52 protein-coding genes (2 of these 52 running past the window's edge) are annotated in these 57671 nt (G+C 49.2%); 27 read left to right on the top strand and 25 right to left on the bottom strand.

Annotation, left to right across the window (positions count from 1 at the left end):
- The 6 genes from QVE43_RS05560 to QVE43_RS05535 all read left to right on the top strand — a co-directional run.
- Positions 1–1935: the 3' portion of a DNA translocase FtsK gene (locus tag QVE43_RS05560; protein ID WP_288005008.1), read on the top strand. The gene continues 726 nt to the left of window position 1, outside the view; the window shows 1935 of its 2661 coding nt (coding positions 727–2661); the start codon falls outside the window, past its left edge; the stop codon is at positions 1933–1935.
- A gap of 33 nt (positions 1936–1968) precedes the next feature.
- Complete coding sequence (locus QVE43_RS05555; RefSeq protein WP_038032298.1) at positions 1969–2619, top strand: outer membrane lipoprotein carrier protein LolA; 651 nt, start codon at positions 1969–1971, stop codon at positions 2617–2619.
- A 120-nt stretch (positions 2620–2739) separates the two neighbouring features.
- Positions 2740–3639, top strand: a complete 900-nt coding sequence (gene fabD, locus QVE43_RS05550) for an ACP S-malonyltransferase (RefSeq protein ID WP_288005005.1) — start codon at positions 2740–2742, stop codon at positions 3637–3639.
- A gap of 56 nt (positions 3640–3695) precedes the next feature.
- Positions 3696–3914: a YtxH domain-containing protein gene (locus QVE43_RS05545; RefSeq protein ID WP_051633338.1), complete on the top strand. Its 219-nt coding sequence runs from the start codon at positions 3696–3698 to the stop codon at positions 3912–3914.
- 205 nt (positions 3915–4119) lie between these two features.
- On the top strand, positions 4120–5331 hold the full coding sequence (locus QVE43_RS05540) for an NAD(P)-dependent oxidoreductase (RefSeq protein WP_288005002.1): 1212 nt from the start codon (positions 4120–4122) through the stop codon (positions 5329–5331).
- On the top strand, positions 5331–6518 hold the full coding sequence (locus tag QVE43_RS05535; protein WP_288005000.1) for a class I SAM-dependent rRNA methyltransferase: 1188 nt from the start codon (positions 5331–5333) through the stop codon (positions 6516–6518). The genes QVE43_RS05540 and QVE43_RS05535 overlap by 1 nt, the downstream gene beginning before the upstream one ends.
- Before the next feature lie 56 nt (positions 6519–6574).
- Here the strand turns inward: QVE43_RS05535 and QVE43_RS05530 are convergent, their stop codons facing one another.
- Positions 6575–6994, bottom strand: coding sequence for a hypothetical protein (locus tag QVE43_RS05530; protein WP_288004998.1), 420 nt, complete (start codon positions 6992–6994; stop codon positions 6575–6577).
- Positions 6995–7150: 156 nt separating this feature from the next.
- On the opposite strand from QVE43_RS05530, the gene QVE43_RS05525 reads away from it, so the two are divergent.
- A complete protein-coding gene (locus tag QVE43_RS05525) occupies positions 7151–7324 on the top strand; it encodes a DUF5522 domain-containing protein (RefSeq protein ID WP_169737649.1) in 174 nt (57 codons plus the stop codon).
- Here QVE43_RS05525 and QVE43_RS05520 read toward each other — a convergent pair.
- Genes QVE43_RS05520 through QVE43_RS05510 form a run of 3 tightly spaced genes read right to left on the bottom strand, consistent with a single transcriptional unit; the run spans position 7309 to position 14316 of the window.
- Positions 7309–12315 carry a C25 family cysteine peptidase gene (locus QVE43_RS05520; RefSeq protein WP_288004995.1) on the bottom strand — a complete coding sequence of 1669 codons (5007 nt, stop codon included), beginning with the start codon at positions 12313–12315 and terminating at the stop codon, positions 7309–7311. The two genes, QVE43_RS05525 and QVE43_RS05520, sit on opposite strands and share 16 nt — an antisense overlap.
- A gap of 4 nt (positions 12316–12319) precedes the next feature.
- Positions 12320–13384 (bottom strand): hypothetical protein, encoded by a 1065-nt coding sequence (locus QVE43_RS05515; protein WP_288004993.1) that lies wholly within the window; start codon positions 13382–13384, stop codon positions 12320–12322.
- 56 nt (positions 13385–13440) lie between these two features.
- Complete coding sequence (locus tag QVE43_RS05510) at positions 13441–14316, bottom strand: YicC/YloC family endoribonuclease (RefSeq protein WP_288004991.1); 876 nt, start codon at positions 14314–14316, stop codon at positions 13441–13443.
- Positions 14317–14410: 94 nt separating this feature from the next.
- On the opposite strand from QVE43_RS05510, the gene purQ reads away from it, so the two are divergent.
- Complete coding sequence (purQ, locus tag QVE43_RS05505; protein ID WP_288004989.1) at positions 14411–15103, top strand: phosphoribosylformylglycinamidine synthase subunit PurQ; 693 nt, start codon at positions 14411–14413, stop codon at positions 15101–15103.
- An 87-nt stretch (positions 15104–15190) separates the two neighbouring features.
- Here the strand turns inward: purQ and QVE43_RS05500 are convergent, their stop codons facing one another.
- The 7 genes from QVE43_RS05500 to QVE43_RS05470 all read right to left on the bottom strand — a co-directional run bounded on the left by QVE43_RS05500 (position 15191) and on the right by QVE43_RS05470 (position 24509).
- Positions 15191–17566, bottom strand: a complete 2376-nt coding sequence (locus tag QVE43_RS05500; protein WP_288004987.1) for an RND family transporter — start codon at positions 17564–17566, stop codon at positions 15191–15193.
- 80 nt (positions 17567–17646) lie between these two features.
- Positions 17647–20970, bottom strand: a complete 3324-nt coding sequence (locus tag QVE43_RS05495; protein WP_288004985.1) for a PAS domain S-box protein — start codon at positions 20968–20970, stop codon at positions 17647–17649.
- Entirely contained in the window at positions 20933–21934 is a 1002-nt protein-coding gene (locus QVE43_RS05490; RefSeq protein ID WP_288004983.1) for a YpdA family putative bacillithiol disulfide reductase, read from the bottom strand. The genes QVE43_RS05495 and QVE43_RS05490 overlap by 38 nt, the downstream gene beginning before the upstream one ends.
- 8 nt (positions 21935–21942) lie before the next feature.
- Positions 21943–22455, bottom strand: coding sequence for a DUF2480 family protein (locus QVE43_RS05485; RefSeq protein WP_038032266.1), 513 nt, complete (start codon positions 22453–22455; stop codon positions 21943–21945).
- Positions 22452–23144, bottom strand: a complete 693-nt coding sequence (gene tsaB, locus QVE43_RS05480; protein ID WP_288004980.1) for a tRNA (adenosine(37)-N6)-threonylcarbamoyltransferase complex dimerization subunit type 1 TsaB — start codon at positions 23142–23144, stop codon at positions 22452–22454. The genes QVE43_RS05485 and tsaB overlap by 4 nt, the downstream gene beginning before the upstream one ends.
- 33 nt (positions 23145–23177) lie before the next feature.
- Positions 23178–23903 carry an NAD-dependent deacetylase gene (locus QVE43_RS05475; protein WP_374758339.1) on the bottom strand — a complete coding sequence of 242 codons (726 nt, stop codon included), beginning with the start codon at positions 23901–23903 and terminating at the stop codon, positions 23178–23180.
- Positions 23904–24020: 117 nt separating this feature from the next.
- Positions 24021–24509, bottom strand: coding sequence for a hypothetical protein (locus tag QVE43_RS05470; protein WP_157630140.1), 489 nt, complete (start codon positions 24507–24509; stop codon positions 24021–24023).
- 158 nt (positions 24510–24667) lie between these two features.
- On the opposite strand from QVE43_RS05470, the gene QVE43_RS05465 reads away from it, so the two are divergent.
- Entirely contained in the window at positions 24668–26956 is a 2289-nt protein-coding gene (locus tag QVE43_RS05465) for an NADP-dependent malic enzyme (RefSeq protein ID WP_288004978.1), read from the top strand.
- 171 nt (positions 26957–27127) lie between these two features.
- Here the strand turns inward: QVE43_RS05465 and QVE43_RS05460 are convergent, their stop codons facing one another.
- From QVE43_RS05460 to QVE43_RS05450, 3 genes are all read right to left on the bottom strand, one after another.
- Positions 27128–28003 (bottom strand): phytoene/squalene synthase family protein, encoded by an 876-nt coding sequence (locus QVE43_RS05460; RefSeq protein WP_288004976.1) that lies wholly within the window; start codon positions 28001–28003, stop codon positions 27128–27130.
- 87 nt (positions 28004–28090) lie between these two features.
- Positions 28091–29014, bottom strand: a complete 924-nt coding sequence (gene rsgA, locus QVE43_RS05455) for a ribosome small subunit-dependent GTPase A (RefSeq protein WP_288004974.1) — start codon at positions 29012–29014, stop codon at positions 28091–28093.
- Between the two features lie 26 nt (positions 29015–29040).
- Entirely contained in the window at positions 29041–29607 is a 567-nt protein-coding gene (locus QVE43_RS05450) for a hypothetical protein (RefSeq protein WP_038032276.1), read from the bottom strand.
- A 34-nt stretch (positions 29608–29641) separates the two neighbouring features.
- Between QVE43_RS05450 and QVE43_RS05445 the strand changes: the two genes are divergently transcribed.
- The 4 genes from QVE43_RS05445 (at position 29642) to QVE43_RS05430 (ending at position 35886) form a co-directional block, all read left to right on the top strand.
- Positions 29642–30649: an acyl transferase gene (locus tag QVE43_RS05445; protein ID WP_288004972.1), complete on the top strand. Its 1008-nt coding sequence runs from the start codon at positions 29642–29644 to the stop codon at positions 30647–30649.
- Positions 30650–30721: 72 nt separating this feature from the next.
- Complete coding sequence (locus QVE43_RS05440) at positions 30722–32929, top strand: tetratricopeptide repeat-containing sensor histidine kinase (RefSeq protein WP_288004970.1); 2208 nt, start codon at positions 30722–30724, stop codon at positions 32927–32929.
- Positions 32930–32938: 9 nt separating this feature from the next.
- The gene (locus tag QVE43_RS05435; protein WP_288004968.1) at positions 32939–34612 is read left to right on the top strand and encodes a DNA polymerase III subunit gamma/tau; all 1674 of its coding nucleotides are present in this window, start codon (positions 32939–32941) and stop codon (positions 34610–34612) included.
- Positions 34613–34683: 71 nt separating this feature from the next.
- On the top strand, positions 34684–35886 hold the full coding sequence (locus QVE43_RS05430) for a DegT/DnrJ/EryC1/StrS aminotransferase family protein (RefSeq protein WP_288004966.1): 1203 nt from the start codon (positions 34684–34686) through the stop codon (positions 35884–35886).
- Between the two features lie 101 nt (positions 35887–35987).
- Here the strand turns inward: QVE43_RS05430 and QVE43_RS05425 are convergent, their stop codons facing one another.
- The gene (locus QVE43_RS05425; protein WP_051633342.1) at positions 35988–36896 is read right to left on the bottom strand and encodes a DMT family transporter; all 909 of its coding nucleotides are present in this window, start codon (positions 36894–36896) and stop codon (positions 35988–35990) included.
- Positions 36862–37884 carry a tRNA dihydrouridine synthase DusB gene (gene dusB / locus QVE43_RS05420; protein WP_038032282.1) on the bottom strand — a complete coding sequence of 341 codons (1023 nt, stop codon included), beginning with the start codon at positions 37882–37884 and terminating at the stop codon, positions 36862–36864. The genes QVE43_RS05425 and dusB overlap by 35 nt, the downstream gene beginning before the upstream one ends.
- 58 nt (positions 37885–37942) lie before the next feature.
- Here dusB and QVE43_RS05415 point away from each other — a divergent pair, with 58 nt between their 5' ends.
- From QVE43_RS05415 to hpt, 9 genes are all read left to right on the top strand, one after another.
- Positions 37943–38884, top strand: a complete 942-nt coding sequence (locus QVE43_RS05415; protein WP_288004962.1) for a CPBP family intramembrane glutamic endopeptidase — start codon at positions 37943–37945, stop codon at positions 38882–38884.
- Between the two features lie 63 nt (positions 38885–38947).
- Positions 38948–39328, top strand: a complete 381-nt coding sequence (gene gcvH / locus QVE43_RS05410) for a glycine cleavage system protein GcvH (protein WP_038032283.1) — start codon at positions 38948–38950, stop codon at positions 39326–39328.
- An 8-nt stretch (positions 39329–39336) separates the two neighbouring features.
- The gene (locus tag QVE43_RS05405; protein ID WP_288004960.1) at positions 39337–39705 is read left to right on the top strand and encodes a VanZ family protein; all 369 of its coding nucleotides are present in this window, start codon (positions 39337–39339) and stop codon (positions 39703–39705) included.
- Positions 39706–39906: 201 nt separating this feature from the next.
- Entirely contained in the window at positions 39907–40680 is a 774-nt protein-coding gene (locus QVE43_RS05400; protein ID WP_288004958.1) for an energy transducer TonB, read from the top strand.
- A gap of 137 nt (positions 40681–40817) precedes the next feature.
- Complete coding sequence (locus tag QVE43_RS05395) at positions 40818–41459, top strand: energy transducer TonB (protein WP_288004956.1); 642 nt, start codon at positions 40818–40820, stop codon at positions 41457–41459.
- Positions 41460–41619: 160 nt separating this feature from the next.
- The gene (locus QVE43_RS05390; RefSeq protein WP_288004954.1) at positions 41620–43590 is read left to right on the top strand and encodes an ATP-binding protein; all 1971 of its coding nucleotides are present in this window, start codon (positions 41620–41622) and stop codon (positions 43588–43590) included.
- 10 nt (positions 43591–43600) lie between these two features.
- The gene (gene dtd, locus QVE43_RS05385) at positions 43601–44053 is read left to right on the top strand and encodes a D-aminoacyl-tRNA deacylase (RefSeq protein ID WP_038032015.1); all 453 of its coding nucleotides are present in this window, start codon (positions 43601–43603) and stop codon (positions 44051–44053) included.
- A gap of 350 nt (positions 44054–44403) precedes the next feature.
- Positions 44404–45654 (top strand): hypothetical protein, encoded by a 1251-nt coding sequence (locus QVE43_RS05380; RefSeq protein WP_288004952.1) that lies wholly within the window; start codon positions 44404–44406, stop codon positions 45652–45654.
- 181 nt (positions 45655–45835) lie between these two features.
- Positions 45836–46375: a hypoxanthine phosphoribosyltransferase gene (gene hpt / locus QVE43_RS05375; protein WP_288004950.1), complete on the top strand. Its 540-nt coding sequence runs from the start codon at positions 45836–45838 to the stop codon at positions 46373–46375.
- A 2-nt stretch (positions 46376–46377) separates the two neighbouring features.
- On the opposite strand, the gene QVE43_RS05370 is transcribed toward hpt, so the two are convergent.
- Positions 46378–47709 carry a M20/M25/M40 family metallo-hydrolase gene (locus tag QVE43_RS05370; protein ID WP_288004948.1) on the bottom strand — a complete coding sequence of 444 codons (1332 nt, stop codon included), beginning with the start codon at positions 47707–47709 and terminating at the stop codon, positions 46378–46380.
- 128 nt (positions 47710–47837) lie between these two features.
- On the opposite strand from QVE43_RS05370, the gene QVE43_RS05365 reads away from it, so the two are divergent.
- From QVE43_RS05365 to QVE43_RS05345, 5 genes are all read left to right on the top strand, one after another.
- A complete protein-coding gene (locus QVE43_RS05365) occupies positions 47838–48242 on the top strand; it encodes a hypothetical protein (RefSeq protein WP_288004946.1) in 405 nt (134 codons plus the stop codon).
- 104 nt (positions 48243–48346) lie between these two features.
- Complete coding sequence (locus tag QVE43_RS05360; RefSeq protein ID WP_288004944.1) at positions 48347–48640, top strand: hypothetical protein; 294 nt, start codon at positions 48347–48349, stop codon at positions 48638–48640.
- Between the two features lie 84 nt (positions 48641–48724).
- Positions 48725–49108, top strand: a complete 384-nt coding sequence (locus QVE43_RS05355; protein ID WP_288004942.1) for a hypothetical protein — start codon at positions 48725–48727, stop codon at positions 49106–49108.
- Between the two features lie 21 nt (positions 49109–49129).
- Positions 49130–51253: a 7TM diverse intracellular signaling domain-containing protein gene (locus QVE43_RS05350; RefSeq protein ID WP_288004940.1), complete on the top strand. Its 2124-nt coding sequence runs from the start codon at positions 49130–49132 to the stop codon at positions 51251–51253.
- A gap of 47 nt (positions 51254–51300) precedes the next feature.
- Entirely contained in the window at positions 51301–51750 is a 450-nt protein-coding gene (locus tag QVE43_RS05345) for a VOC family protein (protein ID WP_288004938.1), read from the top strand.
- On the opposite strand, the gene QVE43_RS05340 is transcribed toward QVE43_RS05345, so the two are convergent.
- The 8 genes from QVE43_RS05340 to QVE43_RS05305 form a co-directional block, all read right to left on the bottom strand.
- Positions 51747–51974, bottom strand: a complete 228-nt coding sequence (locus tag QVE43_RS05340) for a DUF2905 domain-containing protein (protein ID WP_038031995.1) — start codon at positions 51972–51974, stop codon at positions 51747–51749. The genes QVE43_RS05345 and QVE43_RS05340 overlap by 4 nt on opposite strands.
- Before the next feature lie 59 nt (positions 51975–52033).
- Positions 52034–52216, bottom strand: a complete 183-nt coding sequence (gene ccoS / locus QVE43_RS05335) for a cbb3-type cytochrome oxidase assembly protein CcoS (RefSeq protein ID WP_038031992.1) — start codon at positions 52214–52216, stop codon at positions 52034–52036.
- Between the two features lie 2 nt (positions 52217–52218).
- Positions 52219–54660 carry a heavy metal translocating P-type ATPase gene (locus tag QVE43_RS05330; protein WP_288004935.1) on the bottom strand — a complete coding sequence of 814 codons (2442 nt, stop codon included), beginning with the start codon at positions 54658–54660 and terminating at the stop codon, positions 52219–52221.
- Positions 54661–54732: 72 nt separating this feature from the next.
- Entirely contained in the window at positions 54733–55014 is a 282-nt protein-coding gene (locus QVE43_RS05325) for a DUF202 domain-containing protein (RefSeq protein ID WP_288004933.1), read from the bottom strand.
- A gap of 36 nt (positions 55015–55050) precedes the next feature.
- Positions 55051–55815, bottom strand: a complete 765-nt coding sequence (locus QVE43_RS05320) for an O-methyltransferase (protein WP_288004931.1) — start codon at positions 55813–55815, stop codon at positions 55051–55053.
- Between the two features lie 158 nt (positions 55816–55973).
- The gene (locus QVE43_RS05315; protein WP_288004929.1) at positions 55974–56495 is read right to left on the bottom strand and encodes a hypothetical protein; all 522 of its coding nucleotides are present in this window, start codon (positions 56493–56495) and stop codon (positions 55974–55976) included.
- A 67-nt stretch (positions 56496–56562) separates the two neighbouring features.
- A complete protein-coding gene (locus tag QVE43_RS05310) occupies positions 56563–57057 on the bottom strand; it encodes a hypothetical protein (protein WP_288004927.1) in 495 nt (164 codons plus the stop codon).
- Positions 57058–57133: 76 nt separating this feature from the next.
- Positions 57134–57671, bottom strand: partial view of a M23 family metallopeptidase gene (locus QVE43_RS05305; protein ID WP_288004925.1) — the 3' end only. The gene runs 1349 nt beyond the window's last position; only the last 538 of its 1887 coding nucleotides appear in the window; the start codon falls outside the window, past its right edge — the gene reads right to left on this strand; the stop codon is at positions 57134–57136.

The raw sequence follows: 57671 nt of genomic DNA, 5'->3' as shown, positions 1-57671 counted from the left end.
TATGAAGAAGACGAGGAGGAAAAAGGCGAAGAAGTGAGCCGTTTGCTTTATGAAGACGAAAAGAAAATAGAAGAAGAAGTTGAAAAGATGGGCATGAAGCTGGTTCGTATCGGCGAGGAGGAGGAAGAGCAACAGCACAGCGAAGCTACTAAGAAAGCATCCAAACCTGTTGCTGCGGATACAGAAGAAAAGGAGGAGGCAGGAGAGAAAGAAGAAGCATCTATCATTACTTTTTTACTTGAAGAAGAAGAAAAACAAAGCGGCAAAGAGAAACAACCATCAAAAGATGCGCCCCTTACGGTAGAGGTGGTCAATACTACGGACTTGCCCCCTGTGTCGGCGGTTGTGGACGAGGACGAGGAAGACGAGGACGAAGAAGACACTTTGGACAATTCGACGCCCGGCAGCCTAACTACGACCTACGATCCGCGGTTGGAGTTGTCGCGCTATCAAATGCCGCCCACTTCCTTGCTCGACGATGCACCCGCCGAAAGTGTGCAGGTGACGCGCGAAGAGCTGGAAGCCAATAAGGATAAAATCGTAGAAACACTGGGGCATTATGGCATTGGCATTGAGTCCATCAAAGCGACCATAGGTCCTACGGTTACTCTGTATGAGCTGGTGCCCAAAGCAGGGGTGCGTATTTCCAAAATCAAAAACCTTGAAGACGACATTGCACTGAGCTTGTCTGCTTTGGGGATTCGCATCATTGCGCCCATCCCCGGTAAGGGCACCATTGGCATTGAGGTGCCCAATAAAAAACGCGAATTGGTAGCTTTGCGCCCTATCTTGGAGAGTGAACAGTTTCGCAATACGAAATATGCCTTGCCTATTGCTTTTGGCAAGACTGTAACCAACGAGATTTTCATGGTAGATCTTGCCAAGATGCCTCACCTGCTCATTGCAGGGGCTACAGGGCAAGGTAAATCCGTCGGTTTGAATGTGATTTTGGCTTCCTTGCTTTATAAAAAGCACCCTGCCGAGTTGAAGTTTGTGCTGGTTGATCCCAAAAAGGTGGAACTCACTCTTTACAATAAAATAGAGCGTCATTTTCTTGCCAAGCTGCCCGATGAAGAGGAAGCCATCATTACCGATACTTCCAAGGTAATCAATACACTGAACTCGTTGTGTATTGAAATGGATACGCGCTACGACCTGTTGAAAAAAGCAGGTTGCCGTAACATTAAAGAATACAACAAGAAGTTTCTGGAGCGGCGGCTCAATCCCGAGAAAGGGCACCGCTTCATGCCTTATATCGTGTTGATTATTGACGAGCTGGCCGATTTGATGATGACCGCCGGCAAAGAGGTAGAGCAGCCCATAGCACGCCTTGCACAGCTGGCGCGCGCCATAGGCATCCACTTGGTGGTGGCTACCCAACGCCCCTCGGTCAATGTTATTACAGGTATCATTAAAGCCAACTTCCCGGCACGTCTTTCATTCCGCGTAACATCCAAAGTGGACTCGCGCACCATTCTGGATACCGGTGGTGCCGAACAGTTGATTGGTATGGGCGACATGCTGTTTTCTACAGGTGCCGACCTGGTGCGGGTACAATGCGCCTTCATCGACACGCATGAAGTGGAAGCCGTCTGCGATTTCATTGGCGAGCAGCCGGGCTACGCTTCGGCCTATCTGCTGCCCGAATATGTAGGCGAAGCGGGCGAAAATGAAGCCGGCGCCGTGGATTTATCTGACCGCGATGCCCTCTTTGAAGAAGCAGCCCGCATTGTGGTCATGCATCAACAAGGCAGTACTTCGCTTTTGCAACGCCGCTTAAAAATAGGTTATAACCGGGCAGGGCGTATCATCGACCAACTTGAACAAGCCGGCATCGTAGGACCCTTCGAGGGCAGCAAGGCACGTGAGGTACTTATACCCGATGAGTATGCTTTGGAACAGTTATTGAATGAACTAAACAACAAACATGGTTAACCTTTAAAATAAGTGAAAGAAAAAGTGATGAACATGATGAAAAAAAGCCTATTCCTGTGTCTTGCCTTTGTGATAGCTTGGAGCAGCTATGCACAAACCGCTTACGAGCAAAAAGCCGCAGAGATTTTGCAAAAGGTAGAGGAAAAATACAAGAACGTAGAAGCCCTGCGGGCTTACTTTACCTACGAGATGCGCAACCCGGTGCACAATGTATATGAAAAAACCGAAGGCGTTTTTGTGATGAAAGGCGATAAGTACCGCCTGATACTGCCCGAGCAGGAAGTCATCAACAACGGAACCACGCTGTGGACTTATCTGAAAGAGACCAACGAGGTGAATATTTCGGACTATGAGCCCGACGAATCGGAAATTACACCGGATAAAATCTTTACACTTTACAAACGCGACTACAAATACATTTGGGTGGAGCGCATAGCCGAGCGTGGCAAAATATACAATGTCATTGACCTGCAGCCCATCGACAGAAACAAAAATCATTTCAAAATTCGCCTGGTCATCAATGAAGCTACTCATTCCATCAAAAGCTTCGAGATATTTGAAAAGAACCAAAACCGTTATAAATACACCTTCACGCGCTTGGAGTTCAATGTAGCAGTAGATGACAAATACTTCACCTTCAACCCTGCCGATTACCCGGGGGTAGAAGTAGTTGACTTGCGCTGATATGCTTGGCTATACCGCATGGCCGAAAAGACCTTGGTGAAAGCCAAGGTCTTTTTTTGTATCATTCGGGCAGCCTTTCTTATCTTTACCCATTGTTAAATACTAAAATAAATGGAAAAAATGAAAAAAGCATACGTATTTCCCGGACAAGGCGCACAGTTTCCCGGTATGGGCAAAGAACTCTATGAAAGCAATGCCGAAGCCAAAGAGCTTTTCGAAAAAGCCAATGATATTTTGGGCTTTCGTATTACCGATATTATGTTTGAAGGTACTGAAGAACAGCTCAAACAGACCAATGTAACGCAACCGGCTATTTTTATTCATTCAGTGGTGATGGCACGCTTGCTGCCCGATTTTCGCCCCGATATGGTAGCCGGGCATTCCTTAGGTGAGTTTTCTGCCTTAGTGGCAGCAGGGGCGCTTGCCTTTGAAGACGGCCTGCGCTTGGTGGCCAAGCGGGCCGAAGCCATGCAAAAAGCCTGTGAGCAGCAGCCTTCCACTATGGCAGCCATCTTAGGCTTGGAGGATGCCGTGGTAGAAAAAATATGCGAGGAAGTGAGTGCCGAAGGCGATGCTTTTTTGGTGGTGCCTGCCAACTATAACTGCCCCGGACAGCTGGTTATTTCCGGTACGGTAGAGGGGGTCAATCGTGCTTGCGAGCGCTTGAAAGAAGCCGGTGCCAAACGTGCTTTGGTCTTGCAAGTGGGTGGCGCTTTCCACTCGCCGCTTATGGAGCCCGCACGCCAAGAGTTGCAGGCTGCCATTGAAGAAACGCCTTTTAAGACCCCTGTTTGCCCTGTTTATCAAAATGTAAATGCAGAGCCTGCCACCGAGGTAGAAACCATCAAAAAAAACCTGATTGCACAGCTCACAGCCCCCGTGCGCTGGACACAAAGCGTGCAAAACATGCATCGTGACGGGGCTACGCACTTTGTGGAGTGCGGACCGGGTAAGGTATTGCAAGGACTGGTGAAAAAAATAGTGCGGGAGGTGCAGACAGAAAGTGCAGCTATTGCATAATTTTTGCAGATACAAAGAGTGGTAAAACCTCGATAGACTCTTAAAACACAATAACTATGAGTAAAACAACTTCTCTTCTTGTATCTTTTTTGGCAGGAGCAACTGTCGGCTTTATGGCAGGTATTCTGGTTGCGCCTTACAGTGGTTCCGAAACCCGTCGCCGCTTGAAAAACAAAGCCAAGGATTTGCAATATGATTTGCAGGAGCAGGTAAACCAACTGTCTCATAAAGTGACGGAGCTGGCTGAAAAATATACACCTGCCTCGAAAAAATAATGGCCGGCCGGTAACGTGACTTTTACAAAAGCAAACCATCATCCACCGGTGGTTTGCTTTTTTGTTTATTGGGTATTTCCGGATATCTGTTTATAAAAAAGCCAAATAAAATTGTAATTTTCCTATATTCTTTGCCATCTTTGTACTAAATTCGCACCTTTGAAAACCCCTGCTGCGTAAGCAGTTTGTTTAAAAGGTATTTCCTATGAAAATCGGTTTGATACGAGAAGGAAAAACACCCCCGGATAAGCGTGTTGTTTTATTGCCGGAGCAATGCCTGCTTTTGCAAGAACGTTATCCGGAGGTTCAAATATATGTAGAAAAGAGTCAGGTGCGCTGTGTGCCTGATGCAGACTATGAAAAAGCCGGCTTGCCGGTCGTGGACGACATCAGCGTGGCAGACTTGCTTTTAGGTGTGAAGGAAGTGCCCGTCGATGCCCTGATTCCGGAGAAAACCTATATGTTTTTCTCGCACACCATCAAAAAACAGCCTTACAACCGCAAGCTGCTACAAACCATTTTGCAAAAAAATATTACACTGATTGACTTCGAATGCCTGACAGATGAAGCCGGCAACCGCCTGATTGCCTTCGGGCGCTTTGCCGGCATCGTGGGGGCTTACAATGCCTTGTGGACCTATGGCAAACGTTTTGGTGCTTACGAACTGAAGCGAGCTTATACCTGCAAAGATTACGAAGAATTGAAAAAGGAGTTGAAAAAGGTAAAGCTGCCTGCCAATTACAAAATAGCCCTCACCGGGCGCGGACGTGTGGGCAATGGAGCGGCAGAAGTGTTGGATGCGGCAGGTATTCGAAAAGTGAGCCCGCAAGAGTTCGTAGGGCAAACCTTTGAGGAGCCCGTTTATGCCCAGCTGGCATCCCGGGATTATTACGCACCCAACGAAGGTGTTTATTTCGATGAGCAGGAGTTCTATTCTCATCCGGAACGTTTTCATAGCGACTTTTTGAAATATGCCCTTACGGCAGACATGCTCATTACAGGGCATTTCTGGGACCCGCGTTCCGAACCGCTGTTTACGGTAGACGACATGCAGTCACCGGCATTCAAAATTAAGATCATTGCCGACATCACTTGCGATATACGGGGCTCGGTGCCTTCTACCATCCGCGCTACTACTATTGAGTCGCCGGTATATGACTTCGACCCCTTTACCGGTAAAGAGCGTGCCCCCTTTAGCAATGAGCGTTTTGTGACAGTGATGGCAGTGGATAACCTGCCCTGCGAACTGCCCTTGGATGCCTCACGCTCTTTTGGCAGGCAGTTCATAGAAAATGTTTTCCCCCACTTTATGAACGGAGACAAGGAGGAGGTACTTGCGCGGGCTACCATTGCCAAAGATGGCAAGCTGACACCCCGCTATTCATATTTACAGGATTACGTAGAAGGAAAGAGCTGATGAAATATCCGGTTTTGAAACTGAAAAAGGGGCGGGAACGAGCCGTGTTGCATCGCCACCCTTGGATATTCTCGGGTGCCATAGCAGAAACCGTAGAAGCCGGCAATGGTGAAATTGTAGAAATTCAAGACTACCATGGAGAACGTTTGGGCTATGGGTTTTACTCTACCCAAAGCCAAATAGCATGCCGCATCTTTCATTTTAGCCGGGAACTATGCACTATAGACACAGCTTTCTGGCAGCAGAAAGTAGCGGATGCTTATCGTCTGCGCCGGCGTTTTGTCATCAGTGACCATACCAATGCTTACCGCTTGATTCATGCCGAAGGGGATGGCTTCCCCGGCGTGATAGTGGATGTGTATCATGAGGTGGCTGTTGTTCAGGTCCTTATCAAAGGCGTGGAGCATCTGTTGCCTGCTTTGGCAGAGGTGCTTCTTTCTTATGGCGTCCGCTTTATTTATCTCAATGTCAAAGAGGTAGCACAGCGCATCGAACAAGTAAACTTGGAGGAAGGGTGGTATGCGGCTGCACCCGGAAGCCCGGAAGTGGAAATTAAAGAGAACGGTTTGCGTTTTATCGTGGATGTGGCACGAGGACAAAAAACCGGCTTCTTCTTGGACCAACGCGATAACCGTCGCTTATTGGGAAGTTACAGCCGTGGTATGCGGGTGCTCAATACATTCAGCTACACCGGTGGTTTTAGCGTATATGCACTGGCACATGGTGCGGAGCTCGTTCACTCGGTAGATATTGCCCCGGCAGTTCTGGAAACGGCGGCGCGTAATGTGGCATTGAACGAATTGCCACAGGAAAAGCATGCCTCTTTTGCCATGGATGGCTTCAAATACCTTGAAAAACAAACACCTGACCATTTTTATGATATCATAGTACTGGACCCGCCGGCCTTTGCCAAGAATGCGCGTGCTGTGCCCAATGCCATGCGTGGATACAAAGCGCTCAACCTGTTGGCATTTAGAAAAATAAAGCCCGGTGGTTTGGTCTTTACTTTTTCGTGTTCCGGCAACATAGACAAAGACATGTTCCGCAAGGCGGTATTTGCCGGTGCAGCCGACGCGCGACGTGACGTGCGCATCCTTCACCAGCTCACGCAGCCCATTGACCATCCCGTAAATATTTATCACCCGGAAGGGGAGTACCTCAAAGGGTTGGTGTTGTACGTAGAATAAGAAAAAGCAGGGTGCCGGAGCACTCTGCTTGCAATCCTTGTAAGGTGCCGGATTGATTATGCGTGCTGCTCGAGAAGCCATTGGCGGGCTTGCTCGCGATCGTCGAAGTATTCGATGAGGAAACCGGCATCTTCTGCTTCTTCAAAAGTCTGTTCGTAAGATACCTGTGTGAAAAGGTCTTTGCTCAGCAACACGGCAAAACGGGTAACCCCCATTTCTATCAACTTGGCAAATACATTTTGATTGTGCCATTCTTGCAATTCCGGACTAACCACATACATGGCATTGACGGCGTCAATAAATATTTTGTCTGTTTTGCCCCGGTAAGGCTGTGCCGCCTTCAGAATGTCGCGGAATTCCTGCTTGTAAATGTCATCATTCATGTACTCACTTTCCGGAAGCCATATCTCTTCAAAGATATTGAGCTCCGGATTGTAGAGAACCCGTTGATACTTGCTTTCATAAATAGTTTCCATAAGAAAAATTTTCCCTACTTAAAGTTTGTAAAAAATCTTCCTCAAGTTATACAAAAATTTGGCTTGTGAATCGTGGGTGTAATAATATTTTGCTATTTTTCTATTGTTTTTTAATAAATTCCAATTTTGTTGTTTTTTTAAGGAGTGGGAAGCAAAATGAAAAGACACAAAAAAAGCCCCCCTTTGCAGGAGGGCATTGATTATTATTTTAATGAGCAGGGTTTTATGGTGCTTACCGAACATTATTTACGCAAGCGAGGGTATTGCTGCAAAAACGGATGTAAGCATTGTCCTTATGGCTTTAGAAAAGCGACTCAACGTAAAATATAAAGCTTGCCGAAGCCTTCTTTGAAAGCCCGGTCGCCGGCAGTTGCTCTCAGGGGCACCATCTTTCCATGAAGACGCACCAGCACACGGTATAAATACACCCCATTGGCCAGGCGGTCGCCATACTCGTCGGTGCCATCCCATGCGTATTGGGTGATATTGTGTCCAATATGAATGGGTCCTATTTCATCCTGCGTGATTTCCCTGACTACTTTTCCGGTAACTGTCATGATTTGAATCTTTATTTCTTCGGGTACCTCTTTGCCCGTAAGGGTGAATATAAACCGGCAGTTGCTTGAGAAAGGGTTGGGGTAAGGGTAAAAGTGCGAAATGGTGGATTCGTTGACGACTTCAAACTCTACTTCGTAGGGCTGTGTGCCTGCTGCATTTCCTTTGGCATCGGTGCCTTGCACACGCAGGGCATGCACGCCATCTTCCAAATCTTGTGCCTGGTACTCTACGACAAACTCCCCTTCTTTGGCAGTCCATTGTACTTGTGGATTAGAAAAATAAATGCGCTCGAAGGTGCAGCCCTCGCAAGGGCGGCGCAGTTCAAGGGTCATGCCGCTGGTATCTTGTTTGATGAAATAGGGGTTGTCGTCGTGCAGGCGCACGCGAATGAGTGCGTTGGGCGATACTATATCGCCATTCATAATGCGGATGCCATCGAAAGTTACTTCAAGGTTTGGGTTTTTGTTGTCTTCCAATACCTTAAATTCAAGGTCGAGGCGGTTGTTATCGTAGTACTGTTCGGCTACCTTTTGCGGGTTCACATACACTTTGAGTTTATTGCTGCCTGCCCATTGCTCGGTAGGAATATGAATGCTGAACTTCTCTTGTTGTTTGGGGGCAGGCGCCTTTATTTTAAATGTGTAGGTAGCATTTTTGTTTAAAGTGCTGTTTTGAAGAGTGTATTCTACTTCCAGTGAGTCGCTTTCAAAGTATCGTTCAGAAATGTTTTCGAAGACAAAAGGAATACTGAGCGGCTCCCCTTCGAGTTTGTCGGGGATTTGGTAGGTGGCAGCCCCGCCGGCGGCTTCTATGTTTAAGAATCCTTCAGCAACACCTTGGTAACGAACAATCCACTGTCTTAGTTGTGAAGGCGTCTGATTGGTTTCATCCTTGGTGTTCATGCGCAGGCGTAAATAAGGGTAGGTGTTTACATCGATGCTGCTCAGGTCTTGCCCACTGAACACATTGGAAAACAACAGTTGTTCCTGCCCATTGAATCGTACGCCGATAACATCGATGGTGGTTTGGTCGGTGACAGGGCTTTCTTTTGAACGCCATTCAAAGAAAACAGCCCCCCATTGGGCAGCAGGACCAACGAGGGAAGAGGTAACAGTACCACTATTGAAACCACCACCAAGTTGCACCTCTGCACTGATGGCATCGCCGGTTGGGTTGGTAATGGAAGAAGAAATAACTTCTGCCAAGGCACTGCCCCCTTTCCGTCCGATAAGAATATAGGGGTGGCCGGTTTGTAAGGTAGCCGTTTGCGCCGGAGAAGCGCCCACCTGCAGCAAGGCGCTTTGTGCGGCTTGCCAGCCGGCCGTAGTTATCTGCCCTTTACTGAATACCACGATATAGTCGCCCACGGGCAAGGTGTTGACATAGGCTTGTAACAGGCCTGCTTGCAGGTCGGCATCCGTAAAAGAGCTGACATAGCCGGGAACGCGCCCGCACAAACCATGGCTGCTTAGCACATAGGGGTTTTTAGTTTCGGCATCAATAGCCATGACTATCAGCTGGTTGTTGGCGCAGGTGTTGTTAGGATAGTTGAAAACAATACCAAAATCATTGATATAGAGCGAGGTGTTGTTTACGTCGGGATGGGCAGCGCCATAGGTTTGTACTTTGATGGTGTTGTTTACCTGGGCAAATTTCCATTGCCGGCTGCCAAAGTCTTTTTCTATCTGTTGGTCTATGCTTTTTCTGAATTGATAGAAATGACGTTGTGCCCATCCTTCGGGGCTGTTTTTGATGTAGGTAAAAGAGCTTTCACTCCATAGGGCATTGGGGTTCGATACCGCATTGGCCAAATTTACACGCCAGAAATACACCAAGCTGTCGGAGGGGTATTGGTCGGTCAGCAGGTTGACTTCCCAACTAGCCGTGCCACCTTGTAGTGGGCGGGTAGCTGTTTGTTTGGCAGGGCTGTTGAAAAAGGCGGTGGTATCTATTTCAAAAACTACTTCGGCAGCATTGTTGGCCAGCAGGTTGCTTCCTTGGGCAATCAGCTTGACAGGTTGTTGTGAAACAATGCTGTACTCGGCCGGGAAACGGGCAATGACTGCAATGCCCGGCAGGTTGTATTCCAACACGGCGATGTTGTTGTTTTCGTTGAACTCTTCGATTTCCGATAAGCCGTCGATTTCTACTTCAAAGCGGTTCAAGCCGGCCGTGTTGATGTCTTCCGGTTGATAGACCGTGATGCTGAGGGTATCGAAGCGCTCTACCGGTCCATATTTTTGTATGGGATAGAAGACCTGTGTACTGCCATCGGGGAAAGTGCGGGTTACCTTTACTGAAAAGTTCTGATTGCTGTGCTTCCCTACCGAGGCAACTACCAGCTTTAAGCGCAGCGAGTCGCTTTGAGCCGCAGGCGCACCTTGGTCAAAAGACTCCAGCGAAAGCCATGCATTTTGCGTACACAGGTCAGGCAGGTTGGGACCAATCAGACGCAGGGCGGGATCGCCTTGAAGAGTCATTTGCTGCACATGTGCCAAGTCGATACCGGGACCAAGCCCCGGACCATAGCTCTGTGCCACGTATTGGTCTATTTTGCCTACCGGGTCACTGAATGATACATCTTGTGCAAAAGCGATGCTATACCAGCGGGTAGAATAATTGTGCAACCAGGCTGCGCCGCCCAGCGAGGTATTGGCTTTCCAGGCAATAGCCCCCCGGTTGGGGGTGTAAAGCCAGTCATTGGCTAAGGTCGTCTTGGCAGAGTACACATCGCCCAGACTGCAGCCATTGGCTAAAATCATAGGGTATTTGCCTTGGTTGCGATAGCCGTTGCCGTCAACAGAGGCAAAGCCTATATCTATATCGGTAATTGTGGCCGCAGAGTGCCCGAAGAAAGTAACTAAGGCTACGCCCCGGTTCACTTCTTCCGCTATGTTGATAAACTCAACGGCTTCTGTACTTTTCTTGGATACTGTCTTTACTTCAGCATGCAGATAATCACCTTCGGCAATGCTTTTATAAAAATCGACAAACGAGCGGAAAGCGTTTTGCTCGCTCACACTGACGCCCCCACTCAGGTGAATGAGGCGCTTGCGCCAGTATGCACAACTTGTACTTTCATGCGCCTTCACTTTGTCGAGGTAAGCGGCCACTTCCTCTGCACTTTTGCAACTGATGCGCCCCGTGGGAATAGCCGGTGCATAGGGATAGGCCGGGTCAAAGCCGGCAGTAAAGGGCAGGTCAGAGCCGGGGTAGCCCCAAGTGGGAATCAAGTTTCGTGCAAAATCAGCAGGGTTGCTACGTATGTTCAAAGCTGTGGATACGTTGCCGAATGCAGCATCGCGAAAAGGAAGGGTGACGCCCTCACCAATGAGAAAGAGAAAATCCGGGTTTCCGTTGTCGTACATATAGCGTGCAAAACGGCGGATGGCCAAAGGGCTGGTTTCGCCGTAGTTAAATTGGTCATACAGTGTGTAGATACTCATTACCAATGGGGCATAACTTCCCCCTTCGGGCGAAGCCCTATAGGCTGCGTAGGCTGCTACGGGGTCGTTGTATCCGCCGGCCGGTTGCATCAGCCGGGGGTGCGATACAATAAGGTAATTATAAGCCGAAGGGTTGATTTGTACGAAGTTTGCCGGCTCCACACCGGCTATGTTGAGTGTATTGTTCTGTAGAAAAAATTTGCGGGCAGAGCCGGCGGCAGGCAAGACCGCAGTGCCGGCATTCAACACAAACTCTTCTATATTGTAAGGGTCGGTAATGTGAAACAAACGGCTTCCGGCAGGAATATTATTGAGGGTAACGGTAGAGGCAGCTGCTTGTGCAGGTACTTCAAAATAGAGCTCGCTGCTTTGAGCATCCCAGCTTTTGGGATAACGCAGGCGCACATATACTACCGAAGCACTGGTGCCGTTGGTAGAAGTATTGCGAACACGCACATTGAAGGTGCCGTTGTTTCCGGGGAAGTCGCTCCACTCGAGTGTTTGGGTAAAAGTGTTGGGGGTGTAGTTGGCTACATTCAAGCTGCCTATGGTGCGATAGCTTCCGCCGCTTCCCACATCGATACTGAGTGTGCTGGTGTAATATCTTCGACTGACAAGCTTTATTTCGAGGGTGGGCTTATCGGACACACCATAGGCCGCACTTTGAATAGTAAAGCTAAATACACGGTTGCTGCCCGCATTGATAGGTGTACTTGCCCATCCTTCGCCTACGTCGTAGCTGCTGATGAATACATAACTTCCCGTGATAACATAATTTCTGCCGGGTGAACACTGCTCGGCAGGTACCTGCAGACTTTCTGCCCAGCCATAAGGAAGCGAAGAATAGCCGCTATTGGGCAGGTTGTTTTGTGTAATGCGCTTGCCATTGCCGGCGTCCAGACGGTAGGTGAGAAAATAGGCGCTGGTGTCGCTGTGCAAATTATAGTAAGGGTTCAAGTGGTTGGCGAGGGTGGGGTAATACAGTTCGGCATCGTTGGTGCCGTCATTTTTTCTTCCGTAAAACTCGATGTAGTCGCCGCTGTCAAAGCTGCCGTCCTGCTCGCCGCTGACGTAGATAGCCATCTCTTGGCCACGATGAAAGAGCTGTATTTTACGTGGGTCTATGCTTGCTGTAGGAAAACCGGCAGCAGCCAATTCGGCACTGCTTATGCGATACCAGCCGTCTTGTACCACTTTCAGCTTCCAGTAGCTTTGGTTGTAATTGATCCATTCATTGCCATATTGCGCTTGCAGGCAGAAGGGAAGCGCAAGGAAGAGGAACCACCGGATAAGATGTTGTATTGCCGACTGTATCATGATGTTATTTGTTAAAGCCTGCTTTGAGTGAAAAGACGTGAGAATACAAACCTTCGGCATTATCGCCCAAGTCCGTAAGGGCATAATCTATGGTGAAGCGTTTGAGGCGGAAGCCGGCACCAAAATTGATTTGGTAGGTCCACGAGCGGCTGCCGTCAAAGTCTTTGATTTGCTGAAAGTTGCCGGCACCAAAACGCACATACACCATTTTTTGATAGTCCAGCTCAATGCCCAGTGAGGGGTCTATGGATACGGTGTGGCTGCGTATTAAAGTGTTGCGCATGCCATCAAAGGTGAGTGGCAACTCGATTTGGGGCAATATGCCGAACTGTTTCCACCGGAACTGCCGTGCAATGCCCACCTGCAAGCGGGGCAGGGTGATTTCCACCGAGTTTTTGGGAATCTCATTGCCGGTTTGGGCATACACATCGTAAAGCAATGCCACATTATGGCTCCAGGTGGTGTAGGTGCCCGTAATGTCGCGCGCCATGGCGCCAAACTGCCATTGTCCGCGCCGGTACTGCATGCCCATGTCCAAGCCAAAGCCCCAGGCGGTGGCAAAGTCGCCGGCTTGCCGGTAAATGATTTTGAAATTGCTTCCCCAGCTTAAGCCTTCCACGCTTGTTTTTTTGGCATAGGAAAGCAGAAAGGCGTAGTCTGAAGCTGAAAAATAACGTATGTTGTTGTAGTTGATGGCACCGTTGGCATCGTAAATGAAGCGCGTATCGGGGATGTCGTCCACGCCGAAGCGAATCAATGAAACGCCCAGGCGGCTGCTGCTGTCTATGTTCGTGGTGAAGCCCATATAATCGTACTGTGCGATGCCGGCAAAATATTCGGCATGTGTAAGCGCCCCTTCATATTGATATGAAGTGTGCATCAGACCGGCAGGATTCCAATAACCGGCGGTTACATCAGATACGGTGGCGGTTTGTGCATTCGACAACGCCATGGCCCGCGCATTTACACCTATATTCAAAAACTCGTTGCTGTACTTTGGCGTGTTTTGGGCAATTCCCACGCTTCCACTTAAAGAACACAGCAGCAGAAATACAAATCTTCGAAGCATATCATTTCTTTATTCTTCGGGACGGCAATAAGTAAATGAGCGTAGCCACCGGCGCTTTACAGTATGTTTTGCACCTGCTCTTTGATACGTTCGAGGGCATCTTTCATGTGCACTACATACTGCTGAATTTGCGCATCATTGGCTTTAGAGCCAATGGTATTGATTTCCCTGCCTATTTCCTGGCAAAGAAAGTTAAGCTTTTTCCCTTGACTTTCAGCGCTGCCCATCAATTTACGAAAATACTGCAGGTGGTTTTGCAAACGCACCTTTTCTTCGCTGATATCGAGACGTTCGATGTAGTAAATCATTTCTTGCTCGAAGCGATTCGGGTCGAAGTGGTCGTTCTGGGCAATTTCCTGCAGGTGCTTTTGAATACGCTCGCGTATGTGTTGTATGCGCTGTGGGTCCAAGGTGTTGATTTCCTGCAAGTAGTGTTCTATTCTATCCAGTTCGTCGTTGATTTGGCGGCTGAGCGCTTCGCCTTCTTGGCGCCGGAACTGTGTGCATTGCTCAATGGCTTGTTCTACAACGGCAAGCAGTTGCTGCCACTCTTCATCACGCAGGCTGTCTTCTTCCTGTTTGTTGAGGTTTTCGGTTTTCTGAATCACCAGGCGTAAAAGATCTTGTTTGTCGGCTTGCAGACGGTCGGCAAGGGCTTCTAATTGGCGATAGGCCCGGGTGATTAAGGTTTCATCGAGCTGAAGCGGATTTTCCAAGTCGATGCGTTCAAAGTCGATACTCATCTGCACCTTACCGCGTACCAATTTTTGCTGAATCAGGTTGCGCAGTGCTATTTCTTTGCTGTTGAGCAGGCGCCCACTGCGCAGGTTGAGGTCCAGGTACTTGGAGTTCAGTGTTTTTACTTCTACTTTGATGTAAAGATGGGCGTCTTGGTACTCGGCACGCCCATAGCCCGTCATGGATAATAGCATATGAATGAATGTTTAAAAAATGACTTGTTTGGTTTTTTAAAAAACACGGAAAAAGCCCTAAATTGCCATCAATTTAACAACAAATTCAAGAGAAATGAAATTTGGAGTAGTGGTATTTCCCGGCTCAAACTGCGACGAAGATATGATTTATACTCTGCGCCATGTAATGGGGCAGAAGGTCGTCAAGCTTTGGCACAAAGATACAGATTTGCAAGGGGTCGATTTTGTCGTGCTGCCCGGTGGGTTTTCTTATGGTGACTATCTGCGGGCGGGAGCTATTGCGCGCTTTTCGCCCATCATGCAGGAAGTCATCCGCCATGCCAAGCGTGGAGGCTATGTCATGGGCATTTGCAACGGCTTTCAAATCTTGACAGAGTCGGGGCTACTCGAAGGGGCTTTGTTGCGCAACCTGAATCAGCGCTATATCTGTAAAAATGTTTACATCAAGCCGGCCACACAAAACACCATTTTGACGGCCGGCCTGTCGCAAAAGAAAGCCTATAAAATACCGATTGCGCATGGCGAAGGGCGTTTTTATGCGCCCAAAGACATGCTGAAAAGCATCCGGGATAACGACCAGATATTGTTTCAGTATTGCGATGCGCAGGGAAAGGTAAGCGAGGAAGCCAACCCCAATGGCTCTATGCTGAATATTGCAGGTATTTGTAACAAAGAGCGCAATGTTTTTGGCATGATGCCCCATCCGGAGCGCGCTGCCGATGAGTTGCTCAAAAATACCGACGGACGTGCTTTCTTTGAAAGCATATTGGAGCATGTGGCAGTGTAAATGATGGACGAACACTTTGTTTCATAAAGAAAAGCGGAGGTACCCGGGTACTTCCGCTTTTTGATTATGAAGGCCTTTGCAAGGGGCTTATTTTGCTTCCGAAGGTGTTGATGCTTCAGGTTCTTTGTTTTCGTCGTAGCTCTCAGCCCATGCCAAGCGGCGCCGGTCATATTTGTCGAAGCTAAGCAGGAGCGAGGGCAGCAGAATCAAGTTGGTAAGCATGGCAGTGAACAAGGTCAGGGAAGTGAGCAGCCCCAATGCTACGGTACCGCCAAAATTGGAACCTACGAAGATCACAAAACCAAAGAACAGAATGATGGAGGTATAAATCATGCCTTGCCCTGTTTCGCGCAAGCTTATCACCACCGCCTCGCGCACACTCACGCGCCGGCTAAACAACTCGCTGCGGAAGCGTGCCAAATAGTGAATGGCATCATCAACGGCAATGCCGAAGGCAATACTAAATATCAGCGCCGTACTGGGCTTGAGTGGAATGCCGAACCAGCCCATGATGCCTGCCGTGATAAGCAGGGGAATGAAGTTGGGAATGACCGACACCAACACCATGCGCACGGAGCGGAACAAAAGCCCCATAATAACGGCTATCAAGGCAAAGGCCAACAAGATGCTTTGTTTCAGATTGCGAATCAAATAGCTGTTGCCTTTGATGAAAATGGGCGTGGTGCCCGTAACATGCACTTCAAAGCCTGCTTCTTGGGGCAAGTAACGTTCAATTTTAGGCTCTATGACCCGGTGAATGAGCGAATCCATGCGTATGGAGCCTATGTCGGCAATTTTCATGGAGATACGCACTTCTTGTTCGGTAGAGTCGATAAAGCTGCGTGTAAGCGCCGATTTGTCTTCTTCCCCTTTCAGATAACGCATCAAGAAAGGGAGCTCTCGCTTTGTGGGAAAAGCATAATAAGCGGTATCTTGGTTATAAAAAGCCTGACGGGCAGCTTTCAGAAAGGTAATCATGGAGAGCGAAGGGGGCGAAATGCCTATGCTGTCGAGCGATGCCTGAAATTCGTTTATTTTTTTCAGCTTGCTGTAGCTGCGCGTGCCCTTCGGCTTGCCTGTATTCACCACAATTTCCAAAGGCATGACACCCTTAAACTGCTTTTCGAAGAAAGCGAGATCTTGGCGTAACCGGCTATGCTCGGGGATGTCATCGACCATATAAGAAACCGCCCGTATCTTGTAAGTGCCATAAATAGAAAGCGCTACCAAGACCACTACGCAGGTGTAAATATACAAGCGCTTATGCGTGACCCAATGCGTGAAAGTGTTGATGAGCCCGTTGAGCATGCGTCCGTCCAAATGGCGCAAATGGCGGCTTTTGGGCTCGGGCAGATAAGAGAAAAAGACAGGAATTAAAACAATGCTCAGCAGGAAAGTGCAAAAGATATTGATGCTGGCAACCACACCAAACTCACGCAAAATAGCAATGTTGGTGGACATGAGCACACCGAAGCCTACTGCGGTGGTGGTATTGGTAATGAGCGTGACCACACCTATTTTTTGAATCACGCGCATCAATGCCAATATTTTGTTGCCGTGCTTTCTGAACTCTTGATGATACTTCGTGAGCATATACACGGCATTAGGAATGCCTATGACAACCAGGATGGGCGGCAGCAGCCCTGTGAGCAAAGTGATTTTATAGTTGAGGATGCCCATCCAGCCCAACGTCCATGTGATGATGATACCGATGATAATCAGAGGGAAAACAACGGCTTTGAACGAACGGAAGAAAAGAAACAATACGACGGCGGTGGTTATCACCGAAAGAATCAAAAACAAATTCAACTCATCGGTGACTTTGGTTGCCATGGTCGAACGCACATAAGGCAGACCTGCATAGTGAATTTCGATGCCGGTTTTCTCTTGAAAGGCTTTACAAGCATCTTCTATGTGGCGTATGACGGTTTCGCGGTAGGCCGTGTTGAGCACTTGTTTATCTATGGACACCAGCAACACAGTGGCGCCGCTTGCTTCGTTGAATATCTGTCCACGATAAAAACGCAGCCGGCGGGTGAATGCCAGCAGGCTGTCAAGCCCGGCTTGGGTTTGGGGCATCGGCTCGAAAATAGGGCGGAAACGGAAGACCTTGTCGGCAGTGTCTTTGTACAGATACTGCAGGTGGGCTATGGAAACGGCACGCTCAACGCCCCGGATGCCTTCCAGCTGTTGCGCCAGCTTTGCCCATGCCCGGAAGTTATCCAGTTGATAAATGCTACTGTCGTGGATACCTATAGCCAATATGTTGCCGTCTTCACCATATTTTTGTTTGAAGAGCTTGAAATACTGCATGTCAGGGTCCTTGTCGGGCACGACGGCAGCATAATCGTAGGCACGCTCGACGCCCCGGCTCATATAGCCCATAAAGGCAGTAAGCAGCAAAATGACAATCAACAGGGGGAGGCGATAAACCAAGATGAATCGTGCAAGCTTAGACCACATAAATGTTGATAAAATTTTAAAAGACAAAAAAGAAAAAGCTGTGTTGTTCCTTCTTTAAAGGGATGGCAATTTACGTAAAATCACTGTAAACCGAAGCGCTTGCGACAGGCATCGCGCACCTGCTGCAGCAAATCCACAAAAAGCAAAAGCCTTTCTTTCAGGTCTTGCGGCACTTCTTTTTTCATCAGAGTTTCGGTTTCGGTAACGGCTTGTGCAAAGCGGGCTGCCCCTAAGGTGCCCGAAGTGCCTTTCAGCGTGTGCAATAACTTGCGGATGCCTTCGTAGTCTTCTTGCTTGAGCAAGCGAAAACAGTCATCAAGCATGCCTTGACTTTCTTCTATGAACTCAGTCAGGCTTGCCTGCACAATGGCTTTTCCGCCGTATTTGCTCAGTTGTTCAAGCACTTCTTCATCGAGTACCGGCAAGTGGGTGCCTTGTGGCGTGGGCAGTGCCTGCCGGGGGGCACCTTTTTCTTCCGGTGCGGGCGGCGAGAGCGTGGTAAGGTCCACTACTTTTTGTAAAAGCTGCTGTGCGCGCAAAGGCTTGGCTATGTAATCGTCCATGCCCAGTTGCAAGAAGCGTTGGCGGTCTTCGGGCATGGCATAGGCTGTCATTGCCACAATGGGCGGCAGGTCGTGGCGCAAATCGCGCATCATTTGAGTGGCTTCAATGCCATCTATTTCAGGCATTTGAATATCCATGAGTATCAAATCGAAGTCTTGGCTTTGCACCAGCTCCAGCGCTTTGCGTGCATCTTCGGCAAGTTGCACGTGGCAGTAGGCGCGCCGCAGTATTTCGGCGGCTACCTTACGGTTTACGGCGTTGTCGTCAACCACCAGCAGGCGCGGGCGCCGTTTTTTTAAGATGTCATAGAGGCGGTGCATGGGGTCTTGGTGCTGTGTGGCAAGCGGTTGGTTGTGTTTGCGCACACGTATGGTGAAGAAGAAACGGCTGCCTTGCCCGGGTGTGGAGTGCAAACCGATGCTGCCCCCCATCAACTCTACCAGCTGCTTGGCGATGGCCAAGCCCAAGCCGGTGCCGGCATAAGCTTTTTTGGTGGAGGTGTCTAACTGACTGAAGGTGCGAAACAGCTTCTTTTGGTCTTCCGGGGCAATACCTATGCCGGTATCTTTCACTTCGAAGTAAAGGGTGAGCTGTTGTTTTTGTTCTTCCAGCACCTTCACTACAATGTCGATACTACCTTGCTCGGTAAACTTGATGGCGTTGTTTACCAGGTTGCTGAGCACTTGCACCAGGCGGGTTTCGTCGGCTACCACATAGGGCGGCACACCTTCATCGATGCGGAAACGCAGCTGATTGCCGCGGTGGTGCGCCCGGGGGAGGAATAGGTGGTGCACACGTTCCACGATGGAATGCACGGAGCAAGCGCGGGGGCGCAGTTGCATCTTGCCGGCTTCTATCTTGGACAAATCCAAGATGTCGTTCAATATGTTGAGCAGGGTTTCAGACGATTCCTTCAGAATGTTTACATACTCGCGCTGCTCGGGGCTTAGAGGGGTGCTGTCGAGCAGGTCTATCATGCCGATGATGCCATTCATGGGCGTGCGTATCTCGTGGCTCATGTTGGCAAGGAAGTTTTCCTTGACGCGCAGCGAATGTTCTGCCAACTCTTTGGCACGCATCACTTCTTCGGAAGCCCGTTTGAGTTCGGTAATGTCGCGCACCACGCCTTCAATACCATAAGGCTTGCCTTGCTCGTTGTAAAGCAGGCGTATGTTGGAAATAGATTCCACTTCGGTGCCGTCTTTGCGGCGCAAACCTATTTCAAAGTTTTTGAGACGCCCTTTGCGCATAAGCTCGCGTATGGCTCTGAAAGCCGAGCGCTTGTCTATATTGCGCGTATAGAAGCTGGTTACGGGTTTGCCTATCAGCTCTTCGGGTTCATAGCCGCCCAACTCTTTGATGGAGGGGCTAATCATCAGAATACGCCCTTTGAGGTCGGAACGATAGTAAATATCCTGGAAAGATTCGAAGATGGTGCGGAACTTTTCTTCGCTTTCCTTGAGGGCTATCTCTGAAAGCTTTTTTTCGGTAATATCATGGGCAATGGCTGATACTTCTTCAATTTCGCCTTCGTCGTTGGGAATGGGGTTTAAATAGATTTCACGCCACCGCACGTTGCCTTTCAGGTCCTTGACGGTCATTTCAAAATGCAGCGCCTTGCCTTCAAATGCCTGTTTGAATTTTTCTTTCCAAAACAGGTCCACTTGTTCTTGCCGCATGAGCTCTTTCAGCTCTTTGGGGTATTCATAGAGCTTGGGGGTGATGCCATATTGCTCTTGCAGCGTGCGCACATAATTTTGATTGAAAGAAGTGAATTGGCGCTTGCGGTTGACCGTCCACATGATGTGCGAGCCGCTTTCAAAGATGGCGCGCAGGCGTGCCGTTTGGTTGCGCAGTTGCATTTCGGTTTGCTTACGTTCGGCAGCCACGGCCACTTGTCCCGAAATGAATTCGAGCAGTTTCAGGTCTTGTTGCGTGTAGGCATGCGGATTGCGGTATGATTTGAGCGAGAGGACGCCCAGCGTTCCTTTTTTTGTACGCAAAGGAATGCCTACCCACACCAAAGGCACCATTTGCCGGTTGCTTAGTGCCAGCTCGCCTTCTTCAATAAGTGCTTCTATTTTATGCTTGTTGAGTACTACCAGTCTGGCTTGGCGCAAGGCATACTCTACCAGTCCTTTGCCGATGGGGCGGCGCCCCGCAAGGGCATTTTCCGGGGCGTATTGGTCCACGTAGTAGGGATAAGTGAGCGTGTTTTCTTCCGGGTGATAAAGGGTGATGTAAAAGTTTTCTACTTCCATCACCTTGCTCAACTCTATGTGTATGTTGCGAAACAGCTCACGCATGCTGTCGCTTTCAATAGCCAGGCGGGCAATGCTGTTGTACAGGTTTTGGGCTTGCTCTGCTTTCACGCGGTCGGTCACGTCGTACAGGATGCCCCGGATGGCTGCAATGCGGCTCTGCTCATAACGCAAGCTGATATGCCCTTCCAAATAAACCACTTTGCCGCTTTTGTGCATCAGTGCCGTGTGAAAAGGCAGACGGTAGGGAGCCCCTTCCCGCGCTTGGGCAAACACCTGTTGGTAGGTCTCGTGCTTATATTGCGGATGAATGAGGTCTTGAATGCGCAACTTTTGCAACTCTTCTTGTGTGTAGCCCAGCTTTTCGCGGCAGGCCCGGTTGTAAAACAAGAATTCGCCGGAGCGGGAAATCACAAATATCAAATCGTGTGCATTGTCGAACAGGTCAAGCAGGGCGGCATTGGTGCGCTGCAGCTCTTTGTAAATGCCTTCCGGGTCTTTTTTTAAAAAAGCGACTTCCTGCTCCAGTTGGCGGATATAGTCAATGAGCACTTCTTTGGGTGCCGATTGTAGATTCATTTTGCAAACGTCGGCTTAGGTGTTTTATAATCACGGGGGCATGCAAGCGCCCATTCTCTATGTACACTTTTTCGGTGTGTATGCCACAAATGGCAGTGCCCGCCACATACAAGCCTTTTACGTTGGTTTCGAAATGCTCGTTGTGCTGAGGTACCAGCTCATTGTCCACCTTCACGCCTGCCTGGCGGAGCAGGCTGTCATCGGGCAGGTAGCCGGTGAGCGCCAGCACGAAATCGGCGGGTAGGCGGTGCACTTGCCCCTGCTGCGTATATTCCACGATGGTGGGGGTGATGCGTTGCACTTGGCATCCAAACGAAGCTTGTATATGCCCTTCGGCAATGCGTCGTTTCAAGTCGGGCACCAGCCAGTATTTGGCAGTAGGTTTGAAGTCTTGCCCGCGCACCAGCATGTGCACTTTGGCGCCGTGGCGATAGAGATCAAGGGCGGCTTCCACGGCAGAGTTGCCCCCGCCGATGATGACCACGCGCTGATGCACATACTCGAAAGGCTCTTTGTAGTAATGCGATACATGTGGCAGGTCTTCGCCTTCTACCTGCAGGAGGCGTGGACGGGTGAAATAACCGGTGGCCACCACTACTGCCCGGCTGTGGAGCTGTTCGCCGCGGTGTGTATGCAAAACAAAGGAATCGCCTTGCAGCTCAATGCGTTCGATGCGGGTATAAAGCCGGATGTGCAGCTGAAAGTACTCGCTCACCTTGCGGTAATACTGCAGGGCTTCGCTGCGGTTGGCTTTGGCATCGGCAATGGCAAATGGAATGCCGCCGATGCTGATGTTGTCGGCAGTGGAAAAGAAACGCATATGCACGGGATAACGGCGGATAGACTCTGCTATGCTGCCTTGTTCCACGATGAGGTAGCGCAGAGAGGCTTTGTGCGCTTCAATGCCACAGGCCAGCCCGCATGGTCCCGCACCGATGATGATAAGGTCATATAAGTCGGCCATGTATGTGCTTATTTTTTTCGTTTGTAAATGGGCACCGTACTGCATGGTTCACCATACATCAAACTGCTTACATAGGGCTGCAGACGTGCCGCCAGCAAGGTGAAGGCATATTCAGGAATGGGTTTTTCGCCACATCCTTTTACCACCACCTTTTTGTCTTGATAGGCTTGGGGGGTGATGGTGTCGATTTGCTGCTGCCATAACTCGCGCTGCAGGTCTTCGAGGGTGCCGTAGGTAACATAGCGTGCATAAGGAGCCAGTGATGTGGCCAGCAACATATAAGCCCATACAGGCACAATGGCATCGGTACTGCAACCTACTGCCACATTTTTGCCTTCATAGCGGCTCCAGTCTTCACTTTTTACGTATTCGCGAAAATCTTTTTCCCGCAACACCATGCCTTGAAAGAGCTGCGGGGCTATGTCGAGCCAAACACATTCACCTTCCGGATAGAATTCCTGCAGGTCTATGCTCACAAGCGGGCTGCGTGCTACACGATTGACAATCGGTTCTTCTTTCATTGTGGGTTGATTTTTGATTTGGGCTTGCCGGCAATAAAGTCTTTCAAATAGAAAGGCTCGAAATAGGCAACATCTTCAAAAGCCCCTTCTTGGAAGCGTTGCCATGCCAAAGCACCTACGGCTTCGGCGTGTGGCACCACATGGTCCATGAAAAGTGCCCGTTCACGCTTTTCAAGCAAAGAGCGGCACTTGGGCATGCCATTCCCACAAAAGATAACGTATCTTTCAGATAAAAGTTCGCTGAAGCTGTCTTTGTCTATAATTTTGGCTTCGGTGGGGCTTTGCACCTTGCCCCGGTGGTCTATGAGCATACAATACACTTCCATCCGGCGGGCATCAATCATGGGGCATATCCAGGCATCTTGTATGAGGTTGTATTGGCGCGCGCTGTAAGCCATGGCTTCAAGCGTATTGACAGCTATCAGTGGCTTCTGCAAAGCATAACAAAGCCCTTTGGCAGTGGCTACGCCTATGCGCAGGCCGGTGTAAGAGCCGGGTCCCTTGGAAACAGCAATGGCGCTCAATTGCCGTAAATCGAGCGATAGCTCTTGTTTCAGTTTGTCTATGAGTGATGCCAAATGCTTGCCGTGTGCTTGAGGCAAATGAAGTGCAAAGGAAGCAAGCAGTTGCCCTTCGTTATGCAGCGCAACAGAGCAAACGTCGGTGGCGGTTTCTATACTTAAAATCATAGTGTTGGAAGTAAACAGTTAGCTAAAGTGCCGCTATACATCGGCTTGCGGGCACAACTCTTTGACCAGACGGGGCACGCCTTCACTTGCTTTGGCTTCGATCATGTGCAAGTGAGGATAACGGCGCCATGAAATGTCGGGGCGCTTGATATCTACCAAATACTTGGGAATATGAGGGGAGGCGTAGTCGATAAGGCCGGCGGCAGGGTACACCACCAGCGAGGTGCCTATGATTATGAACAGGTCGGCTTGTTCTACTTCGGCAATGGCGGCATCCATCATGGGCACCGGTTCGCCAAACCACACAATATGCGGGCGCAGCTGGCTGCCGTCTTCGGCGGTGTCGCCCCATTGAATATCGCGGTAGCCTATGTCGTAAATAAGCTGTGGGTTGCGGCTGCTGCGTGCTTTGGTCAGTTCGCCGTGCAGATGTATGATGCGCGAGGAACCGGCCCGTTCGTGCAAGTCATCTACATTTTGCGTGATGATGACTACTTCGTAGCAGCGCTCCAGCTCTTTGAGCGCCCGGTGGGCAGCATTGGGTTGTGCTTGCGCCAGCTGCCGGCGTCGCATATTGTAAAACTCCAGCACTTTTTGCGGATTGCGGTGCCAGCCTTCAATAGAGGCTACTTCGGTGATGTCGTAGCCTTCCCACAGCCCGCCTGCGTCGCGGAAAGTCTTCAATCCACTTTCGGCACTGATGCCGGCGCCGGTCAATACCACTACTTTCTTCATGCGGTTACCATTACCTGAGGGCATACGCCATAAGTTTGAGAGTAGATTCCACAAAGCCGTTTCTTTTTATTGGGGGTTGCATTAAAGATAAAAAAACCGCAGAGGATAATTGTTCCGCTGCGGTGGAAAATACTTTCTGTACTAAATGCGTTTGACAGCAAAACGCAGTGGCAGGGCAAGCATCCACACCACCAGCAGCACTGCCCCTGCCATCAAGTAGGGCGAGAGGTCAAGCGAAAGGTAGGTGATGGTATTGTGATGTACAAACTGATATACAAACCATGCAAAAAGGGCATTGACCCAGCCGGCAAAGCCATTGGCCCATCCGCGCAATATTTGAAAGGTGGCCTGCACATGAGCTTTGTCTTGGGTCCAAAACGAAGCAATGGCAAGGCGGCGTACCGGTATTTGGGCTACGAATTGCACGAACAACACCATCAAGAGGTTGAAAAACACCACAAAACCGGCCGTCACATAAAAAAACTGGCTTTTATGAAAAGCTTCAAGCGGTTGTTGAAATTCATTGAATTGAAAACCTACTACCTCGGGCAGCAGGCTGTATCCATACAGAAGCACCACCACAAATGCCAGCAGGGAAATACGCTGAAATAGCGTCATGAAGGTTGTCATATTCTTGATATTTAAATGAACAGCCCTGCAAACTTAAATAAGTTTCACCTTTTGTTAAAACATAATGTTTGGATGGCAGCGCGAATATTTCCACCTTGCTTTTCGCTTCAATAAAAGGCTTTTCTTAGCTTTGCACTTAATCAACAAAAGTTTGGACTATGCCAATAAAAGTAAGACGTGAAGATGCACTGAATTACCACCGGGAAGGCGTTCCCGGTAAAATCGAAGTGGTGCCTACCAAAGCCTTGAGCACCCAGTTGGACTTGGCACTTGCCTACTCGCCCGGTGTGGCAGAGCCTTGCAAAGAGATTGCCGCCGATAAAGAAAAGGTTTATGAATATACTGCCAAAGGCAATTTGGTAGCCGTCATTTCCAACGGAACGGCTGTTTTGGGCTTGGGCGACATCGGTCCCGAAGCTTCCAAGCCGGTGATGGAAGGCAAAGGTGTGTTGTTTAAAAAGTTTGCCGGCATTGATGTGTTCGACATAGAAGTGGACTGCAAAGACCCCGCCGAGTTCGTGAAGATTGTGAAAGCGCTGGAGCCTACCTTTGGGGGCATCAATCTGGAAGACATCAAAGCGCCCGAGTGCTTTGAAATAGAAAAGGCACTGCGTGAGCAGATGAACATACCGGTTATGCACGACGACCAACACGGCACCGCCATCATTTCGGCAGCTGCCCTGCTCAATGCTTTGGAGTTGGTGGGCAAGTCTATAGACCAAGTGCGCATCGTAGTCAATGGTGCGGGGGCGTCGGCTATTGCCTGTGCCAAGATATATGTGAGCTTGGGCGCACGCCCCGAAAATATCGTGATGCTCGATAGCAAAGGCGTGATTCGAAAAGACCGTGAAAACCTGGATGCCATCAAAGCCGAATTTGCTACCGGGCGTGATTTGCACACACTCGAGGACGCCATGAAAGGCGCCGATGTGTTTGTGGGCTTGTCCCGCGGCAACGTGGTTACGCCCGAAATGCTGTTGAGCATGGCAGACAACCCCATTGTGTTTGCCTTGGCAAACCCCGATCCCGAAATAGCCTACGATTTGGCTATGAAAACCCGCCCCGATGTCATCATGGCAACCGGGCGTTCGGACCACCCCAACCAAGTGAACAATGCCTTGGGGTTCCCCTACATTTTCCGGGGGGCTTTGGATGTGCGTGCCACCGAAATCAACGAAGCCATGAAGCTGGCAGCCGTGCGCGCCATTGCCGACTTGGCCAAGCAGCCGGTGCCCGATGCGGTAAGCCGTGCTTATGGCGACAAAACCCTGTCTTTTGGCAAAGACTACCTGATTCCCAAGCCACTGGATTACCGCCTGATTACCACCATTTCGCCGGCGGTAGCCAAAGCAGCCATGGAATCGGGCGTTGCACGCCGGCATATTACCGACTGGGCGGCTTATGAAGTGGAGCTGCAAGAGCGTATTGGCATAGACCAAAAGCTGATGTCCACCATCATACAAAAAGCCAAAAGTAATCCCAAACGGGTGGTATTTGCCGAAGCCGACAACCCTAAAATATTGAAAGTGGCACAAGTGGTGTCAGACGAGCGCATTGCGCATCCTATCTTGCTGGGCAACCGTCAAAAAATAGAGCAAATAGCCGCTGAGTTGCATTTAGACCTTTCGGCTTGTGTAATCATAGACCCGGCCGAAGAAGAGGAGCGTCGTGAGCGCTTTGCCCAAATACTTTATCAAAAGCGGCAAAGACGGGGCGTTACGCTTTATGATGCCCGCAAGCTCATGCTCGACCGCAACTACTTTGGCGTTGCCATGCTGGAAACCGGCGAAGCCGATGCTTTCATTTCGGGCTTGACTAAAAATTACCCCCGCGTAATTCGTCCGGCTTTGCAGATAGTGGGGGCACGGGCGCCCATGAAGCGCGTTGCCGGCATGTATATCCTGCATTCCAAACACCGCACTTTGTTCTTTGCCGATACCACCGTAAATGAAAACCCCACTGCCGAAGAGCTGGTTGATATCATCAAACTGACACAGCGCGGCGTGCAGTTCTTCGGCTTTGAGCCCCGTATGGCTGTTTTGTCTTACTCGAATTTTGGTTCTGCCGAAGGGGCAGTGCCTGAAAAAGTGCAAAAAGCCGTGGCTTTGGCAAAAGAGCGCTACCCCGACATTATTGTGGATGGCGATATTCAGGCCAACGTGGCGCTGGACGTGCAGCTGTTGCGCGAAAACTATCCGTTCAGCGAGCTGGCAAAAGAAGGAGCCAATACTTTGATATTCCCCAATCTTGAATCGGGCAACATTGCCTATAAGCTGCTGCAGGAAGCCGGTGGGCTGGAAGCCATCGGACCCATCTTGCTGGGCATGAACAAGCCGGTGCATATCTTGCAGCTGGGCAGCTCTATTCGCGAAATCATCAATATGGTAGCCATTGCCGTAGTGGATGCGCAACGCCGTAATAAAGTAGAGGAGAAAGTGAATACCTGATGGTCCTCTCATTAAGTTTTCACCGGGCGGTTTGCTATTATGCGGCTGCCCGGTTTTTTCGTTTGTGGGAGGAAGAAACTCTTTTTGCGGATGGAAAAAGTTCAGCAGGCATTTCCTTTCGAAGGAAAAGGTGCCAAGCGTTTGGCAGCTGCCCATGCGGAACCCGTGCCTTTAGCTCGATTGCACCCTTTGTATCTGCATGTTTTTCTGAGGGAACCCCACAAAGAAGTTTTTCAGGTATGAACCTGCCAACAACAAAAACTTATGCAAGTTGGGCACACGCACCCGCTCTTGCATGATGGTGGCTGCCGGCAGCTTGCGTATCTTATCGAACAGCTTGGTATAATACACATAAGCCAGGTAAACGCCCAAGCGGGCACCTTCGGGCAGACGGCAAATGCCTTCGTAACCCGCTTGAAAGTCGGCTGCTATTTCGTCTTCTATTGCTTTTTTCTCTTTTTCACTGAAATGCTCAAAGTCGATGCCCGGGAAGTAGGAGCGCCCCCGCTCGACGTAGTCGCTGCGCAGGTCGCGAAGGAAATTGATTTTTTGAAAGGCAGCCCCCAAGCGGCGTGCAGGTTCTTTCAGTAGCTCATAGAGCACTTCATCGCCTTCACAGAACACACGCAAGCACATCAGGCCCACTACTTCGGCAGAACCGTAAATATAGGTTTCGTAGCTTTGGCGGTCGCAGCGTGTCAGCCACAAATCCATTTCCATACTGTGCAGGAAAGCATCAATCAGCGCGCGTTCAATTTTATATTGACGCACAGCCCACTGAAAAGAATGCAGCACCGGGTTCAGGCTGATACCTTCTTCTATGGCACGGTAGGTGTCTTCTTTGAAGCGCTCGAGGAGTTGTTTTTTATCATGCCCGTGGAAAGTATCCACGATTTCGTCGGCGTAGCGCACAAAGCCATAGATAGCGTAAATGGGGGCGTGAAAGCGCTTGTGTAAGGTGCGAATGCCCAAGCTGAAAGAAGTGCTGTAGCGCCGCGTAATGAGCTTGCTGCACTCCAGCGTGGTGCGTTCGTAAAGGTCAAGCATAATGATGATGGTTTGTCTTATTTTGAATATAAAGAATAACGGATTTGCCCCCAAATTGTTTGGCAAGTAAAGCGCTCAAAAAATGCTTCAGCGCCGGTTGTCGTGGTCTTCGAGCATGCTCAGATAGCTGTGATAACGTGTATCGGCTATTTCGCCCCGTTCGAAAGCTTCGCGTACGGCGCAGCCCGGCTCATGCACATGGATGCAGTTATGAAATTTGCATTCGCCCAAATACTTCCGCATTTCAGGGAAGTAATGCGAGAGCTCTTGTGCTGCAATATCAACCAAGCCCATTTCTTTGATGCCCGGCGTGTCTATAATGAAGGTATTTTCCCACAGCTCGAACATCTCGGCAAAGGTGGTGGTATGCTTTCCTTTTTGGGAGTAATGCGATATTTCAGAGGTCTTCAAGTTCAATTCCGGTTTGATGGCATTGATAAGCGAGGACTTGCCCACACCCGAGTGCCCCGACAGTAGCGATATTTTGCCGTCGAGCAAAGCGCGAAATTCATCGATATGATAACGTTCGGTTACGGAGGTATCCAGGCAGCGATAGCCTATGGACTCATACATGTCCATAATTTCGGCTTGGTAATCCCGCCCTTCGTCGGTGAGAATATCGGTTTTATTGAAAACAATGACAGCGGGCACGTCGTAAGCTTCGCAGCTCACCAAAAAACGATCGATAAAACCGAACGAAGTGCGCGGCATAGCCAAAGTGGCAATTAAAATAGCTTGGTCAATATTGGCAGCAATGAGGTGGGCATGACCGGTCCGGTGTACCGACTTGCGTATGATATAATTGCGGCGCGCTTCTATTTCTACTATCAAGCCACGCTTTTCTGTTTCATCTTCTACTTCAAAATGCACGCGGTCGCCCACGGCTACCGGATTGGTGGTCTTAAATCCTTTCAGGCGTAGCTTGCCACGCAAACGGCATTTGTAAAAGTCGCCTTCGGGTGTGCGCACGTCATACCATGAACCGGTAGAGCGAAAAACAATTCCTTCCATGCACTTAGCTGTGTTTTGTTTTTGTTTCAAGGGGTTTGATAAACTACAATAGAGTCGGTAAAGATAACATTACTTTCGTTGAGTGCACGGTCGGCAATGGAAATACGGAAACGCAGGGTGTCGTAAGGATTCAAGGTGTATTGCAGGTCATTGGAGAAGGCAGGTATAAAGGTCTTGTAGATGATGGTGCCTTCAACAGGGTTGGGCGAATCGGTAATGGGACTGATGCGTCCGTTGAGGGTGGTACCGTTCGGAAGGGCAAAGGGAGCGTAGCTGCCCGATTCGCGGCGTTCCACATCGCAAAAATAGTTAAAGTAAAAGCGGTTGATTTGCGTTGAGTCTTCATCTAAGTACAGCTGATAGGGCGGAAGGGTATCGGCTTGTGATAAACCAATGTCGCCGTTGCCGTCGGTGAAATCAACGGCAATAATGACCGAGTCGCCCAAGTAAAAGCCGGTGGTAGAGTCGCGCTGCGGGATAGCCGTGATTTCTTTAAAAGTAATTTGGGGTGCCAAAGGGAAGCTGGGTTTTTCATAGCAGGCACCAAGCAGCCCTGTCAATAGGCAGGCAAGCAGAATATTGTATTTTTGCATATGCATTTCTATTTCCTTTAAATACCTTGCGCTTATGCTAAACAACCCCCTTCGCCAACAACTGATGCACCGCATATTGACGTGCACGGCAGAGCGCTTTGAGCTGCTTGCCTTAGATGTGTTTCGCTATCAATACGAGCGAAACACGGTCTATCGTGCATTTGTTCAGGCGCTGGGGCTTGATGCTTCTAAGATACACAAAATAGAAGAAATCCCTTTTTTGCCTATTGAGTTGTTTAAAGATCATCAAATATTGTGCGAGGGTTTGTTCCCCGCTTTGGTGTTTGAAAGCAGCGGCACGACCGGGCAGCAGCGCAGCCGCCACTATGTGGCAGACCCGGCATGGTATGCCACCGTGAGCCGGCAAATTTTCGAGCGTCTGTATGGCCCTTTGTCGAACTTTCACATATTGGCGCTTTTGCCTTCTTATCTTGAACGCCAAACGTCTTCTTTAGTGTGGATGGTGCGCCATTTCATAGAGCAGAGCCGGTCGGAAGCATCGGGGTTTTACCTCTACAACTACGAGGAGCTTTTGCGCAAGGTGGAGCAGTTAAAGAAACAAGCCGATGGGCGGCGCATTCTATTGATAGGCGTTTCGTTTGCTTTGCTGGAGTTGGCAGAGCGCCATGCGCCCGACTTGTCGGGCTTAATAGTCATAGAAACAGGGGGCATGAAAGGGCGGCGGCAGGAGCTGTTGCGCGAGGAACTGCATGCCCTTCTCTGCGAAAAAATGAATCTTCGCAGGGTGCATTCCGAGTATGGTATGACAGAGCTGCTTTCGCAAGCTTATTCAAAAGGTGAAGGCATTTTCGATGCGCCGCCTTGGATGCGTGTGCTGCTGCGCGAGCCCAATGACCCCTTAACGCTGAACCCCCGTCAAAGGGCCGGCGCAGTCAATATCATTGACCTTGCCAACATTGATAGTTGTGCTTTTATTGCCACGCAAGATATGGGCAGCCTGTTACCTGACGGGCGTTTCCGTATCACCGGACGCATGGACTTTGCCGAACAAAGAGGGTGCAATATGCTGCTTTGGCAGTGACCGAACGCTTGCATTTGCGCAAATAATGTAGTACCTTGACATTTAATCGACTTTTATTTATTGCAGGTATTCATGAAGTGGCGGCTGTCTCTTTGCATATCTTTGTTTCTTTTTACCGGAAGCTTCTGTGAGCTGTGTGGGCAGTACGAAGTGGACAGTCTGAAAAAGGCTTTGGAGGAGTGTCGTCGTCAAAATGATGCGGTCCGGGAGGCCGAAGTGCTGAAAAAACTTACGGCACGTTTTGTAGCCAATGATTCGATTCAAATGCACATCTATCGCCGGCAGCTGCATGAGCTGGCACGCCGGCATTCCAATAACCACCATATTCAGGCGATTGATGCCTTCATTGAGGCCATCATGCACCACCGTAAAGGTGATTTTAAAAAAGCCAAAGAATTCTACCAAAAGGCAGAAAGTGACTATTGGCGGGCCGGCGATACGCTGCAGGCAGCCCATATGCATGTATATGTGGGCAATATGTATTATGAACTGGGGGAATATGCCCGGGCTGTAGAAACCTACCTGGAGGCTTTAAAAATATTTGAAGAACTGCGAGATGTTCGTGGCATGGGGCGTGTGTACAATAACTTGGGGAATATTTATAACGACATGGGGGAATATGAAGCGGCGCGCACCTATCTTGAAAGGTCACTTGAAATAGACAGCTTGCGCAAAGACTGGGTGGGAACCATCATTAGTTATAACAACCTGGCCAATGCTTACCGCGGCTTGGGGCAGTACGAAAAAGCGCTGGCTTATTATCAGAAGTATTTAGACATGGCAGCGCAATATGGTACAAAAAAAGGTGTGTCCATTGTTTTGCGCAATATGGGGGAAATTTACCTGCGTTTGCAAGATTACGAGCGTGCAAAAGCATGCTTTGAAGAAGGGTTGCGTGTGGAGCAAGAAACCAATAATAACCTTGCCGAGCTGGCCGATTTTTATTTAAACATAGGGCGTTTGTATTATCACCGGGAAAAACCGGAGCAAGCCGAACAGTCGGCACTTGTCGCCTTGAATCATGCACAGACAGCCGGCGTGCAACGCATCATCATGGAAACACATGCTCTGCTGTCTGACATTTATGCAAAAAAACAAGACTATGCCCGTGCTTACAAGCACTTGCGTGAATATGAGCGAATCAGAGATAAAATTTACCCGGGCGACAAGCGTGCCGAAATTTTTAAGTTGCAGCTTCAATACGAGGCGGAAAGACGCACGAAGGAAGCCGAACTGCGACGTAAGGCAGAGCAGCTGGCTGCGCTCGAAGAGCAGCAAAAGCTGCTGATACTACTTTTTGCCGGTTTTGCTTTGCTGGTGTTGTTGGGGGCTGTCGTGATTATTTACCGGCGTTATGCAGAAAAGAAAAGATTGTTGAATGCCTTAGAAGCTAAAAGCAGGGAGGTGGAAGCTCACCGCAGGGAAATACTGGAAAAGAACGAAGAGCTGGAGGCTTATCAGCATGTAATAGAAAGGCAAAACCGGGAGTTGAGTCTTGCCAATAAAAGTTTGGAAGAGCAGGTGGCAGCCCGCACACAGGAGTTGAAGGAGTCTTACAAACAGTTGCTGCGCACAAAAAACGACCTGGACAGTTTCCTTTACCGTGCTTCTCATGACCTGAAAGGACCCATTGCCCGGGTGCTTGGCTTGGTGAATGTGGCACTGCATGATGTTGAGGACCCTAAGGCGGCAGAATACTTCTCGCGCATTATGCACACAGCACAAGAAATGGATTATATCTTAGCCCGCCTGCTTACCATCAACAGCATCATCAACCATGAGCCGGTAGCCAAGCAGATAGATTTTCAGCAAATGGTAGAAGAGGTATTTCAAAAATTCGACGCGGAGCTGTACAAAGACCGGCTGCGTTGGTCTTTGAGTGTTTCGAAAGAAGTGGAGCTGTGGGCAGACCCTGCCTTGTTTCGCCTCGTGCTTGAAAACCTTATTCAGAATGCCATTGACTATTGCGATCGCTTTCAAGGCGTACAGGTCGATATAGAAGTTGTACCCCGTGGGCGGCGCTATGTACATATTCACATTGTGGACCACGGTATTGGCATAGAAGAAGAAATAAAAGACAAAGTGTTTGACGTATTCACCAAAGGGAGCCGTTCCCGCGGCGCAGGTTTAGGATTATACGTAGTGCGCCTGGCAATGGAGCGCCTGGGCGGGCACGTGCACCTGAAACACACACAAGCCGGACATACCGAATTTTTGCTCAGCTTACCACGCATACCGTCCTACATGCAAGATGCGGAATCTGTGCCGAAAAGTTCTTAACTTGCAGCTATGGAACAGTTCATCGTTTCGGCTCGAAAATACCGCCCTGCTACCTTCGACAGCGTCGTAGGGCAGCAGCATATTACAACCACCCTTAAAAACGCTATCCGTACCGGGCAGATAGCGCAGGCATATCTTTTTTGTGGACCGCGGGGCGTGGGCAAAACCACTTGCGCGCGTATCCTGGCAAAAACCGTCAATTGCGAAAACCTGACGCCCGACATAGAAGCCTGTGGCACCTGCAATGCCTGCATGAGCTTTCAAAAAAATGCATCCTTCAATGTGCATGAGCTCGATGCCGCTTCCAATAACTCGGTAGAAGACATCCGTTACCTGGTCGATCAGGTGCGCTATCCGCCCCAACATGGCCGCTACAAAGTGTACATCATCGATGAGGTGCATATGCTTTCCAATGCGGCTTTCAATGCCTTCTTGAAAACACTTGAAGAGCCCCCGCCTTATGCAATCTTTATCTTGGCAACTACCGAAAAGCACAAGATCATACCTACGATTTTGTCGCGTTGCCAGGTATATGACTTCAACCGCATTCAAGTAAGCGATATGGTGCGCCATTTGCAGCGCATTGCTGAAAAGGAAGGGGTTCAGGCAGAAGAAGCGGCTTTGCACCTGATTGCACAGAAGGCAGACGGCGGCTTGCGTGATGCCTTGTCCATGTTCGATTTGCTGGTTACTTTCTCCACCGACCGGAAACTGACCTATGCCGGTGCTTTGGAGCACCTGCATATCCTTGACTACGATTATTACTTCCGTGTGGTGGATATGCTCTTCAACCGGCAAACGACCGAAGCTCTGCTCGTTCTGGATGAAATATTGCGTAAAGGTTTCGACGCACAGTTATTTGTAGTGGGCTTGGAAGAGCACCTGCGCAACTTGCTGATGAGCCGCGAACAGGCTACGCTTTCGCTATTGGAGGTGCCCGAAACCGCCAAGTTGCGTTTTCAAGAACAAGCCCAACGCCTGTCACCTTCATGGATAATGACGGCGCTCAATCTGGCTCATAAGTTTGAATTGGAATTCCGTTCGGTGAAAAATGCCCGTGTACACACGGAGCTCTTGTTGCTCAAGCTGGCGCATCTGCAAGATGCCATAGAGCTTGCCAAGCGGCCGGTGGTCGTGGAGGAAAAAAAAAATGAACTGAATGAAGCAGCCCCGGCACGGCGCCCTGCTGTGCCCCGCAAGGTGCGCACCACCCCCAAGCTGGACGAGATTCAGAAAGAGAAGAAAACGGCAGACGAGCCGGCCGGGAGCGGCAAAGAAGTGCCGGCTGCCACACCGGCAAGCCCCCTGACGGTAGAAGAACCCGCCGTTTCGTTGCAGGCGGCATGGCAACAGCTCGCGCAGGAGCACAAAGACGATGCTCAACTGCACTATTTGCTTTCGAAACCTTATGAAGTGCGGCAAAACACCATCTGCCTGTCTGTGGAAAGCCGTGCATTGCTTCACCTGACAGAAGAGTATAAACCACTTTGGCGCAAGCGTCTGCTTGAACTCACCGGACAATCCTACGATATTGAAGCCAAGATAGAGATCAAAGACAGCGCGTCTGACGATGCTGCCACGCTTTATTCCACCAAAGACAAACTGCGCTACTTAGCCAAAGAGTACCCGCATCTGAAAAAAATATGGGAGCATTTACAGCTAACCCCCAAGTCACCTGTTTGAGATAGTTGCAAAATCTTTAATTTTACTGCTGTTCTTTATTTGTTTCAAAAACACTTAAAAAGAAAAGAATTATGCCCGGAACTGAATTATTCGGCGCCGAAGAGCGCAAAGAAGTACAAGACGTACTCGATACAGGCATTCTCTTTCGCTATAATTTCGATGCACAGCGAAAAGGCCATTGGAAAGCCAAAGAATTTGAACAAGCACTGGCGCAGCATCATGGAGTGCGCTTTGCGCATGCCTGCAGCAGCGGCTCTACTGCCGACGCCATTGCCCTGGCAGCCTGTGGCATTGGCATCGGCGATGAGGTGATTGTGCCGCCTTTTACTTATGTGGCAGTGATAGAGGCCGTATTGTTGGCCGGCGCCGTGCCCGTCTTTGCCGAAATAGACGAAACACTCTGCCTTTCGCCCGAAGGCATAGAAAAAGTCATCACGCCTAAGACCAAAGCCGTCATGCTGGTGCACATGTGTGGCAGCATGGCACGCCTCGATGAAATCATGGAAGTATGCAAGAAGCATAACTTGATTTTGATTGAGGACACGGCACAAGCCTTGGGCGGTAGCTACAAAGGCAAGCCCTTGGGTACCTTTGGCAAATGCGGTACTTTCTCTTTCGACTTCTTTAAAATCATCACTTGTGGCGAAGGCGGGGCGCTCATTACCGACGACGAGCAAATCTATGAGCGTGCGCACCAATTCTCCGACCACGGGCACGACCACATAGGCGATAACCGCGGCATGGAAGGGCACCCCATTATTGGCTTTAATTATCGTATTGGCGAAATCAATGCTGCCATCGGCTTGGCACAGTTCCGCAAGATGCCCTACATCCTGGAGCGTCAGCGTGCCAACAAAAAGGCATTGAAAGAAAGCCTTGCAAAATTCCCGGAAGTCACTTTCCGTCATATCCCTGACGAAGCCGGCGATGCCGCTACTTTCATGGATTTCTTCTTGCCCGATGAGGCTACTGCGCGTGCCGTGGTGGCTGCTTTGCGCAAAGAGGGTGTGGAAGGTGTGCAGTATTGGTATGATAACCATTTCCACTATATCAAAAACTGGGAGCACATTCGCGAAATGAAAGCTCCGGCCAAGTTATATGTGCACACCATCACCCCGCCACAAGATTACGCAAGCCTGCAGTTACCGCAGTCCGATGCCGTCATGAGCCGTTTGATTTCCATCGTGGTACGCATCACCTGGACCGAAGACGAACTGGCACAGTTGAAAGCCAAAATAGAAAAAGCCCTTAGCAGCGTTCTGGCTACTGCATAGAGGCTGCCTTGCGATAGCATATTGTTTGAACCTGCGGGATGCTGAAAAATCCCCCCGCAGGTTTTTTCTTTGGAGCCCGGTCACATGCCGGGAGAAGACTTTTATCCGCGGTGAATCAACACCACGCCCCCTACGATAGAGCACATGCCTATGAGATGCATCCATCCGATGTTTTCACCATCGGCAATGCCCCAAAAAAGGGCTACTATGGGAATGAGATAAGTAACCGAGCTGGCAAAAACAGGCGAAGCCCGTTGTATGAGCGTATTAAACAGAATCAAGGCGATGGCTGTGCTCATGGTGCCCAAAAGAAACAGGTAGAAGAATGCCTGCCAAGTGTTACTATCACCGGTTTGCAGCATGCCGGGCACGCCGGTAAACCAAAAGAGCGTCAAAGCAAAAGGCGCAATGCAAAGCAGCGACAGAGTAGATACATGCAGCGGCTTCATGTGGTGTAAGTACCGCTTGATGAGGTTGCCGTTGATGCCGTAGCAGAGTGTAGCCACCACGATGGGCAGGGCATAGGCGTCAATGCTGACACGTCCTCCCGAGCGGCTCAACAAAAGAAAGACCGAGCCCAGCAAGCCGACAATGACCCCCGCCAGTTTATAGCGGCTTACTGCTTGACTCTTGAGGATAAAAAGCCCTGCAATGAAGGTGAATACCGGAGTAAGAGCATTAAGGATGCCGGCAGTAGAACTGCTGACGTGGGTTTGTGCATAGCCGAAAAGGAAGGCGGGTATGAATACGCCCAGCAAGCCCGACAAAAATAACATAGCCCAAGGCACATGACGCAGGCGGCGCAAATGGTAAAGTGCCGGCACACATAACACACTAAAAGCCGAACTGACGCGTATGGCAGCCAGCTGTACGGGAGAAAAGACACTTAGACCTTTTTTCATGAGAATAAAAGAGCTGCCCCAAATGAGTGCCAGGGCTAAAAGCAGCAACCACGAAACCCAACCGGTCTCTTGCTTAGGAGGCACTGTTTTCAAAAGGTGCTTGTTCATGCGTGTAGAAATGTTCTATTTCAGCCAAAATATCTTCTACTTCTGCCAGCGAGCCGGCTTCTACTAAACGCGTGCGGAACGGTTTAAAGTGTGAAAACCCCTTGAAATAATTGGTGTAGTGCCGGCGCATCTCAAAAATAGCCTTACGTTCGCCTTTCCACTCTACGGCAAAACGAAGATGTTTGAGGCAGACACGCAAGCGCTCGTCGAGTGTGGGCGGGGGCAATAGCTCGCCGGTCTGAAAGTAATGCTTGATTTCGCGGAAAATCCAGGGGTAGCCTATGGCTGCCCGCCCAATCATGATGCCGTCCACGCCGTATTTTTGCCGGTATTCCAGCGCTTTTTGGGGAGAGTCTATGTCGCCATTGCCAAAGATAGGAATCTCTATGTCAGGGTGTGCTTTCACTTGGGCGATAGGTTCCCAGTTGGCTTCCCCTTTGTACATTTGCACGCGCGTGCGCCCGTGAATGGTCAATGCTTTGATGCCTGCATCTTGCAGGCGAAGTGCCACTTCCACAATACGTATCGACTTTTCATCCCATCCCAGGCGGGTTTTTACCGTTACAGGCAGCTGCACCTGCTTGACTATCTCGGCGGTCATGCGTTGCATTTTGTCAATATCTTGCAGCAAGCCGGCACCGGCGCCCTTGCAAGCCACCTTTTTTACCGGGCAACCATAGTTGATATCCAGTATTTCGGGTTGAGCTGCTTCCACTATGCGGGCCGCTTCGCGCATGGGCTCTATTTCCGAACCAAATATCTGTACGCCTATGGGGCGCTCATAATCATAAATATCGAGCTTTTGCACGGCTTTGTCGGCATGGCGAATCAAACCGTCGGCCGGAATGAATTCCGTATAAACCAGGTCGGCACCTTGCTCTTTACACACTGCCCGAAAAGGCGGGTCGCTCACGTCTTCCATGGGCGCCAGCAGCAGGGGGAAGTCTTCCAACTCTACCGAACCGATGCGTACCGGATGTTTTTGCATAACTTTGTGCCTTAAAAATGAAATGTGTTTATTTGAGAACGCAAATTTACTGTAAAATATGCAATTAGCTGAACCTTTACCTTTTCGCACTGCCACTTGGCAAGGGCTGCTTTCTTTGATTTTATTGGTATTTGCCTGCATGGTGTTGTCGCAGTTTATCGCTTTTTTTATTCTAAAAGTAGCTTACGGGCTTCCTTTGGAAGAGCTGGAGTATATGGTTTCGGCACCGGCGCAATGGGGCAATGCCCATCAGGCTCGTTCTGTCTTGCTTTTTTTGCAAATCATGACAGCCGCGGGCGGCTTCTTCGGCGGTAGTTTCCTGTATTGGTATGGCGTAGAGCGCTTGCAACGCAAACATTGGTGTGCAGACGATGCAGCCAATCAAAGCATGCACTGGGCGCTGGTAGCACTGCTGCTTATTGTATTGCTGCCCACCATTTCTTTTTTGGAATATTGGAACCACCGCTTGCCAATGGGTGAGTGGGCTGTGCAGAAAGAACAGGAGTTGGCGACACTTACCAAATTGCTGGTAGGCTTCGAAGGACCCGGGCAATCGCTCATGGGCTTTTTAGCCATCATTTTATTACCCGCGGTGGGCGAGGAATTACTTTTTCGAGGGGTTTTGCAAAATCGTTTGCTGGCGTGGTTGCGCAACCCGCATGTGGCTATCTGGACTGCCGCTTTTGTTTTTTCCGTAGTGCATTTTCAGTTTTTAGGTTTGCTGCCCCGTTGGATTTTGGGGGCTTTGCTGGGCTATATTTACTACTGGTCCGGCAACCTGCTCTTGGCTATGTGGGGGCACTTTGTCAACAACGGCGTGGCTTTGTTGCTTATGCGCTTTCAACAGCGTTTTTTTCCGGAGTTGGCGCCCGATGCTGTGCAGCATGTACATTGGGGCGTGCTGCTGCTTTCCTTGGTTGCCACCGGCGTAACGCTTTACTGGTTTGTGGCTGTCACCTTGCCTTTGCGCGAAAAGAGAACAAGCAAAAGGGATTTTTAAAACCTTTCTGTTTGCATATATTTGCCATAGACAAAAGTTTCAACGCATTAAACAATAACCATCATGAACGTACCTAATGATTTGCGTTATTCGCGCGAACACGAATGGATTCGCCTGGAAGGTGAAGTTGCCTATGTAGGCATTACAGACTTCGCTCAAAGTGAGTTGGGCGACATCGTTTACGTAGAAGTGAACACCGTGGGCGAAACACTCGAAGCCGGGGCTGTTTTTGGCACAGTAGATGCCGTAAAAACTACTTCTGACCTTTTCCTGCCTGTCAGTGGTGAAATTCTGGAAGTCAACCCTGCTTTGGTAGATGCGCCCGAGTTGGTAAACCAAGACCCCTATGGCGAGGGGTGGATAGTGAAAATCAAACCTACCAATTTGGCAGAATTGGATGAGCTGCTCGATGCAGAGGCTTATCGCGAACTGATAGGGGCCTAATCTAAAGCATGGAGTTTGTTCGCTACAACCTTTTTGGCATTTTATGGGGGCTGCTCATTGCCTTTTTGGTGCTTTTGCCCGGGCAAGAGATGCCCCCTACAGGCGATCTTCTGCTCTTCGACAGGGTGGCACATGCTTTTGTTTTTATGGTATGGGTGTTGATGCTTATTGTGGGGTTTTGCAAGCAAACTACTTTCCTTTACTTACATTATTATGCTGAACGGGTAGCCATCGCCACAGCCATTCTGTATGGTGCTTTGTTGGAAGTATTGCAATTTGCTTCGGTAGGGCGCACCTTCGAATGGGAAGATTTGCTGATGAATACAGTAGGGGTATTGTTGGGGTGGATGCTTTTTGTGCTTATTTACAAGCTCTGAGTGGGCTTGTTTAAAATTTGCAATCATAAAACCAATACAAATTTTTGTAATGCCTTACATGCAAAAAAGAAACTTTATTGGGGGCTTTATTGCTTTAAGCTGTCTTTTTTGTATATTTGGCAGAGTATAACGTATATAATTACAAATCAATCAGAGTATTATAAGAAGTTTTACACTGTTAAAAAGTTCAAAGCAAGGGCTATGGATTTAGAAAAAAGCAAACAGGAGACTCCGCGGCAAGCTCCGGAGAAAAACACAGAGGTGCCTCTGTATAAGAAGAATCCGGAAGTGGACCCGGAGCGCTATACAGGGCTATTCTTTGCCTTGGGGCTGGTGCTTTCGCTTTCACTGGTGCTGGTAGCTTTCAAGTGGCGCACCTATGAAAAGCAAGAAACTATTGAGCAAAAAGATATGGAGGAAGTATTTGAGGTAACCCTCGAGTACATTCCCCCTACGGTGCAGTTGCCACCCCCGCCTTCGGCTCAAATGGTAGAGCCCGAAGAGCCCGAGTTGGTGGAAGTGCCTGATGAAAAGAAGATAGAAGAAGTAGTAAAAATACAAGAGCAAGACACCCCGCCGGTGATTGCGCCGCCCGTGACTGACGGTCCTCCGGTTGTGGCACCGCCGCCCCCACAGGAACCCACGGGACCGGTAGAATCCTTTGCGGTGGATAATAGGGAGGAGTTGACGCAGGAACTCAACAGAATTCGCACCTATGTGCAAAAGAACGTGCAGTATCCCCGCGAAGCCAAAAGGCGCAATATTCAAGGAACTGTTTTTGTCAAATTTGTACTGAAAAAGGATGGAACTATTGGCGAAGTGGAAGTGCTGCGCGGTGGTGACTTAGGCGACGGCATCTTGGCAGAGGAAGTGATACGCGTGTTGAAAGGCACCAGCGGCTGGAAACCTGCCAAGCAACGTGGGCGCCCGGTAGATGTAAAACTGAATATGCCTATTACCTTTAGGCTAAAATAATGTGTGCTGAAAAGACAAACAAAAGCCACCTGTAATGGGTGGCTTTTTTGTTTTAACCAACCGGCTTAATTATAAGTTGGCTAAATATTTGTTTTTGCAGTATATAGTATGTTGTATTATGTTAAAAACAAGTAGGCATGAAAAAGAAAGAAAAATCCGGCTTTTTACAATCTAGCTTTTTGTGGTTATCCTTTGCTTTGGGAGTATTTTTATTTTTAGAGGCAGAGGAGGTTGAGAAAGTAGTCGGCAAGTACATTCCCTTTGGTGTGCAGTCACCGTCTTCGGCTCAAATGGTAGAGCCCGAAGAGCCCGAGTTGGCGGAAGTGCCCGATGAAAAAAAGAGAGAAGAAGTAGTAAAAATGCAAGAGCAAGACACCCCGCCGGTGATTGCGCTGCCTGTAACCGACGAACCGCCTGTGATAGCACCGCCGCCCCCACAGGAACCCACAGGACCGGTAGAATCCTTTGGGGTGGATAATGAGGAGGAGTTGCATCAGGAACTCAACAGAATTCGCACCTATGTGCAAGAGAACGTGCAGTATCCCCCCGAAGCCAAAAGGCGCCATATTCAAGGAACTGTTTTGGTCAGATTTGTACTCAAAAAAGATGGAACCATTGGCGAAGTGGAAGTGTTGCGTGGTGATAATTTAGGCGATGGGGCTCTGGCAGAGGAAGTGATACGTGTATTGAAAAGTACCAGCGGCTGGAAGCCTGCCAAGCATCGTGGGCGCCCGGTAGATGTAAAACTGAATATGCCTATTACCTTTAGGCTAAAATAATGTGTGCTGAAAAGACAAACAAAAGCCACCTGTAATGGGTGGCTTTTTTATATTCACCACAAGAAGGAGGTTGCGCTTCTTCTTTGTTCTTTTGCTTTTTTTATTACCCGCTATGGGCTTAAACAAGGGGTTTTTTTAAATTGAGACCAAAAGCCTAAGTATGGACATCACTGCTTTTTATGAAACCCTGCTTCAAAACCTGAATGAGGGCGTTCTCATTCTGAAAGAAACCGGCGAAGTGAAGTATGCCAATATGATTGTAGAGGAGCATTTGGGGTATCCGCCCGAGCGCCTCATTGGCAGTAGTTTCTTGAAGTTGCTCGACGACAAAGATGCCGCTTATTTTAGCCGCCGCCTGCAGGATGCCGTGGAACGCAAGCTGCCGTCTTTCTCCATGCAGCTTAAATTGCGCACACATAAGGGACGCCAGGTGCTTTGCAGCCTGCAGTTACGCAATTGTTTGGCATTGGCAGTGGTACATGGGTTTATAGTGTCTGTGTTTCCGTTGGAAGCCCCGGAAGGAAGAAGCACCGGCGCGCAAAACAAGCAAACAGAAACAAGCAAGCATGCTGCACTTTATGAAAGATTACGTCTGTTGATAGAACGCAACGAGCAGGCATCGGTATTACTGAACGAAAAAACGCAAGTGATAGCAGCCAATGCCGCTGCCTTTGAGCTCACCGGAAAGGTGATTGGGCGCCCGTTGCAGGAACACATTACTTTGCTGCGCTACTTGCCCACTACCGAACATGAACGTTTTCGCCATCTGCACGAGCAAAGCATGCGGGGATACTTGGGCGACATGACTTTCCCGAAGGGGAAGTACCTCATTAAATTGGACCTGATGCCCATTTGGGCTGCTTCGGGTGAAGTGGTCGCGGTTATGGTGCATATAAAAGAAGTCAGCCGGGAGGCTCAATTGCGTCAGGAGCTTGTGTATCAGCACCGGCTGCTTGAAGCTTTGGACCGGGCCAGTTCAGAAATGTTGATTCTGATTGACGAACAGCTGAAAATACGTTGGTTCAACCGGCAAGCGGTTAAAATGGCGCGCCTTTTCTTTGGAAAAGAGCTTAAGTTAGGCACTGACTGGGCTTCCTTGGTACAACTGAAAGACGAAGAAAAGGAAAACTATCTGCAGCAGTTGAAAGAGAACTTCAGTGGAGAAAGTTATTTTCAAGAAGCGAAGATTACCGACATTCACGGAGGGGCACACTGGCTGCAGCTGACCTACACGCCCATGGAGGCGGATGAGCGTAACATGATGATTATAAGCGCTCTGGATATTACTAAGGAGCGGGCGGCCAAAAAACGCCTGGCAGCACTTAACCGGCAACTGATAGAACAAAACAAAGAGCTGGCGCGTCAGGAAGCGGCTGCTCGTATGATGAACGAACAGCTGCGTAATCAACAAAAGCAGTTGAAACATGCTTTTGAAGAGCTGTCGCGCCGCAATTTTGAGCTCGACCAGTTTCTTTACAAGGTGGCGCATGACATCCGGGCACCCATTACTTCACTCAAAGGGCTGGTACATTTGATGGAGCAAGAAGGTGTTGCCCCGGCGCTGCAGGGCTATCTCGACCATATGAAGGGCAGCATTCGCCGCTTAGATGGCTTTATTCGCAATATGTACACCTATGCCAGCATAGAGCAAAAGCCGCTTAGTTTTGAACCCCTCGATTTTGAAGCGCTGCTTGCCGAAATAGCCTATGAGTTGAAAGAGGCACTGAATGAACGAAAGGTAACACTCGATTACAAAATACTGGGTAAGCAACAACCGTTTGCCGGCGATAAAGTGCGCTTGCATACCATATTGCACAACATCATATCCAATTCCATTCAATATGTCGATGAGAAGAAAGAGCGGCATGAAATTAAGGTGGAAGTACAGCTTTTGCCCCGGCTTGCCAAGTTAAAAATAGAAGACAACGGCTCGGGCATAGACCCACATTTGCAGGATAAGGTGTTCGATATGTTTTTCCGCGGCGATGAACGCTCCAAAGGGGCCGGGCTGGGGTTATATATCGTCAAACAAATTATTGAGCAGCTGCAGGGAAAAATAGAACTGAAAAGCAAGCCGGGCGAAGGCACTTCCATTGAAATAGAAATCCCCAATCAAGTATCTATAAATTAAATTATCAATTATGATAGCAGTTATACAACGAGTCTTGGAAGCGTCTGTAACCATCGATGGCAACAAGCATAGCGAGATAGGTAAGGGGCTACTGGTTTTGTTGGGGGTTGGGCAATCCGATACACCCGACGATGTAGAATGGCTGGCGAAGAAGGTAGTAAATATGCGCATTTTTGAAGATGAAGACGGCAAAATGAATCGCTCGCTTATCGAGGTACAGGGCGAATTGCTGGTGGTAAGCCAGTTTACTTTACATGCCTCTACCAAAAAAGGCAACCGCCCGTCTTTTATCGAAGCAGCACCGCCCCAATTAGCCATCCCTTTATATGAATCTTTTGTAGAGCAGTGTGCCCGCTTGATAGGAAAAGAAGTAAAAACAGGGGTGTTCGCCGCAGACATGAAAGTAGCCCTTGTCAATGACGGTCCGGTAACCATCATAGTAGATACAAAAAACAAACGCTAAGCTTATCGGCTCATTCCCGGTGTTTATCGAGCAAAAGAAGGCATTGATGGAAGTATTTCCTTCAATGTCTTTTTTTATTGCCTCATTTGCAAGAAGAAAACATTGGAATTGGTCTTTTTTTTGCTCAAGTGCAAAACGTAGATGTTTGAGAAAATGCTGATTAACAATAAAAAAGTAAGGCAAACTGCCATTTGGCAAAACTTTATTTGTTGAAAAATTTAAAAAGTGAAACTTTTAAACGGTTTTGTTATTTATAAATGATTGTTAATCAGTGGTTTGCGAGTAGGTTTTGTGAGGTGTATTTTAGAAAAAGTACTATATTTGCGCGGCAATCAAGCTAACTTTATTATATGGAAAACCTTTTGGGTTATTTATCTTGGTGGGGAATAGGGGCAGGCCTGTGGATTTTATGGCGAATGGCAATCACCTGGGTGCGCTACCAAGCACGCAACTTGCAATATCAATGGCAGCGTGTGTGGTATAGCCGCCTGAACCTCTTCCTTCAAAATGAGTACAAATTGCTGCTTGTTATAAGCTTTTCGATATTTGTACTCAGTCTGGTGGCTCAAATTTATCATGTAGAGCCCGAAGCCTTCACCCACTTTTTCTGGGTTGCTTTTGCTGCTTCTTTTCTGTTAGAGGGAGTAGAGTATTGGGTACGGAAGCGCGACCCGGGGCGTGGCTTGCGCAGCGAGTTGGCAAAAGCATTGTTGATACTCAACAGCCCTTTGAGTATCATGCGTTTGCTGGTACTGGGCTTGCTTTTTCCTTTTGCCTTGCTGCTCAAAGAACCGCAAGCGGCACACGATATTGCCATATTGGTAGTGGAGCTTACTACCTATGCACTGGGAGCTGCTTTGCCTGTGCTTAGCCGCAAACTTTGGCAATATGGCACCCGTCGTGAGGCTGTGAACAGCACCTTCGATGTCTCAATGATGAGCATCGAGCGTTTCGACGCCTTGTTGGTAAACTTCTTCTCTGCATTATTGCTGGTAAGTGCCCAACTGGACCTGCCGTTCAGTCCGGAAGCCCTTGCCTCTGCCAAGCCGCTGGCTATAGTAGGGGTGGCATTGCTGTTCACCGGCGTCTTGTTGATTTCTGCTGCCATGAAGGTGTATCGTCGCTATCGCGGACGCGGCTATTGGCGTGTGAAGCTGGCAGGCGGACTATTGATGGCAGCGTGGCTGTTGTTTATCAGTCACTATACTTTGCCTGACTATTGGTTAAGCCACTTGGTAGTTTACCGCAAGCAAGATTTGCAAGTGGCTTTGTTGGCTTCTTTGCTTGTGAGCTTTACCACCACTTATATTATCGCCCTTTATCGTTGGGTGCAGCAGCAGTACACACACCATCTGGTAAAACGCCCCGTATTGCATCGTTTGCTTACCTATAGTTTGCGCTTTTTAATTACGGCGCTGTGTGTATTGGCCGTGCTTGCTTTCGTTGCCTATGCTTACCGGCATTTGGGGCTCCTTGGCTTGTCGCTAAGTTTTGGCGTGTTGCTGGCAAACATAGATACCAAGCTCAGTTTAGACATTGCCCCTTTGTGGGAGGCGGAACGTCCCAAGAAAAAACTTGCAGGACTTGGGGTGGGAGACTAAACAGGCTTTTTGCATATCGAACATATAAATTATCAGTAGGCAAAAGTAGTTTTGGTTGATGTGGCTTCCCCTGCACAGGGGGAAGCTTTTGTTTTTTATCTTGATTGCTTGGACTACTGCCATGCAGTGTCGTATAATTGCAAAAAATATTGACCTTGATAAGAGAAACTGATTGCATATCATGAAGAAAGAAGTACAATTACATGACCGCCATTTTGAACTTTTTTTAGATGCCGAAGCCATTCAGGCAAAGGTAAAAGCGCTGGCAGAGCAAATCAGGAAGGATTATGACGGAAAGCCGCTTGTTTTATTGTGTGTGCTGAGTGGGGCCTTTCGCTTTGCAGCCGATTTGGCGCGTTATTTAAACGACCGTACCGAAATAGGATTTATCAAGGTGCAGTCCTATGAAGGCATGATGAGCAGCGGGCTGGTGCGTGAACAACTGGCGGCTACTGTCAGTTTGTCGGGAAAGCATGTGTTGCTCGTAGAAGATATTGTTGACACAGGGACAACCATTCGCTTCTTGGTAGAAAAAATTTACCAAAAAGCCCCCGCTTCCTTAAAGATAGCCACGCTATTGTTGAAGCCGGATGCGTTGAAACACCCGGTGCAAACAGACTACGTGGGCTTTGAAATTCCCAACCATTTTGTGGTGGGCTATGGCCTTGACTACGAGGAGCAGGGGCGTTGTCTCAATGATTTATATGTGTTGAAAGCATAAGTTTATTCTCTTGCTGGCAAAGGAGCCACCGGCAAGCCGGCAAAGCCTGCCTCGCTGACCGACTGCACGGCAAATAAGTAATGATCCTTGGAATAAGGGAGGCGTATGGCGGTATCCTTGGTATCGATGTGCTGTTCCCACTGCGGCGCTTCGGTCGAGCGAATCAATACACGATAATAAGCAGGGCGTGGCCCGGCAACAGGGGCTTGCCACCGCAGTTCGGTGTGGTTGCTAAGTCCGCTGACAGACATGCTCACGTTTTGTGGGGCGGCCGGTGCCCATGCCAAAGCGGCAGCCGTAAGCACATTCAGCACGGTGTTCTTGCGCAGGTAGTCAAAATCCATGAATTCAGGTAAGTCGCCATAGCGGATGCCTTTTTCAGTACGCACATTTTGGTGTTGATGAGTAAAATCTTCATTTTCTTCACATACCCGGATAGCGGTAAAACCGGCTTCATTGAAAGGGGTATGGTCACCGCCGCGTAAAAAGCGATCTTTTCTGTACACCATGCGCACCTCAAGGTGTGGGATGTGTTTCCGGGCAATATCTGCCATGTAACGGGCCAACTGCCGGCTGGAACTTTCATTTTCATACCCCAACAGGCGCAACAGACGCACTGTTTGTTCATCGGCAGCGGCGGGAATGCCTTCGCTAAAAACACGCACCCGGGTATTCTGCCGAATGCCCAGCTCCGAAGAATAACTGTTGCCTACAATATCGTTGTTGAGTACTGCCACAATTTCCCAACCTTCTTGTCTGGCTTTCTGTGCCAGATGGCGTGAACCATACAAGCCCTGCTCTTCGCCCGAGAACAGTACAAACAACAGGCTGCAGGGAAATTCATATTGAGAGAGCACACGGGCCGCTTCCATAACCAACGCACAGCCCGAGCCGTCGTCGTTGGCACCCGGTGCATCTATTGTAGCATCCATGACATCCGAGGCGCGGGAATCCAAATGAGCAGTAATAAGAATTACACGCCGGTCGCCGGTGTCGGTGCCGGGTAGCCAAGCCATTACATTTTTCATCTCTACTTTGTGTGGAATACGTCTGCCATCCGGCTCTACGGTGAAGGCATCGAAGCTTACCTGCAGGCGCGGGGAGTAACTCTTGAACTGTTGGTAAGCCCAGCGGCGGGCAGCGCCTATGCCCCTTCGGGCGCCGGTTGTGTCGCTAAGTGTATGGCGTGTGCCGAAAGACACCAGCTTTTCTACCGTTTGCCGGAGTTGTTGGGCAGAAACTGCCTGCTGCAGCAGCTGCAGGTCGGCGGTTGTTTGTGCAAGTGCATAGCTGCTTATACAGCTTATCAATAGAAGGGTAAACCGGTACTTCATATTCGTTTTTGTTTGGTTTTATGCTGTTTTACTTAACGAAGTGTTTTGTTCTTTTATTTTTTTGAGAAATTATTTTGTGTGTAAATGGTTTTTTGTTACATTGTATTGTAATTATCAAAAAAGCCCGCATGCTCTCACTGTATGAAAGTTTGGTTCATTCGAAAGGCAGCCTTCAAGAAAAAGAAGATTGCCTGGAAATAACCTTTGTGGGCTTTCCGGAGAAAGCCACGGTTGAGGGCCTGTTGAAAGCGTTCGAAGCGCAAGTGTACGCAGGGAAACCCAAGCAATGGTGGGTATTTGACTTTTCCGGATTGTCGTTGCTTGATTGGGCATCTTTTGAGTTGCTGGGCAAAACCTTGAATAGCCTGGCAAGCGCTAAGCCACCTGTAAATGGGATGGTTTTCATAGTGCCTGAAAACCCTTTTGTGCGTGTATGGCTTGAAGAGGAACTAAAAGAAATAGAGGATATTGTTTTGACAGCTTACTTCGATTCTTGCAAAGAAGCCCGTCTGTTTATGAACCAAGTGCTTTAAAAACAACGCACATGCTTATGATGAAACACTGACTGCTTGCTCAATACCCGGTTGCACAACCGGGTATTTTTTTATAACTTCAGTCAAGAAATATTAAAAGTACCATGGTTCTTCCCGAGACGGTCATCCATCTGTTGATTAAGTTGTGTGGCATACGCAAGCAGCTGCGCTGGCAGATTTATTGCAACTATGTGGATGCCGCCGGAAGAAGCATCTTTCATATTGTTCTCTACGATACGGAACGTAATAGTCAATTTGCAAAAATTACTTTTTATGCCGACAGCCTGGAAGTGTTGCAGTGCCACTATGCAGGCTACAAAGCCGATATGCCTGTGGAACTCACAGATTTGCTGCTCGATTTGATTTATTTTGAAATGGAGCAGGCGCGGGCTTCTTGATTTTACGGCTATTTGTTTGCATGAGTCAGATAGAGTAAGTATTTTAATGAAAAAGCTTTTGCTGTTATCTTAAACAAGCTACTCATGCGACAAGTCAACTGCTTTCTTTTTTTGTTTTTGAACTGTGGGTGGGCGCAGCAACCGCCGCGCATGACCATCCGCACGCCGGAATTTGAAAAAATAGCAGCCGGGCAAAAAGCATGGATACTGGCAGATACGCAGGCACGCTATCAGGCAAAAGAGCTGCTGGCACATCCGGAAAAGTATCCTTTTGCACCGGCAGGAACAGAAAAACCCAACTATGGTTATACTGATGCGATATTGGGCAAGCAGGAGCTACAGCAGGTTTTTGAGCAGTGGAAAGGCGACAGGAAACAAATAGACGATGTGCCGGTTGTTGGGCTGAAAGTAGAAAAAGAAGTGCTTGTCCGCCATGCCCCGCAAAATGTAACTTCCAATGTACTGTAAACGATAACCATTGATTACTTTATGAAAGTAGTTGTAAACCTGCTGTTCGCTTGTGTTTTTTCCATCGTATGCAGCCACACATGGGCGCAACTGTCCCGTTGGGAAGCAGTGCGTACCGGCGATATACAAACCTATGTAAGCTTAACCGAACACGCTTTTTATTTGGAAGACCCCACAGCTGCGCTCAACATACGGCAGGTAGCCTCGCCGGCTTATGCCGGTAAGTTTCAACCGGTAGGGGCAAGCAACCTGAATGCCGGCTATACTGCTTCGCGCTATTGGATACGCCTGGTGCTGGAAAACCCTACCGATGAGGTGAAAGACTACTTTTTGGAACAGGCTTACCCTCTTATCGATACCGTAGCGCTTTATGAAATCGACGAAATCGGAAATATCACAGAGCGCTTGGGCGGCGATATGGTACCACGGCACCTGGCAGAGGTTGATTTCCGGCACCCTGTCTTCCGTCTGCAGTTGGCGCCTTTTGAAAGAAGAATTTTATATATGAGCTTTCGCACGGAGGGGACCATGAGCATTTCTTTACGCCTGTGGAACCCCGAAGCCTTCCTTGATTACGTGGCGGACAATCAGCTGGGCTTTGGTATTTACTATGGCATCATGCTGGTGATGCTACTGTACAACCTGGTGATATTTTTCTTTTTGAGGGACCGGGTTTATCTGCTCTATGTGCTGAATATTTTTGCTATCATGTTTTTTCAAGCAGAATACACAGGCTTTGCTTTTCAATATTTTTTGGGAGAACTTCCTTGGCTCAATCACCGCTTGTTCCCCGCTTCTATTGCTGTTTTAGCCGGTTCGGGCATTGCCTTTGCCTATCGCTTTTTGGGGGTGGGGCAGCTCTCAAAACACCTGAAAAAGCTTTTTTGGGTTTTGTTGGCAGTAGTAGCTTTAGAGTTCTGTCTGGCCTGGTTGCTGCCACATACGCTTTCCAACAGAGTCAATGCGGCAAGCAGTATTTTGATGGTTTTCGTGTTGATTGGAGTAGGCATATATGCCTTGCAGCGAGGGGTGGCAGTGGCTCACTTTTTCTTGTTGGCTTGGAGCTTTTATTTATTGGGCGCCCTGATGACTCTTTTCCGTGCTTTTGGTTGGCTGCCTACCAACTTCTTTACTTTTTACAGTATTCAAATAGGCTCGGCGCTGGAGGTTATATTGCTGGCACTGGGTTTGGCTTACCGGATAGATTTGCTGCGGCGCGAAGTAGCCGAAAAAGAGCGGCGCGCCCGCGAAGCGGAAGAGGAAAAAGCCCGCTTGATGCAGGAGCAAAATTTGCGCTTGGAAGAGCTTGTAGAGGAGCGCACCCGGGCATTGGAGCAAACCAACCGGCGCTTGACCGACAGCATCCGTTATGCAAAACGCATACAAGAGGCCATTTTGCCTCACAAAGAAGCCATACTTCGCTGTTTCCACGATGCGTTTATTTTCTTTCAACCGCGCGATATTGTGTCCGGTGATTTCTATTGGTTTGCCGAAACAGAAGACAGGGTGCTGGTGGCTGCGGTAGATTGCACCGGGCATGGGGTGCCGGGGGCTTTCATGAGTCTTATTGGCAATACTTTGCTCAATCAGATAGTGTATGAGCGTGGCATTACACGCCCTTCCGAAATCTTGCGACAACTGCACCATGAGGTGCGCACCGCTCTTAAACAAGAAGAGGGCACCGGCAGCGACGGCATGGATTTGGCGCTTTGCTGTTTTCACAAAGAACTGCAAGTCATCGAGTTTGCCGGGGCCTATAACCCCTTGTGGTATGTGGCCGATGGCGAATTTTTCGAAGTAAAGGGTGATAAAATGCCCATAGGGGGAATCCGGCGGGGAATAGACCGCCATTTTACCAATCACTTGATAGATATCAGCCGTTATCAAAATGTGGAGTGCTTTCTGTTTTCCGATGGCTTTGCCGACCAGTTCGGTGGTCCCAAACGCAGAAAATACATGCTAAAGCGCTTTCGTGAGACCATCTTGCGCGCATCAAAAGAGTTTGTGAGTGCCAAATCGCAGCATTTGTTTTTGCACAAAGAGTTCGAAGAGTGGCGGGGCAATGAAAATCAGGTAGATGATGTGCTTGTCATGGGCTTGCGGGTGAAATGGGAAGGCAGGTATGCGGTGCAGAGGGAATCATAAGTGCATAGTCTTTTAAAATTTTTCTACCGGAAGAAATCAAATGGTTTATGCGATACGTTCACACCAATTTGATAGCCAAAGACTGGCGCCGTTTGGCAGATTTTTATATCAATGTATTTGGCTGTGTGCCTGTGCCCCCCGAGCGTCATTATGAAGGGGAAGACCTGGAGCGTGCCACCGGCATAGAAGGGGCTATTTTGGAGGGCGTACATCTGCGCCTGCCCGGTTGGGGGGAAGAGGGACCTACGCTTGAAATTTTTTCATATAACAACCTACAAGAAAGCCTGCCCGTTGCGGTGAACCGTCCGGGCTACACCCACATTGCCTTTGAAGTGGCGGACGTAGCGGCTATCCGCCGGAAAGTGATAGCGCATGGGGGCAGTGCCGTGGGCGATATTGTAACGCTTACGGCCCGCAACGGTGCAAAAGTAACTTGGTGTTATATGCGGGACCCCGAGGGAAACATGATAGAATTGCAGCGTTGGAGTAAGCCCTAACGCATCCGTCCAATCAGCCATAAGACCAGAGACAGCAGCAGGCTTAAGAGCAGGGAGCTGGCCAAGGGGAAGTAAAAGGTAAAGTTTTCGCGCTTAATGATGATGTCGCCGGGCAGTTTGCCAAAAGAAAAGAAGCGGCCGGCAGCCCACCACAACAAGCCCAATAAAAACAAACTGCCCCCTACCAGCATGAGCCATTTGCCTATGTTAGGTGTATCCTGCATTGCGTCTTTGTTTTTTTGCTTTCATAAAACGCTTTGCAGCGGTGCAATGGTTCGCAACTTTATGTTTTTGCACCGCTTGGCTGCACAGAGGTGTGCTCTTTGGGCTTGTCTTCATAAAGAATGCGTACGGCAGGGCTTTCTGTGTCTTCATACTGCCCACTGCGTACAGCCCAAAAGAAAACGCCTACAAACAAAGCAGCTACCGTTGTGCTGACCAAGACCAATAAAATAATTACAGACATGGCTACTGTTTTTTGGGGTTAATTTTAGAAAAATGCCTGAAGCCCAACCATTGAGCACCAAGCGTGGCTACCACTACCACCGATACCGAGCTTAGCGGCATCAAGATGGCTGCTATTACCGGCGACAACGCACCACTCACTGCCCAGGAAATACCTATCAAGTTATAAATGAGCGAGAGTGCCAGGTTGGTATATACGACATAGCGGCTTGCGCGCGCATATCGTAAAATATGGGGCAGTTGCTCGAAGGCATCGGCACGAAGCAGGGCATCACAGGCAGGCGAAAAGGCATGTATCTCTTCCGAAATGGCCATGCCCACGTCGCTTTGCTGCAAGGCGCCCGCATCGTTCAGTCCGTCGCCCAGCATCAACACCTTTTCGCCGGCTTGTTGGCAACTTTCAATAAAGCGGCTTTTGTCGTGCGGGCTTTGCTCCAAGTGCATTTCTTCCGCTTTGAAAAACGGACTGAACAACTTGGCACTGTGGGCATGGTCGCCGGACAAAAGACTGAGCCGGTACCCCATGGTGCGTAACGAGCGCAACACTTCGCCCAGCCCTTGACGATACACCGGACGCACCCGGAAGAAACCGGCTATCCGCGTATTGATGGCTACATACACATAGCTTTCGGCACTTTGGGGCGCGGCGGACAAACCCACAAAAGCGGCGCTGCCCATGCGAACGATGTCACCGGCTATTTCGGCTGCGATGCCGGCACCTTTTTGTTCGCGAAAGTTGCTTACTTCCAGCAGAGGAATGTTGCCCAGCAGTTGAGCGATGCTGCGACTCAAGGGATGCGAAGACTGTGCCACCAGAGAAGCCAAAAGTTGTTTTTCTTTGTGGTTGAGCGGCTGCCCTTGCCATTCCACATCGCTGTGGCTGCTCTCCGTCAAGGTGCCTGTTTTGTCCATGACGATATGTTGCACTTCGCGCAAGCGCTCAATTATCTCTTGGTTACGAACAAACAGCCCCCGTTTGGCAAGTACGGTCATGGCGGCACCCAAGGTAAAGGGCGTGGAGAGCGAAAGTGCACAAGGACAAGCCACAATGAGCACGGCACTGCCCACCATCCACCAATGCGGGCTATCCGGCGAAAGCCAGTACCAAATGACAGAAGACAGCACAGCCAGTGTCAGCGTGGCGAAGGTGAAATACTGTGCCACCACATCTACAAAACGCCTTTGAGCAGGGCGTTCTTTGCGGAAGTTGTCCCAAAGCGATACCAGGTAGCTTTGCTCTACGGACTTTTCTACTTGCACTTCAATGGCTTGTCCTATCACCTTGGCACCGGCATAGAGGCGCTCACCTTGGTGAGCTTCCACCGGACGCGATTCGCCCGTTACGAAGCTGTAGTCCAAATAAGCCTTGCCACTAAGCAGCACGCTGTCGCAGGGGAGCACCTCTTCGTGATGCAGCCGCAGCACATCACCTTTTTCCACTTGTCGTATAGGCACGCTGCGGTAATAGCCCTGTGGGCTTTTGCGCTGTACGGCAAGGGGGAAATAAGAACGGTAATCCCGCTCGAAAGAAAGGTGTTCGTAGGTTTTGTTTTGTATCCACTTGCCGATGAGCAGGAAGAAAACCAAGCCGGCCAGGCTGTCCCAATAGCCGGCTTGACCGGCCACAAAGGTATCGTAAGCACTGCGCAATAAAAGCGCCCACATGCCCAGTGCCAGGGGGACATCCAAGCTTAGCTGCCGGTCTTTGCCCGAAAAGAAGTTGCGCAACGAGTGCCGGGCACCACGCAGGTAGTCGCTGCCCCCGTAAAAGAAAGCCGGGAGCGCCAGTGCGGCATTCAAATATTGAAAAAAGCGCAGGTATTGCCCTTCTACAATCTCTTGCAGGGAGAAGTATTCCGGGAAGCTTAGCAGCATGATATTGCCGGCACAGAAGCCGGTCAGCCCCAGTTTCCAGTACAAGCGGTAATCGGTAGTGGGGCGCTTCTCTTCTGCCGCTGCATTGTCCATACGTATCAGAGGCGCATAGCCCAGGCGTGCCAGCAATACGGCTACCTCTTTGAGCGACAAGACATCCGGACGGTAATGCAATTGCAATACTTTTTTGGAAAAGAAAAGGCGCGCTTCTTCTATGCCCTCTTGCAGGCGGGGCAAATGCTCGAGCAACCAAATGCAAGAACTGCAATGAATGGTGGGAATATAGAGGCGCACTACCGCCAACTGTTCGTCGCGATAGTCAAGCAAGCTGTTTACCACCTCTTCGCTGTCAAGAAAAGCGTATTTATCTTCCCAGCTGTCGTGCTCTATCTTTACGCCCGCGCCCTCGCTCAGCTTGTAATAGTCGCAGAGCCCGTTGTCTTGCAAAAGACGATAGGCAGCTTCGCATCCTTGACAACAAAAGACTTTGTCGTCGTAGTGCAAGGCAGTAGATTCGCTACATGCATCACCACAGTGATAGCACCGCAGTTGTTGTTTTGTCTTTGCCATATAATGTGTGTCTGCTTCTAAGGTATCGAGAACGAAGCTACACACATTCAAACAGGGGCACAATGACAGCGGTCAACTGCCTGTTTGGTTCCGGTAAAACTTTTTCAGTTTTCTTTTAACATGCAAAAACCTGTAAATACCTACAAGCAACAGACAAGGCGCCAACACCAGCAAAGCCCATCCCAATTCCCTGACTTCCTGAAGCACTTCTACCTTCAGTATGGCAAAGCCGGAGCTAAGAAAGACTACAAAAGTGCGAAAGTAAGCCAAAAAAGTGCGCTCATTGGCCAGCTGCGTTCTTTGCAAAGCCAGCCGGTCGGTCAGTTTCAGAGGTTGCGTATTGTTTGGGTCCATTGTTTGGTTTTGGGGTGTGGTCGTCATGCGAAAGAATTAAAAATGCAGTATAAAGTGTTGTTTAGGTTGTTTTTGCCGTAAGAAAAGCAGCCCACAGCGAAACAAGTCAATGCTAATGCCAAACTGTGCCTGCCGGTGTAGCTTTTTCCATGCCGTTTCCATTCCGGCAGACCAATGGATGTCATCCAAAACCACCAGGCTGTCTTCGTGCAAGTAAGGCAAGCACTGCTCTACATAACGCATGGTCGGTTCATAACGATGGTTGGCATCTATGTAAAGCAGGTCGATGCGTTGTATGCCGGGCAGGTGCTGCGGAAGTGTCTCGTCTATGTTGCCTTCTATGGTTGTGATGTTGTGCAAGTTCAGTGAACGAAAATTCTCTTGGGCTACTTGCAGCAGACTGCTTTCGCCTTCGAATGTATATACGCGCGCTTGCGTGGATGATTTGGCTAAATATGCCGTAGCAATGCCCACATGCGTGCCCAATTCTACGATGGTGCGGGCGTGCATGTAAAGAGCAGCCCGAAAGAGCAACCTGCCCAGTTTGGCAGGGGCTGCGGCACGCTTTACCAGCTTATACAGCCGTTTGTCCGACGGATGGCGAGAGCCTGCCCCGAAACCTTTTAATTCCAATAGTCGATGGTCTTGCAAAAGCCGGCGGCGTAGTTGCTCTATCTCGTCGAAGGCATAGTAAGCTTCCCGTGCTTTGATGACCTTCAAATAAAAATCGAAAACAAAGGGCGAGTGAAGACTATGTTCGTCTTTGGCACGCAACAAATACTGCAGATAAGCACTCAGCATGGGCATGTTTCAAGTGTAGGACAATCGGACGGGCAATTTAAGAAAAACTCACGCGCGGTGGTTAAACAAAAACAGCTTGAGCCATGCAGGCAGTGTTTTGCCAAAAGACAGCTGCCGGGGCAGCGCGCCGGAGCGGCTACACGGCGGGTGTCTAAGCCTTAAAAGGAAGACTGCCGGGCGGAAGAAGCGCCGGGCATCGTGTAGAGACGTTCAAGTATTTGGCGTTCGGTGCGGCTCAAAGCCAAATCGGCATACATCTTTTTACGAGTAGGATACATCATGGCAAAGAAAACCACCACGGCCAGGGCGGCCACAAAGAAAAACCAATGCTGTGTGACGCAAAAGGCAAGCAATACAAAAAGGATGGTTCCACTCACAACACCATAGGTAACCATGAGCATTTGGCTGTATAGCTTCACCTTTTTTTCTATTGAAGACGTACTTTGTATGCTTTTTAACTTGGTTTGTGCCAGTATGCGTACAGCCATTACCATGGCAAGCGTGAGCAGGGGCACCAATATACCAAAGGCTATATTGAGTGCCGGGTGAGGGTGCAGTACATGCTCTATTTCAATCTCGAAATAACAGAAAGCGGTAAATACAACTTGTGCTATGAGCAACAACAAGTGGGTGCGGTGTATTTGCTGCATACAACGGTCAACCAAAAGCTGCTTTTTCATGGCGGGAAACAGGTTTTTTTATATGTAACACACCGGGCGGCAAGGAAGTACTTGCAAGCATGCTTTGTTACAAGGCATTTGCTTCTTTCTCTATTTCATCCATTTCTTCTTGCGACAGCGCCAAATCATTTTGCATCTTCGCTTTGGAAGGAAAGGCTCTGAGCAATACGGCTATCAGAAGAATTGCCGGTATGAAGAACCAAGGGTTTTTATTGATAAAGCCTAAGACAGCAGAAATCATGGTGCCCCCTTCGAGGCCTGCCCAAAGCACCAACAGTGCCACTTGATAACGCTTTGCTTTGACAGCAGGCGATGCCGCTGCCTTGGCGCTTTCTGTCAATTTTCTTACTACCACCATATAAATGACCGCCGGCGACAACAAGGCGAAGCTCAAAATATACAACATGATGGGACTGTTGGTCGGAGCGCCGGCCGGGGTGTTACCGCCATTGGTCAAGAAAAAAAGTACGGCTGTTACGCCGGTAGCGCTTATGCTGATGGCTTTATGAATAAACGATAGTCTGCCAAAATAGCTTTTGAAAGGAGATGGCTGCCCGGTCATGGTACGTTTGTTTTTTTTCATATTAGGAAATAAAAAACGCATCTACAATGAAAGTGGCAACTTTATGCCTGTTTTTTTAGAGGTTCAGGCGTACTGTCTGCCGGTTGCCGGCGCCGTCCCACACATGCAGCTCAAAACGGCCCCGTAGTGGCTCTTTTCGTTCCGGGTCAGTCCATAGGGTGCGGTTTTTAGACTCATATTCCATCAATAGAAACTGACCGTTGAGGTAGGCTTCGAAGCGCTCAATGCCTGCCAGGTTATCACTTACACGGAAAAAGAGTTGCCGGGTGGTGCGACGCAACAAATGCACGGCAGGGGGCTGCCGGTCTTCTATGAGCCGGTATTCGCCCAAGCGCTGCGCTTCAAAATACAGGCTGTCGCCTGCTTGGCGTACTGCTTCCACCTTCGAAAGCCGGCTTCCGTTTACATAATACAAGCACTCGCCGGCCCTCAGAGGCCTTCCCGGCGCATAAGCCACGGTGATGGAGTGTGCCAGCAGTTGGCGGGCTTCACCAATTTGCAGCTGTCCCGGTGCCGTTTCGTCCACTTTCACGTATAGCGGAGCATAGCAGCTGTATGGATGCACATATAAGCGCAGCTTGGGGAAGTGCAGT

The organism is Thermonema sp., assembly GCF_026003375.1.
In the GTDB taxonomy this organism is placed as follows: domain Bacteria; phylum Bacteroidota; class Bacteroidia; order Cytophagales; family Thermonemataceae; genus Thermonema; species Thermonema rossianum.
The sequence above is the reverse complement of the archived record's forward strand: the minus strand, read 5'-3'. Positions and strand labels throughout refer to the sequence as shown.

What these genes read in the sequence shown, in the direction of transcription:
- QVE43_RS05555 (WP_038032298.1), top strand. Translation starts at nt 1,969, where the DNA reads ATGATGAAAAAAAGCCTATTCCTGTGTCTTGCCTTTGTGATAGCTTGG.
- fabD (WP_288005005.1), top strand. Translation starts at nt 2,740, where the DNA reads ATGAAAAAAGCATACGTATTTCCCGGACAAGGCGCACAGTTTCCCGGT.
- QVE43_RS05545 (WP_051633338.1), top strand. Translation starts at nt 3,696, where the DNA reads ATGAGTAAAACAACTTCTCTTCTTGTATCTTTTTTGGCAGGAGCAACT.
- QVE43_RS05540 (WP_288005002.1), top strand. Translation starts at nt 4,120, where the DNA reads ATGAAAATCGGTTTGATACGAGAAGGAAAAACACCCCCGGATAAGCGT.
- QVE43_RS05535 (WP_288005000.1), top strand. Translation starts at nt 5,331, where the DNA reads ATGAAATATCCGGTTTTGAAACTGAAAAAGGGGCGGGAACGAGCCGTG.
- QVE43_RS05530 (WP_288004998.1), bottom strand. Translation starts at nt 6,994, where the DNA reads ATGGAAACTATTTATGAAAGCAAGTATCAACGGGTTCTCTACAATCCG.
- QVE43_RS05525 (WP_169737649.1), top strand. Translation starts at nt 7,151, where the DNA reads ATGAAAAGACACAAAAAAAGCCCCCCTTTGCAGGAGGGCATTGATTAT.
- QVE43_RS05520 (WP_288004995.1), bottom strand. Translation starts at nt 12,315, where the DNA reads ATGATACAGTCGGCAATACAACATCTTATCCGGTGGTTCCTCTTCCTT.
- QVE43_RS05515 (WP_288004993.1), bottom strand. Translation starts at nt 13,384, where the DNA reads ATGCTTCGAAGATTTGTATTTCTGCTGCTGTGTTCTTTAAGTGGAAGC.
- QVE43_RS05510 (WP_288004991.1), bottom strand. Translation starts at nt 14,316, where the DNA reads ATGCTATTATCCATGACGGGCTATGGGCGTGCCGAGTACCAAGACGCC.
- purQ (WP_288004989.1), top strand. Translation starts at nt 14,411, where the DNA reads ATGAAATTTGGAGTAGTGGTATTTCCCGGCTCAAACTGCGACGAAGAT.
- QVE43_RS05500 (WP_288004987.1), bottom strand. Translation starts at nt 17,566, where the DNA reads ATGTGGTCTAAGCTTGCACGATTCATCTTGGTTTATCGCCTCCCCCTG.
- QVE43_RS05495 (WP_288004985.1), bottom strand. Translation starts at nt 20,970, where the DNA reads ATGAATCTACAATCGGCACCCAAAGAAGTGCTCATTGACTATATCCGC.
- QVE43_RS05490 (WP_288004983.1), bottom strand. Translation starts at nt 21,934, where the DNA reads ATGGCCGACTTATATGACCTTATCATCATCGGTGCGGGACCATGCGGG.
- QVE43_RS05485 (WP_038032266.1), bottom strand. Translation starts at nt 22,455, where the DNA reads ATGAAAGAAGAACCGATTGTCAATCGTGTAGCACGCAGCCCGCTTGTG.
- tsaB (WP_288004980.1), bottom strand. Translation starts at nt 23,144, where the DNA reads ATGATTTTAAGTATAGAAACCGCCACCGACGTTTGCTCTGTTGCGCTG.
- QVE43_RS05475 (WP_374758339.1), bottom strand. Translation starts at nt 23,903, where the DNA reads ATGCCCTCAGGTAATGGTAACCGCATGAAGAAAGTAGTGGTATTGACC.
- QVE43_RS05470 (WP_157630140.1), bottom strand. Translation starts at nt 24,509, where the DNA reads ATGACAACCTTCATGACGCTATTTCAGCGTATTTCCCTGCTGGCATTT.
- QVE43_RS05465 (WP_288004978.1), top strand. Translation starts at nt 24,668, where the DNA reads ATGCCAATAAAAGTAAGACGTGAAGATGCACTGAATTACCACCGGGAA.
- QVE43_RS05460 (WP_288004976.1), bottom strand. Translation starts at nt 28,003, where the DNA reads ATGCTTGACCTTTACGAACGCACCACGCTGGAGTGCAGCAAGCTCATT.
- rsgA (WP_288004974.1), bottom strand. Translation starts at nt 29,014, where the DNA reads ATGGAAGGAATTGTTTTTCGCTCTACCGGTTCATGGTATGACGTGCGC.
- QVE43_RS05450 (WP_038032276.1), bottom strand. Translation starts at nt 29,607, where the DNA reads ATGCAAAAATACAATATTCTGCTTGCCTGCCTATTGACAGGGCTGCTT.
- QVE43_RS05445 (WP_288004972.1), top strand. Translation starts at nt 29,642, where the DNA reads ATGCTAAACAACCCCCTTCGCCAACAACTGATGCACCGCATATTGACG.
- QVE43_RS05440 (WP_288004970.1), top strand. Translation starts at nt 30,722, where the DNA reads ATGAAGTGGCGGCTGTCTCTTTGCATATCTTTGTTTCTTTTTACCGGA.
- QVE43_RS05435 (WP_288004968.1), top strand. Translation starts at nt 32,939, where the DNA reads ATGGAACAGTTCATCGTTTCGGCTCGAAAATACCGCCCTGCTACCTTC.
- QVE43_RS05430 (WP_288004966.1), top strand. Translation starts at nt 34,684, where the DNA reads ATGCCCGGAACTGAATTATTCGGCGCCGAAGAGCGCAAAGAAGTACAA.
- QVE43_RS05425 (WP_051633342.1), bottom strand. Translation starts at nt 36,896, where the DNA reads ATGAACAAGCACCTTTTGAAAACAGTGCCTCCTAAGCAAGAGACCGGT.
- dusB (WP_038032282.1), bottom strand. Translation starts at nt 37,884, where the DNA reads ATGCAAAAACATCCGGTACGCATCGGTTCGGTAGAGTTGGAAGACTTC.
- QVE43_RS05415 (WP_288004962.1), top strand. Translation starts at nt 37,943, where the DNA reads ATGCAATTAGCTGAACCTTTACCTTTTCGCACTGCCACTTGGCAAGGG.
- gcvH (WP_038032283.1), top strand. Translation starts at nt 38,948, where the DNA reads ATGAACGTACCTAATGATTTGCGTTATTCGCGCGAACACGAATGGATT.
- QVE43_RS05405 (WP_288004960.1), top strand. Translation starts at nt 39,337, where the DNA reads ATGGAGTTTGTTCGCTACAACCTTTTTGGCATTTTATGGGGGCTGCTC.
- QVE43_RS05400 (WP_288004958.1), top strand. Translation starts at nt 39,907, where the DNA reads ATGGATTTAGAAAAAAGCAAACAGGAGACTCCGCGGCAAGCTCCGGAG.
- QVE43_RS05395 (WP_288004956.1), top strand. Translation starts at nt 40,818, where the DNA reads ATGAAAAAGAAAGAAAAATCCGGCTTTTTACAATCTAGCTTTTTGTGG.
- QVE43_RS05390 (WP_288004954.1), top strand. Translation starts at nt 41,620, where the DNA reads ATGGACATCACTGCTTTTTATGAAACCCTGCTTCAAAACCTGAATGAG.
- dtd (WP_038032015.1), top strand. Translation starts at nt 43,601, where the DNA reads ATGATAGCAGTTATACAACGAGTCTTGGAAGCGTCTGTAACCATCGAT.
- QVE43_RS05380 (WP_288004952.1), top strand. Translation starts at nt 44,404, where the DNA reads ATGGAAAACCTTTTGGGTTATTTATCTTGGTGGGGAATAGGGGCAGGC.
- hpt (WP_288004950.1), top strand. Translation starts at nt 45,836, where the DNA reads ATGAAGAAAGAAGTACAATTACATGACCGCCATTTTGAACTTTTTTTA.
- QVE43_RS05370 (WP_288004948.1), bottom strand. Translation starts at nt 47,709, where the DNA reads ATGAAGTACCGGTTTACCCTTCTATTGATAAGCTGTATAAGCAGCTAT.
- QVE43_RS05365 (WP_288004946.1), top strand. Translation starts at nt 47,838, where the DNA reads ATGCTCTCACTGTATGAAAGTTTGGTTCATTCGAAAGGCAGCCTTCAA.
- QVE43_RS05360 (WP_288004944.1), top strand. Translation starts at nt 48,347, where the DNA reads ATGGTTCTTCCCGAGACGGTCATCCATCTGTTGATTAAGTTGTGTGGC.
- QVE43_RS05355 (WP_288004942.1), top strand. Translation starts at nt 48,725, where the DNA reads ATGCGACAAGTCAACTGCTTTCTTTTTTTGTTTTTGAACTGTGGGTGG.
- QVE43_RS05350 (WP_288004940.1), top strand. Translation starts at nt 49,130, where the DNA reads ATGAAAGTAGTTGTAAACCTGCTGTTCGCTTGTGTTTTTTCCATCGTA.
- QVE43_RS05345 (WP_288004938.1), top strand. Translation starts at nt 51,301, where the DNA reads ATGCGATACGTTCACACCAATTTGATAGCCAAAGACTGGCGCCGTTTG.
- QVE43_RS05340 (WP_038031995.1), bottom strand. Translation starts at nt 51,974, where the DNA reads ATGCAGGATACACCTAACATAGGCAAATGGCTCATGCTGGTAGGGGGC.
- ccoS (WP_038031992.1), bottom strand. Translation starts at nt 52,216, where the DNA reads ATGTCTGTAATTATTTTATTGGTCTTGGTCAGCACAACGGTAGCTGCT.
- QVE43_RS05330 (WP_288004935.1), bottom strand. Translation starts at nt 54,660, where the DNA reads ATGGCAAAGACAAAACAACAACTGCGGTGCTATCACTGTGGTGATGCA.
- QVE43_RS05325 (WP_288004933.1), bottom strand. Translation starts at nt 55,014, where the DNA reads ATGGACCCAAACAATACGCAACCTCTGAAACTGACCGACCGGCTGGCT.
- QVE43_RS05320 (WP_288004931.1), bottom strand. Translation starts at nt 55,815, where the DNA reads ATGCTGAGTGCTTATCTGCAGTATTTGTTGCGTGCCAAAGACGAACAT.
- QVE43_RS05315 (WP_288004929.1), bottom strand. Translation starts at nt 56,495, where the DNA reads ATGAAAAAGCAGCTTTTGGTTGACCGTTGTATGCAGCAAATACACCGC.
- QVE43_RS05310 (WP_288004927.1), bottom strand. Translation starts at nt 57,057, where the DNA reads ATGACCGGGCAGCCATCTCCTTTCAAAAGCTATTTTGGCAGACTATCG.